Consider the following 57,671-nt stretch of genomic DNA (forward strand, 5'->3'; position numbering starts at 1 on the left):
CACCCTCGCGCTGGATCTGGCGACCATGCGTGTGGTCCCCGAGCATTGGTGGAAAACCCGCGACTTCGCCAATGGCGGCGGTTTCGAGCCACCGCTGGGCAGCGGTCCGTACCGGGTGAGCAAGGTCGACGCCGGGCGCAGCATCAGTTTTCAACGCGATCCGGACTGGTGGGGCAAAGACCTGCCGGTCAGTCGCGGCATGTACAACTTCGACACGCTCACGGTGAATTTCTACGGCGACACCGACGTCGCCCGGCAACTGTTGCAGGCCGGCGCGTTCGACTACAACCGCGAGTTCTCCTCGTCCGGTTACGTGGTCGGCTATGACAGCCCGGCGTTGCGCGACGGTCGCTTGCAGCAGTCGATCCTCGCCCCGGACAAACCCACCGCCGCTCAGGGCTTCGTGTTCAACCTGCAGAACCCGATCTTCCAGGATCGCCGCGTGCGTCAGGCGATCAGCTTGCTGTGGGATTTCGAGTGGACCAACAAACAGATGATGCGCGGCTTTTACGTGCGCCAGAACAGCTTCTGGCCAAAGAGCGAAATGGCCGCCACCGCCCTGCCCGACGCTGAAGAACTGAAGATCCTCGAACCGCTACGCGGGCAGATCCCCGACGAGGTCTTCACCGAGGTTTATCAGGCGCCGAAAACCGATGGCAGCGGCTACATCCGTGACAAACAACTGCAAGCACTGAAGCTGCTCGCCGAGGCTGGCTGGACACCGCAACACAATCGTCTGGTCAACGCTGCTGGCGAACCGCTGGAGTTCACCTTTCTCGACGGTCAGGGCGGCTTCGACCGCATGTTGCTGCCGTTCAAACGCACCCTCGCGCAGATCGGCATCACCCTCAATTTGCGCCGGATCGATTCGGCGCAATACGTCAACCGCCTCAACGCCCGCGACTACGACATGATCGTCACCAGTTTCCCGCGCAGCGGCGATCCGATCGTCTCTCCCGGCCGTGAGTTGTACAGCCTGTATGCCTCGCAAAGTGCCACGCAAGTCGGCAGTTCCAACTCGATGGTGCTGGCCGATCCGGCGGTCGATCAACTGATCGACGGACTGGTCCAGGCCAACACCCGCGAAGCCATGGTGCATTACGCCCGCGCCCTCGACCGGGTGCTGCAATGGGGTTACTACATGATTCCCAACTATTACTCCAAAGGCACGCCAACGGTGTATCAGAACCGCTTCGGCATGCCGCCGGTGCAACCGGCGTACGACGAAGGCCTCAACACCTGGTGGGAGGTTTCGGCCAAGGCGCTGACCACGCAACAGATGCACACTCAGCTTGCGGGGGGCCAGTGACATGCTGCGTTATCTGAGTCGACGTTTGCTGCTGATCATCCCCACGTTGCTGTGCATTCTGGTGGTGAATTTTCTGATTGTGCAGGCCGCACCGGGTGGGCCAGTGGAGCAAGCTATCGCCCGCTTGCAAGGCTTCGGCGGGCACAGCATGGGCGGTGGTGGCGAGGTCGCGGCGGTTGGCGGTGCCGGGCGCAGCAGCCGTGGCCTCGACCCGGCGCTGATCGAGGAGATCAAACACCATTACGGCTTCGACAAACCCATGCACGAACGCCTGTGGTTGATGCTGAAAAACTACGCGCAGCTGGATCTGGGCAGCAGTTTCTTTCGCGGCGCCAAGGTCACCGATCTGATCGTGCAGAAGCTGCCGGTGTCGCTGTCGTTGGGTCTATGGGCGACGTTGATCACTTACCTGATTTCCATTCCGCTGGGCATTCGCAAAGCGATCAAGAACGGCAGCGCGTTTGATGTCTGGAGCAGCACGGCGATCATCATCGGCTATGCGATGCCGGCGTTTCTCTTTGCGATTCTGCTGATCGTGGTGTTCGCCGGTGGCAGCTACGTCAACTGGTTTCCGGTACAGGGGCTGGTGTCGGACAACTTCGACAGCCTCAGCACATTGGGCAAGATTGGCGACTACCTCTGGCACCTGGTGTTGCCGGTGACGGCACTGGTGATTGGCGGCTTTGCCACGTTGACGATCCTGACCAAAAACAGCTTCCTCAACGAGATCAGCCGCCAGTATGTGATCACCGCGCGGGCCAAGGGTCTGACCGAGCGCCGCGTGCTCTACGGCCATGTGTTTCGCAACGCCATGTTGTTGGTGGTGGCCGGTGTGCCGTCGGCGCTGATCGAGGTGTTTTTCGCCGGCTCCCTGCTGATCGAAACCATCTTCAACCTCGACGGCCTCGGGCGCATGAGCTACGAAGCGGCGGTGTCGCGGGATTACCCGGTGGTGTTCGGCGCACTTTTTCTGTTCACCCTGTTCGGCCTGTTGATCAAGCTGATCGGCGATCTCTGCTACACCCTGCTCGACCCGCGCATCGACTTCTCGGCGAGGACTGCCTGATGTTCACTCTTTCTCCTCTCGGCCAGCGCCGCGTAGCGCAGTTCAAGGCCAACCGGCGCGGACGCTGGTCGCTGTGGCTGTTTATCGGTCTGTGCCTGATTTGTCTGGGCGGTGAGCTGATCGCCAATGACAAGCCGCTGGTGATCCGTTACCACGACGCTTTCTACTTCCCGATCCTCAGCGATTATCTGGAAACCGATTTCGGCGGCGAGCTGCCATTTCAGCCGGATTACGCCAGCAATTACGTGCACAAGCTGATTGAGGATCAGGGCGGCTGGATGTTGTTTCCGCCGATCCCGTTCAGCTACGACACGGTCAATTACGACCTCAGCGAACCGGCGCCGAGTCCGCCGTCCTCGAGCAATTGGCTGGGCACCGATGATCAGGCGCGCGACGTGTTGGCGCGGGTGATTTTCGGCACGCGGATTTCGATTCTGTTTGCGCTGATCCTTACCGGCATCAGTGCATTGATCGGCATCGTCGCCGGGGCGTTGCAGGGTTATTACGGTGGCTGGGTCGACTTGCTCGGGCAACGCGTACTGGATATCTGGTCAGGTTTGCCGGTGCTGTATTTGCTGATCATTTTGTCCGGGTTCGTCTCGCCGAGTTTCTGGTGGCTGCTGGGGATCATGGCGCTGTTTTCCTGGCTGGCGCTGGTCGATGTGGTGCGCGCCGAGTTTCTGCGTGGGCGCAATCTGGAATACGTCAAAGCCGCGCGAGCGCTGGGCCTGACCGACAACGAGCTGATGTGCCGGCACATCCTGCCCAACGCGATGACCTCCACCCTCACCTACCTGCCGTTCATTCTGACTGGTGCGATTGCGACGCTGACTGCGCTGGATTTTCTTGGCTTCGGCATGCCGGCGGGTACTGCATCGCTGGGCGAGTTGATCGGTCAGGCCAAGCGCAATCTGCAAGCGCCGTGGCTGGGGCTGACGGCGTTTTTCGCGTTGGCACTGATTCTGTCCTTGTTGGTTTTTATTGGTGAGGCTTGCCGAGATGCGTTTGATCCCCGGAGCTGACATGAACGACAACCTGATTGAAATTCGCGACCTGCGCGTGGCCTTCGCCGGGCAGGCAGTGGTGCACGGTCTGAACCTGGATATCCGCCGTGGCGAGTGTCTGGCGCTGGTCGGTGAATCCGGCTCGGGCAAGTCGGTGACGGCGCATTCGATCCTGCGATTGCTGCCGGGCAAGAACGTCAGCAGCAGCAGCGGCGCGATCCGCTACAACGGCGTGGATTTGCTGCACGCCAGCGAGCAGCAGATGCGCGGCTTGCGCGGCAACCGCATTGCGATGATTTTCCAGGAGCCGATGACCTCTTTGAACCCGTTGCACACGGTGGAAAAGCAAGTCAGCGAGGTGCTGGAGATTCACAAGGGTTTGAAGGGACGTGCTGCCCGCGAACGGACGTTGGAGCTGCTGGAACTGGTCGGCATTCGCCAGCCTTTGCAGCGTTTGAAAGCCTATCCGCATCAGCTTTCGGGCGGGCAGCGGCAAAGGGTAATGATTGCGATGGCGCTGGCCAACGAGCCGGAACTGTTGATCGCCGATGAGCCGACTACGGCGCTGGATGTCACGGTGCAGCGGAAGATTCTCGAGCTGCTGATCGAGTTGCAGCAACGCCTTGGCATGTCGCTGTTGCTGATCAGCCACGACCTCAATCTGGTGCGGCGCATCGCGCAACGGGTGTGCGTAATGCGCCAGGGCGAGATTGTCGAGGAGGCCGATTGCGAAACATTGTTTCGAGCGCCGCAGCATCCTTACAGTCGCTTGTTGATCGAGGCTGAGCCGAGCGGCGGGCCGGTGCCGAGTGAGTATGATCACAACCTGCTCGAAGTCGATGATTTGAAGGTGTGGTTTCCGTTGCCCAAAGCATTGTTCAGTCGCCAGCAGGATTACATCAAAGCGGTGGACGGCGTGAGTTTCACCCTGCAACGGGGCAAGACCTTGGGCATTGTTGGTGAGTCCGGCTCAGGAAAATCGACGCTGGGTCAGGCGATCCTGCGGTTGGTCGAGTCCGAGGGCAATATCCGTTTTGGTAACAAGCAACTGAGCTTGCTCAATCAACGTTTGATGCGGCCGTTGCGGCGGCAGATTCAAGTGGTGTTCCAGGACCCGTTCGGCAGCCTCAGCCCACGGATGTCAGTGCAGCAGATCATTGCCGAAGGCTTGCTGACTCACGGTATCGGCACCGAGGCTGAGCGGGAAGCGGCAGTAATTCGTGTGCTGGAGGAAGTCGGTCTGGATCCACAGAGCCGGCATCGTTATCCCCACGAATTTTCCGGCGGGCAGCGCCAGCGTATTTCCATCGCCCGCGCACTGGTGCTGGAACCGGCGCTGATTCTGCTCGATGAACCGACTTCGGCGCTGGATCGTACGGTGCAGAAGCAGGTGGTGGAGTTGTTGCGGCAATTGCAGGTCAGGCATGGGCTGACCTATTTGTTTATCAGCCATGATCTGGCGGTGGTGCATGCGTTGGCGCATGACTTGATGGTGATCAAGGATGGCAAGGTGGTTGAGCAGGGTTCGTCGCGGGAGATTTTCGCGGCGCCGCAACACCCCTACACCCAGGAACTGCTGAAAGCCTCCGGCCTCAAGCCCGATAAAAATCCCTGTGGGAGCGAGCCTGCTCGCGAATACGGTGTGTCAGTCACATAAGTGCTGGCTGACCCGACGCCTTCGCGAGCAGGCTCGCTCCCACAGGGGTTATTGTCGGGTTGGAAATTTATTTTTCAGGCACTGCATCCAAACGCCTCCGTCACGGGTAGTCCCTGTAACAGCCCTCTTCGGCTGTCAGCGGTCTACCCTTTTCGGAGATAACACTGATGAACATCACCCAGCTGATTGGCCTCACCGGTTTGCTCGCCCTGTCGTCGACAACCTTCGCCCAAAGCAGTTATCCCGACGCGATCAAAGTCCCGGACGGCCACAAGATCGCGATGGAAACCACCGGGGTCGGCGAGATCACTTACGAATGCCGTGACAAAGCCAATACTCCAGGGCAGACCGAGTGGACCTTCGTCGGCCCCAAAGCCGTGCTCAATGATCGCAGCGGCAAACAGGTCGGCACTTACTTCGGCCCGCCGGCTACCTGGCAGGCCAAGGACGGTTCGAAAGTCACCGGCACGCAACTGGCCGTGGCGCCGTCGACTCCGGGCAACCTGCCTTATCAACTGGTCAAGGCCAATCCCGCTGAAGGCAAGGGCGCGATGAGCGGCGTGAGTTACATCCAGCGTGTCGCACTCAAGGGTGGCGTGGCGCCGGGCAGCGAATGCACAGCGGCGAACAAGGGCAAGCAGGAAGTGGTGAAGTATCAGGCCGACTACATTTTCTGGGCGGCGAACTGATCTCCGGACTTACCGAGATCCAATGTGGGAGCGAGCCTGCTCGCGAAGGCGGTGGGTCAGAGAAGGATGTATCGGCTGACACGCCGCCTTCGCGAGCAGGCTCGCTCCCACAGGGTGGAATTGGATTGTGTGGATGTTTGGGGAATGTGAGCTAGATTGCACGACATGCCTTTAGCCGAATCCGCGTTCGATTACGAAGCCCGCCTCGCTGCCTGTGCCCGTGGCGAGCGGTCGGCCCTGCGCGATTTGTATGTGCAGGAGGGACCGCGTCTGCTCGGCGTGGCCAAGCGCCTGGTGCGCGACACGGCGCTGGCGGAGGACGTTGTCCATGAGGCGTTTATCAAGATCTGGAACGGTGCGGCGGGGTTTGACCCGGCGCGCGGTTCGGCGCGTGGCTGGATGTTCAGCGTGACCCGGCATCTGGCGCTGAATCTGCTGCGAGATCACGGCCGGGAAACACCATTCGACGAAGCTCACGAGGTGGCTGCGGATGATGACGACTTCGACGCCCACGCGCATTCGGCGCGCATCCACCGTTGCCTGGAGCAACTGGAGCCGCAACGCCGCCACTGCATCCTGCATGCCTATGTCGACGGTTACAGCCACGCGCAGATTGCCGCGCGCCTCGACACGCCGCTGGGCACGGTCAAAGCGTGGATCAAACGCAGCCTCAACGCCTTGCGGGAGTGCATGGGATGACCAGCGAATCGGCACAGGAACGCGATGAACTGGCCGGCGAATATGTGCTCGGCACATTGCCTGCCGAACAGCGGAGCGAAGTACAACGGCGCTTGCCGAATGAACCCGAGCTGCGTGCCGCAGTGGATGCCTGGGAACGGCGCCTGCTGGAGCTGACGGATCTGGCCGAACCGCAACAACCTTCGGCGCAGTTGTGGCCGCGCATTGAGCGCAGTGTCGGGCGTCTGACGCGGGAAGCAGCCGCAACTTCATGGTGGAACCTGCTGCCGCTATGGCGCGGGTTAAGCGCGGCCGGATTGGCCGCCACATTGATATTGGGTTCGATCCTGCTGACCCAGACCACGCCGAAACCAAGCTTTCTGGTGGTGCTGGTCGCGCCGCAGGACAAGGCTCCGGGTTGGGTGATCCAGGCGAGCAATTCGCGGGAGATTCAGTTGATACCGCTGGGTGTGGTCGAAGTCCCGGCGGACAAGGCGCTGGAATTCTGGACCAAGGCTGATGGCTGGCAAGGGCCGGTATCGCTGGGTCTGGTCAAGCCAGGACAGGCTTTATCGGTACCGTTGGACAAGTTGCCGCCACTGCAACCAAACCAGTTGTTCGAGCTGACACTGGAGGGCGCCAACGGCTCGCCAATCGGCAAACCGACCGGGCCGATCCAGGCGATCGGGCGTGCCGTGAAGGTACTTTAAGGCTCTAGCGTGCGGGTCCTGGCTACCATCATCGGCGTCGATGTTCACCATCACGGCAATGAAGTTCTCATAAAAAATCCGCGGCGTAACATCTGCTCCATACCAACCAATAACACCCCCGGAGCACACCATCATGAAACGCCAGACTCTTCTCAGCATCGCTTTCTCGGTTTTCGCAGTTAACGCTTTCGCCGCTACCCCGACCCACACAATGATCGCCGCCGACGGCTCGGATCGTCTGTACCAGAACGCTGTTGCGGCGGATGGTTCTGATCGTCTGCAGGGCAACACCGTCGCCGCTGATGGTTCTGATCGTCTGCAAGGCAACACCGTCGCCGCCGATGGCTCTGATCGTCTGCAGGGCAACACTGTCGCCGCTGATGGTTCTGATCGTCTGCAAGGCAACACTGTCGCCGAAGGTGGCGCAGATCGTTTGAACGAACTTCGCAACGCTTGAATGAAGTGGAACATCGCAACAACCCAGAGAAACCCGGCTCACGTCAGCCGGGTTTTTTATGTCTGTGTGTTTTATCCGGCCTTGGCCATGCAGCGCTTGTAGCGCTCATCCACCCGTTTGGCGAACCACGCTGTAGTGAGCTTGCGGGTGATCTTCGGACTCTGCAGCACAATCCCCGGCAACACCTCGCGCGGCAGCTTCTTCCCCTCCGCTTGCTCCGCCAGTTCGAATACCCGTTGATAGAGCCTGGTCTCTTCGAACTCCAGGGTTTTGCCCTTCTCCAGTTGATCGCGAATGGTCGGGTTGCGCATGCCCAGCGACTTGCCGAGGGTACGTACCGCCAGTTCCGTGCCGCCGGGCATGATCGAGTCGTAGCGGATCAGGTCGCCATCGAGCGCCAGTGGAATGCCCGAGGCGCGGCTGACCGCATTCTGAAACGCGGCATTGCGACTGGCGTACCAGCCTGCGTTGAAATCGGCAAACCTATACAGCGGCTCGCGATAACTCACCGGATAACCGAGCAAATGCGCGATACCGAAATACATGCCACCGCGTCGACTGAACACTTCACGGCGGATCGTGCCGTCCACCGGATACGGATAATCCTTGGCGTGCTGTTCGGCAAATTCGATGCTGACCTGCATCGGCCCGCCGGTGTGCACCGGGTTGAAGCCACCGAACAGCGTGCGGCCCATCGGCACCCGGCCGATGAAGTCGTCGAAAATGCCACTGAGTTCTTTTTCACTGCGCGCCGCGTTCAGGCGTTCGCTGTAGGTCTTGCCGTTGGTTGAACGCACTTGCAGAGCGCCGCTGACCAACAGGCTGGGGATGTGCACTTTCGCGGCACGGCGGTCGATTTCGTCGCGGGCGATTTTGCCCAGGCCGGGCACGGTGGGATCGGCCTGAAAGGTGGATTCCTGTTCGGCAACGGCCAGCACCGAACAGAGGTTTTGCGTGGTCGGGCTGATGTTCTGCGCGGCAAATGCGGCGTAGATATCGGTGGCCCAGCCTTGGCGATCGGCAGTCTTGGCCGGCATCAGCCGTACGATCTCGGCCTTCACTTCAGCGGGTGCACGCGGCACCGGTTCCTGACTGCGCTGCCCCGCGCAACCGGCGAGCACCAGCAGTGCGGCGAGCGTGATCGGTAATCGAGGGTTGTGCATGTTGCTCCATCCAGTCCAATAAGCCAGAACCACCATACACAATCCGTGTAGGAGCTGCCGAAGGCTCGGGCCGCGATCGGACGATCTTTTGACTTTGATTTTAAAAACAAGATCAAAAGATCGCAGCCTGCGGCAGCTCCTACACAGGAATGCGGGTTTTGAAGGGGTGATGACAAACTGATTGCAAAACGTTACTGAGAAAAACTATCATTTGCACCTGGAGTCGCATTTGCGCAAGGAGTTCCCGCGCCGCCCTTATTTTTCTCACCGGCCGTGCGCCTCCAGGTACATACATGCCCGCTCCAGCTCGACTCGCCGTCCCGTTTCGCCCGACGTTTCTCGCCCTGCTGTGCTCCCTGACTGTCACCGCTCACGCCGCTGAAGGCGATACCAAAGCGCTGGTGCTGGATGACGTCAACGTCAATGCTCAAGCCCCGACGCCCAACGCCTTGCCCCCGGTTTACACGGGTGGTCAGGTTGCCCGGGGTGGCCAGCTCGGCGTGCTGGGCAATCAGGACATGATGGACGTGCCGTTCAGCGCCGCCTCCTACACCGAACAATTGATTCAGGATCAGCAGGCCGAAAACGTCGCCGACGTGCTGCTCAACGATTCGTCGGTGCGTCAGGCCTCGGGTTTCTCCAACCAGGCGCAGGTCTTCATGATTCGCGGCCTGCCGCTGAACGGCGACGATATTTCCTATAACGGCCTGTACGGCGTGCTGCCACGGCAGATCATTTCCACCGACGCCTTGGAGCGCGTGGAAGTATTCAAAGGCCCCAACGCCTTTATCAACGGCGTGACCCCGACCGGTTCCGGCATCGGCGGTGGCGTCAACCTGCAACCGAAACGCGCCGGTGACGTACCGCTGCGGCGTTACACCACCGACATCAACAGCGAAGGCCGTATCGGTCATCACTTCGACATCGGCCAGCGTTTCGGTGAAGACAACCGCTTTGGCGCCCGGATCAACCTGTCCCAGCGTGAAGGCGACACCGGTATCGATCACGAGAACCAGCGCTCGAAACTGTTCGCCATCGGCCTCGACTACCGCAGCGACGCCCTGCGCATCTCCGGCGACTTCGCCTACCAGAAAGAACGCGTCAACGGTGGCCGCAGCTCGGTCAACCTCGGCACCGCCACGCACATTCCCGACGCGCCATCGGCCGACACCAACTACGCGCCGAAGTGGGGCTATACCGACATCGAAGACACCTTCGGCATGCTTCGCGCCGAGTACGACCTGAACGACAACTGGACCGCTTATGCGGCCGGCGGCGCCAAGCACACCCGCGAAGTCGGGCGTTACAACTCGACCACTTTGGTTGGCAACAGCGGTGCTTCATTTACCACGGGTTCGTTCGTCCCCCACGATGAAGACAACACCAGCGTGATGGCTGGCCTCAACGGTAAATTCAACACTGGCCCGGTCAGCCACAAGCTCAATTTCGGCCTGACCGGTATCTGGGCCGAACAGCGCAGCGCCTATGATTTCGACCTGACCCAATACGCCAACAACATCTATCACCCGGTGCAAACACCGTCGCCGGTCGGCAACTTTGCCGGTGGTGATTTGAATGATCCAGGCATCGTCGGCAAGACCTTCAACCGCAGCATCGCGCTCTCCGACACCCTCGGTTTCTTCGATGATCGCCTGCTGGTCACCGCCGGCCTGCGTCGCCAGCAACTGGTGGTGCAAGGCTACAACTACGCCAGCTGGGGCAGCGGCGACCGCAAGTCGAGCTACGACGAATCGATCACCACGCCGGTGTACGGCGTGGTGTTCAAACCGTGGGAACACGTTTCGTTCTACGCCAACCACATTGAAGGCCTGGCCCAGGGCCCTACCTCGCCGACCAGTTCCGGCGGTTTCCGGGTGACCAACGGCAACGAAGTCTATGCGCCCGCGCGTTCCAAACAGACCGAAGTCGGGGTGAAAGTCGACATGGGCACTTACGGCGCGAGCCTGGGTGTTTATCGCATCGAACAGCCGAGCGATGGTTACTGCGAAATCGACAGCGCCACTACCTGCACCTACGTGCGTGAAGGCGAGCAGGTCAACAAAGGCGTGGAAATGAACGTGTTCGGCGAGCCGATCCAGGGCCTGCGTCTGATCAGCGGTCTGACCCTGATGGACACCGAACTGAAGAACACCCTCAACGGCGCCAACGACGGCAATCGTGCGATCGGTGTGCCGACCTTCCAGTTCAACGCTGGCGCGGATTGGGACGTGCCGGGTCTGCAAGGTGTAGCGCTGAATGCGCGGATGCTGCGTACCGGTGGTCAATACGCGGATGCGGCGAACAACCTCAGCCTGCCGACCTGGAACCGCTTCGATGCCGGCGCGCGTTATGCGTTCAAGGTCTCGGAGAAAGACGTGACCGTGCGTCTGGGCGTGGAAAACCTGGCGAACAAGAAGTATTGGGAATCGGCTCAGGGTGGGTATCTGACTCAGGGTGAGCCGCGGGTGGCCAAGTTGTCCGGGACTATTGATTTCTAAAGCTGAAAAGCCCCTCACCCTAGCCCTCTCCCGGAGGGAGAGGGGACTGATTGCGGTGTTCTTTCGAGTTACGCCGACGTGGGCCACCGAGTCGAACTCAGGTTCTGAAAGGCCCCCAAATCGGCTCCCTTTCCCCCTCGCCTTTCAAAGGAGAGAGGACTGATTGCGGTGTTCTTTCGAGTTACGCCGACGTGTGCCATCGCGGCGAACTCAGGTTTTGAAAGGCCCCCAAATCGGCTCCCTTTCCCCCTCGCCTTTCAAAGGAGAGGGGACTGACGTGGTGTTCTTTCGAGTTACGCCGACGTGTGCCACCGCGGCGAACTCAGGTTTTGAAAGGCCCCCAAATCGGCTCCCTTTCCCCCTCGCCTTTCAAAGGAGAGGGGACTGACGTGGTGTTCTTTCGAGTTACGCCGACGTGTGCCACCGAGTTGAACGCACACTTGAAAAGCCCACCAATCGGCTCCCTCTCCCTCGGGAGAGGGCTGGGGTGAGGGGCTACTATTTACGTCACACAACAGCACCCCAGCCGAACACCATCAAAACATCCCCGTCTGGCCGATCAACTGGCCACCCTCTCCTTCTGATCCATACTTGCTCCACAGCAAACGGAGGACAGGCCCATGAACCGCAGCGACGTCCTGATCATCGGCGCCGGCCCCACCGGTCTGGTGCTGGCCCTGTGGCTGAGCAAACATGGCGTGCGCGTGCGCATCATCGATAAAACCTCCGCACCCGGCACCACTTCGCGAGCGCTGGCGGTACAGGCACGTACCCTTGAGCTGTACCGACAACTGGACCTCGCCGACACCATCGTGCGCAACGGCCATCGGGTGGCGGCGGCGAATTTCTGGGTCAACGGCAAACCGGTCGCGCAGTTGCCGCTCAATCGCATCGGCGAAGGCCTGACACCCTACGCGTTCGTCGAAATCTTCCCGCAGGATGAACATGAACGGCTGCTGATCGAGCGCCTCGAAGACTACGGCGTCACGGTCGAACGCGACACGATGCTGGAAAGTTTCGAGGAAACCGGCGACGGCCTCACCGCACATCTGCGCCTGCCCGACGGTGAACAGGAAATCTGCCAGGCCTGTTATCTGGCCGGATGTGATGGCGCCCGCTCAGTGGTGCGCAAAACCCTCGACACGGATTTTCCCGGCGGCACTTATCAGCAGATTTTCTACGTCGCCGACGTCAAGGCCAGCGGCCCGGCAATGAACGGCGAGCTGCACCTGGATCTGGATGAAGCGGACTTTCTCGCCGTGTTTCCACTGGCCGGCGAAGGCCGCGCGCGGCTGATCGGCACTGTGCGTGATGAACGTGCGGATCGCGCCGAAACCCTGGAGTTTTCCGATGTCAGCAGCCGCGCCATCGAACACCTGAAAGTGCATATCGAAGACGTGCACTGGTTCTCGACCTACCGCGTGCATCACCGCGTGGCTGAGCACTTTCGCAGTGGTCGCGCGTTTCTGCTCGGCGATGCCGCGCACGTGCACAGCCCGGCGGGCGGTCAGGGCATGAACACCGGCATCGGCGACGCGATCAACCTGGCGTGGAAACTCGCCGCAGTGCTCGGCGGCGCCGCCGAACCAAGCCTGCTCGACAGCTACGAAACCGAACGCATTGCCTTCGCCCGCAGGCTGGTGTCGACCACCGATAAAGTCTTCAGTTTCGTCACCGCCGAGGGGCGCATGGCCGATCTGCTGCGCATGCGCGTGGCACCGTTTCTGATCCCGAAAATGGCCTCGTTCGAGGCCAGTCGCGAGTTCCTCTTTCGCACGGTGTCGCAAGTCACCCTCAACTATCGCGGCATGCCGCTGAGCCGGGGCGCAGCCGGCCATGTGCATGGCGGCGACCGCTTGCCCTGGGCGCATGATGGTGAGGGGGATAACTACGAACCGCTCAGACAGCCGTGCTGGCAGGTGCATGTGTACGGCGACACCAGCGACGAAATGATCGCCTGGTGCCAGGAACATCATTTGCCGCTGCACGTGTTCGACTGGCGCCCGGCGTTTGAAACGGCGGGGTTGGGGCGTAACGGTTTTTATCTGCTGCGCCCGGATACGTATGTGGCGATTGCCGAGAACAGTGCGGATCCGAAAGTGATCGAACGCTACTTCCGCGATCACGGAATCAGGCCTTACTTCAACTGCCCCTGACACACCACAATCCCCTGTAGGAGTGAGCCTGCTCGCGATAGCGGTGTATCAGCCGCCATTAATGTTGACTGACAAGACGCTATCGCGAGCAGGCTCACTCCTACAATTTGGATTTGCGGTGTTGCTTAGATCCCGGCCAGGGCCAGATCCATCGCAAAGTAAGTGAAGATCAAATCAGCACCCGCACGCTTGATCGCGCCCAGGCTTTCACGCACCACACGATCCTCATCGATCGCCCCGGCCTGTGCGCCGAACTTGATCATCGCGTATTCGCCGCTGACCTGATACGCCGCCAGCGGCAGGTTCGAGGCTTCACGGATGTCGCGGATGATGTCGAGGTAGGCACCGGCCGGTTTGACCATCAGCGCATCGGCACCTTCCTGCTCGTCGAGCAGCGACTCGCGCAGGGCTTCGCGGCGGTTCATCGGGTTCATCTGATAGCTTTTGCGGTCGCCCTTCAGCGCGCTGCCACCGGCCTCGCGGAACGGACCGTAGAGTGCCGAAGCAAATTTGGTCGAGTAAGCCATGATCGGAATCTGGGTGAAGCCGGCCGCATCCAGCGCCTGGCGAATCGCCCGCACCTGACCGTCCATCGCTGCCGACGGCGCGATCACGTCCGCACCGGCGCGGGCGGCCGCCACAGCTTGCTTGCCGAGGTTGATCAGGGTCTGGTCGTTGTCGACTTCATGGTTGTGCATCACGCCGCAGTGGCCGTGATCGGTGTATTCGCAGAAGCACGTGTCGGACATCACGATCATTTCCGGCACGGCATCTTTGGCAATGCGCGACATGCGCGAGACCAGGCCTTCTTCGCGCCAGGTGTCACTGCCGTTGCTGTCCAGATGGTGGGACACGCCGAAGGTCATCACCGACTTGATGCCGGCGCGGGCATAGCGCTCGATTTCACTGGCCAGTTTGCGCTCGGGAATGCGCATCACCCCGGGCATGCTGTTGATTGGCACGAAGTCGTCGATTTCCTCTTCGACGAAAATCGGCAGCACCAGATCGTTCAGGCTGAACTCGGTTTCCTGGAACAGGCTGCGCAGGCTCGCATTGCGGCGCAGACGGCGGGGACGTGCTTCGGGGAACTGACTGGACATGGGGGCCTTTCCTGAAAACGGCAGATGAGACGAAAGTCGTAGGGGGCGAAGCTTATGCCTTGCAGGGGTTGGGGTACAAACCTGGATCAATCAAGAGTGCATTACCGGGGGTGTAATAATCCCTCGGACTTTGCACATTCCCTTGTAGGAGTGAGCCTGCTCGCGATAGCGGTGTGTCAGTCAACATTGATATCGACTGATAAACCGCTATCGCGAGCAGGCTCACTCCTACATGGGTTTGTGTGTAGTCAGGAAGGGATGGTCAGGCCGCGAATGACCGCTGGGCGGGCGAGGAATCGTTCCAGCACACGGGTAACGTTCGGGAAGTTGCTGATGCCCACCAGATCACCGGCCTCATAAAACCCGATCAAATTACGCACCCACGGAAACGTGGCGATATCCGCAATGGTGTAACGCTCGCCCATGATCCAGTCACGGCCCTCAAGCCGACCGTTGAGCACTTTGAGCAGACGTTTGCTTTCATCGACGTAACGGTCACGCGGACGCTTGTCCTCGTAGTCCTTGCCGGCAAACTTGTTGAAGAAGCCAAGCTGGCCGAACATCGGGCCGATGCCGCCCATCTGGAACATCAGCCACTGAATGGTTTCGTAACGCAGCGCGCCTTCCTGCGCCAGCAACTGGCCGCTTTTGTCGGCCAGATAAATCAGGATCGCACCGGACTCGAACAGCGGCAGCGGCTTATCTTCGGGACCATGGGGATCAAGGATTGCCGGGATCTTGTTGTTTGGGTTCAGCGACAGGAACTCCGGTGACAACTGATCATTGCTGTCGAAAGCGACCTTGTGCGGCTCGTACGGCAGGCCGATTTCTTCGAGCATGATCGAGACTTTCACGCCGTTGGGCGTGGGCAAGGAATAGAGCTGAATCCAGTCTGGGTACTGCGCCGGCCATTTCTGGGTGATCGGGAACGCGGACAGATCGATCATGGGAAGCATCCAGTCACAAATTAAAGCCTGATCATAATGTAGGCCTGCTGCAGCGCCTACACGAACGGTAACATCCTGTCGCTAACCTGCGTCCAAGCCCTTGAAAGATGCCGTTAGAGTGCCACGCACTCGCTCGGATCGAACCAACGGGCCTCAGAGGACTCTGAGCTATGTCTTTCTCGCAGAGGAAGCTGTTCACGACAGGGAAAACACCCGGTGCTGGGAGCCCGCGGTGTAAAGGTTTGTCAGCCTTAATTGAATCAGCTGAAGAACTTTCTATTTGATGACGAACCTTATGCGTTTCGCCAAACGTTTCAAACATCGCGCGTATGTGGCCCTGCCTTCCCTGCTGGCCGTCAGTGCGCTGTTCCTGTCGCTTGAGTCGAGCGAGAGCCGCGCGCAACCAGCGGACGGCACCCAGACGCTGGTGTTCCTGCGTCACGCGGAGAAGCCCGAGGGCGGTCTCGGCCAGCTCAACTGCCAGGGCCTGAACCGCGCCATCGATCTGTCGACGCTGCTGCCAGAGAAGTTCGGCAAGGCCGATTACGTGTTCGCCGCCAACCCGACGCGCAATGTCGAGGAAGGAGAGCTGGACAATTCCTACAGCTACATTCGCCCACTGATGACCATCAGCCCCGCCGCGATCAAGCTCGGCCTGCCGGTGAATATCGAGTTTTCGGCCAACGACACCAGTGACCTGGCCCGCGAACTGCTGGAAGACAAGTATCACAACTCGACGATCTACACCGCGTGGTCCCACGGCTATCTGCCGGAGCTGATCAACAAGGTGGCCGGCAAAGCGGTCGGCGAGAAACAGAACATCACCGAGGACTGGGCGGGCAACGATTTTGACTCGCTGTATGTGCTGACCCTGACCTGGCACAACGGCAAGGCCAGTCTGCAGAGCCACAGCTACAAGCAGGGGCTGGATCATGGCAAGGAAACCTGTCCGACCTGAGTCTTGTATGGCCTGAACCGGCCCCTTCGCGAGCAGACTCGCTCCCACATTGGATCTGAGTGAAATACAAATCCCCTGTGGGAGCGAGCCTGCTCGCGAAGAGGCCAGCCGCTACAACGTCAAACTTTCTGATTGACCCGCTCGCGCAGATACTCAAGCACCGCCCCACGCTCCCCGGCGAACTCGATCCGCCCGCCCTTCTTCTCGCGCTGAAACACGTACATCGGGTCGTAATAATCGCGCAGCAATACGCCGATCCACTCACGGAACAGCTCGACCGAACCGCTGCGCGCCTGTTCGGCCAGTGCCGCCTCCATTTGCAAATACATGCGTTGATAACGCTCGCCACCCAGTCGACGCTGAATATTGTTCAGGCTGGAAATCAATCGTTCGGCGTACAGCGCAAAGCCCTGCTCACCATGCACCGCAACGAATTCGGCATGCAGCTCAATCACATAATCCTGCAGGATTCGCTCGACCCGATTGTCGAGGCTGTCCTCCAGCCATACCAGCGGGGCCGCTTGCATGCCCCTGTACAAAGGCAATGGCAAGGCACAACTGCCGACCACCCGGCTCTCGTCCTCCAGGACAAATTGCCCGATCCCACCGGCGCGTTTTTTCAGCACGTCAACGGCCAAGCGGTTTTCGAAATCGATGTTGGTCGGTTGCCCGGTGGCGCGCTTGCCGAAACTCGAACCCCGATGATTGGCATGGCCCTCCAGATCCAGGCCATTGCTCAACTGCACCAGCACTTCGGTCTTGCCGGTGCCGGTCATGCCGCCGAGCAGAACCAGTTCGCATTCGGCAACAGCCTGATCGACCGTTTCCAGGAGGAATGTGCGCATGGCCTTGTAACCGCCGCCGACACGCGGGTAATCGATGCCGCCCTCGTCCTTGATCCATTGCTGGACAATCTGTGAACGCAGGCCGCCGCGAAAACAATACAAATAGCCATCAGGATTGTTACGGGCAAACTCGACCCAGCCTTGAATGCGCTGCTCCCGAACCTCGGCGGACACCAGGCGCTCACCCAAGACAATCGCGGCTTGCTGTCCGTGCTGTTTGTAACAGGTACCCACCTGTTCGCGCTCACGGTCGTTCATCAGCGGCAGATTGACCACTCCGGGGAACGCACCGTGGGAAAATTCAACCGGCGCACGGGCATCCATCATTGGCCGGTCATTGAGAAAAATGTCACGGTAGTCAGTGCAGTCGCGGAGCATCAAATCACCTCGACTGCGTTCGTCTGTCGCTCAACCAGTTCGCCGATTGGCGCAAGGTTCAGGCCCAGTTCGGCGGCGACGGCGAGGAACTCTTCATTGCCTTCAGGCGTCACCGCGATCAACAGGCCACCGCTGGTTTGCGGGTCGCAGAGCACGCGTTTGTGCAACTCCTGCACGCGGCCGACCTTGCTCGCATAGCTGTCGAAATTGCGCAGCGTTCCGCCGGGCACACAGCCCTGATCGAGGTAATACTCGACGCTGTCCAGACGCGGCACGCTGTCATAGGCAATGCGTGCGGTGAGCTGGCTGCCATCGGCCATTTCCACCAGATGCCCGAGCAGACCAAAACCGGTGACGTCGGTCATCGCCGTAACGCCGGCGAGTTTGCCGAAGCGGCTGCCGGGTTTGTTCAGGGTGCACATCCAGTCGCGGGCCACGCCAACGTCAGCGGCGCGCAGTTTGCCCTTCTTCTCGGCGGTGGTGAGGATGCCGATGCCCAGCGGTTTGGTCAGGTACAACAGGCAACCGGCGGTGGCGGTGTCATTGCGTTTCATGTGGCGTTTTTCCACCAGACCGGTGACAGCGAGGCCGAAGATCGGCTCCGGTGCATCGATCGAATGCCCGCCGGCCAGCGGAATGCCCGCGGCGTCGCACACGGCACGGCCGCCGCGAATCACTTCACGCGCCACTTCCGGCGCCAGCACATTGACCGGCCAGCCGAGAATGGCAATCGCCATCAGCGGATCGCCGCCCATCGCGTAGATGTCGCTGATCGCGTTGGTCGCGGCGATGCGGCCGAAGTCGAACGGGTCGTCGACGATCGGCATAAAGAAATCGGTAGTCGAGACCACACCGCGTTCGGCATCGATCTCGTACACCGCCGCGTCATCGCGCGAGGCATTGCCGACCCACAGTTTCGGATCAAGGTTCTGGGCACCGCTGCCGGCCAGAATCACTTCCAGCACCTGCGGGGAAATCTTGCAGCCGCAACCGGCGCCGTGGCTGTATTGGGTCAGACGAATCGGCTCACTCATGGGGGAGTCTCAGGCTGTTGATGGGGCCGATTCTAGCAGAGCGCGAGGCAGCAGATTTTTGCACTGACAGAGCGCCCCCTTCGCGAGCAGGCTCGCTCCCACATTTGCACCGCACTCCCCTGTGGGAGCGAGCCTGCTCGCGAAGGCAATCAACCAGCCACCGCAAACGTCAATGAAGGGCGCAAGAGTCTTTTTGATGAAAAACCAACTGCCGCCGCTCCCCCCGCCGGCGCCACATCGAACTGCGCAAACTGTCCGTCTCCGTTTGCGATATTCGGCTTTACCTTAGTGCGCACGATCAAAAAATCGCTGCCTGCGGTCTTTTGCTCTGTTAACGCTCGCGCTGCACCTGCGCAAAAATTTCGGTGATTGGTCGATGAGGTTGACGCTTTTGCATCTGCCGCACCTGTTCACTCAGCCGCAGCAGCTCTTCACTGGGTTTGGCCCATTGATCCTCCGACAATGGCTCTGACCATTCGCGCATGGCATCTGGCAGCGCTTGCTTGCCGATTCTTTCGAGGCGGCGCACTTCCCATTCGACGAGGTGGTTGGGAATCGTCCACAAGGTCATGACGTGGTAGAAGTACCAGAAGAAGCCCGACAGCCTTGTTCGTGTGCCTTCGCGGATCTGCTGGTGCATGCGTGCGCGAGCGTTGCGAAAGGTGTGCAGGCCTTCGTGGGGGGGATCGTCCGGGCCTTGGAGGTCTTGCAGGTCCTGGATGGATTTGAGGTCGTTGACTTCGTATTCCATGTAGCCGCGAATCGCCTCCCAGTGGCTGATCGCCAGGGGCAGCCCGGCGCAGTGGAACTCGACACTGGTGAGGGTTTCGCCTTGATAGAAGCCGATGCCCATGCCGTATTGGCGGTGGATGCCATATTGGGTCGCGCCTTGGGCTTCGATGACCCAGGCGGAGAGCGATTCCCATGGGACGAAGACCGGTTCGGTGGCGTCTTTGGGCATGAAGCAGACTTCACGGCGTTGGCGGTTGAAGCGGGTTGGGATGATTGAGGCGCGTTTTTTGTCGTTGTGGTGCCAGACGCCGAGGCCGATAAGGAGCATTAAACATCCCACAAAGAATGAAACCCCTTTGCCTTCATTGAAAAGCCCTTCTATGGCATGAGAAACGTCGTCCCAACCCATCCCGAACAAAAAGAACATGAAGCCGCCTATTAGCGGGAAAAGGAACGCCGCCGAGAACGCAACGCTGAATGGTCCCCCCAACGTCATTTGCCACATAAAAACCTGCGGAGATCCCAATCCGAAGTCCATGAACACGTCATTCAGCTCCCCAATATGTGGTCCATAAGCCGGCATTGGAGTTGGTAAGGGGAGCGGAGCGAGATAGGTGATCTTTCCGCTCGGAAATGGCTCGATGTCCCCTGCTTTTCTTGGCTGTTCAAGCAGCGGCATATATAACTCGGTGTGCTTACTCCGCATGGTCGGCCTGATCTAAAAAATGAGTTTCAACCAGTAGCACGGGCGGGTTCCCCTTGACCAATTGAGGCGCGACAACATCGAAATTCCCTTCATCCCTTGGGTGTAGATGTATGACACAGATTCGTGGCATCCACTCACTCGCCTCGTCGTAGCAACAGAGATCCTTTAGGCAGGCGTATTCGGTGCTGAGCGCTTGATGGAGTTGCCCACGTCTGAAGGCTTGGTGAGTGACATTTGAAAAACAGCTCATGCACGCCGCTTACCGTTTGAAGCCGTGCGTTGTACCTCAGCAAAAATCTCGGTGATCGGCCGATGCGGCTGGCGTTTTTGCATTTGCCGTACCTGTTCGCTCAGCCGTAGCAGCTCTTCACTGGGTTTGGCCCATTGGTCTTGCGGCAATGGGTCCGACCATTCGCGCATGATGTCGGGCAGTGCTTGCTTGCCGATTCTTTCGAGGCGGCGCACTTCCCATTCGACGAGGTGGTTGGGAATCGTCCACAAGGTCATGACGTGGTAGAGGTACCAGAAGAAGCCCGACAGCCTTGTTCGTGTGCCTTCGCGGATCTGCTGGTGCATGCGCGCGCGGGCGTTGCGAAAGGTGTGCAGGCCTTCGTGGGGTGGGTCGTCGGGGCCTTGCAGGTCTTGCAGGTCCTGAATCGATCTGAGGTCGTTGACTTCGTATTCCATGTAGCCGCGTATCGCTTCCCAGTGGCTGATCGCGAGCGGCAGGCCGGCGCATTGGAATTCGAGGCTGGTGAGGGTTTCGCCGTGGTAGAAACCGATGCCCATGCCGTATTGGCGGTGGATGCCGTATTGGGTCGCGCCTTGGGCTTCGATAATCCAGGCGGAGAGGGATTCCCAGGGGACGAAGACGGGTTCGGTTTCGCCTGCGGGCATGAAGCAGACTTCGCGGCGTTGGCGGTTGAAGCGGGTTGGGATGATGTGGGCGCGTTTTTTGTGGTTGTGGTGCCAGACGGCAAGGCTGATTAGGAGCATGAGTAAATAGGTTTCTAAGCCAAGTATTTTAGACTCTTTGAAAATCTCCTCTACGTAGACCCAACTGGTATACCAGCCATCCCCAAACACCATCCCAAGGAAGCCTCCTAACAATGGAATGAGAAAAGCGATTGAGAACGCGACGCTGAATGGTCCACCCAATGTCATCTGCCATGAAAATATCTGCGGTGAACCTAAGCCAAAATCCATGTAGATGTCATTCAGCTCACCGATATGTGGCCCATAGGGTGGTGTCGGTGTCGGTAATGGCAGAGGCGCGAGATAAGTCATGTTTCCACTTGGAAACGGCTCGATATCTCCAGCTTTTTTGGGCAGCCCACTTCTCGGCGGTCCTATCGGCTTATCGTGATTATTCAGCATGGCTGGCTCCCTCAAGAAACTGGCTTTCGACCAGCAGAACTGGAGGTTTCTCTTTAGCCAGTTGTGGATCAACTACTGAAAAATGCCCCTCTCCCCAAGGATCCAGATGAATTACACGGGTTCGCGATGCCCACTCACCTTTTTCATTCAATGCCTGAATGCAAACTGCCAATTCCAGCGTTTCTTTCGCGGGAGTGAACTCAGAACTGGGGTCCACTGGATACTGAAGACAAAGCACCAGTCCTTCAGAACTGGATTTCACGATGCGCAGGCTGCTTAAAACCTCTTCGCTGATAACGTCCCGCTGCTCTCGCGGGGTTCCTCGACTGTGAAGGGGCATGGAAATACGATGTGCGCCGATACCTAAACGATGAGTCGGTTTACCACCAAAGGGAGGGAGAAGATCATTCAGCGTCAGTCCTGGCAGTACCAAGTGTATATCGCTGGGTTTTGCCTTCAGCAGCAGGTTTTTCAGCCAGGAATCGTACAGGTTCGGACCAAGTTGCGCATAAGGTGCGTGTATCAGATAGGCTAGATAACTTTGATAGTCATCCAGGGAGTGATCACCACGCGTTTCGGTATCCCGACTCCAGGGTGTGAGTTTCAGCCAATTGTCATGAGCACTGAGGTTGTAGCGGTTAAACAGCCAAGAGCCGCTTAATTCAAGTACTGTAAACAATGCACCGGCCAGATTGAACCGGAAGAACACTGTAGAAAGGCGCGTGCCAGCGGCAGCCCACGCGACTGTTCGTGCAGTACTGTTTGGTGCGGAAATTACCGTGTAACTGGCATATAAAGTCCGTCCCAGACCATATGCATTGACTGTCGTCATTCCCCCCGCCCCCAATGCAGCCAACGCGGCGGCACCTTGAGCCGATTGATTACCGCTACGAATAGCCTGCTGCCAATTCTCAATTTGCTTTTTAAGATTGATTGCAGATGACACTAGGCCAAGGCCATAGGTAAACATGCCTAATCCAGTATGCAATTTCCCCATCTGCACATGCACGTGCTCTAAGGCTTGAGGTTGAAGCGCAGCTATTAGCGCTTTACCACGAGCCTTCATCGCCGTATCCGCAAGGCTTTGCGCAGCACTAAACCCCGCTGCGCCCGTTACAACGACTGCATTCATGAATGGCTTCCACGTCCTCTCGTTGCTGGCCTGCCTGCGCACTTCACGGTACGCCCCCACCAAATTCACCACCTGCACCAAAAGCACCACCAATCCCATCCCCTCCGTCTTCACCAAGCTCCCCGGCGACACCCCGCTCACCCCCAACCGAATATTCCCCAGCAAACTCCTCAACTCCCCCTGCTGCGCTGGCGGAAACACCACTGTCACCCCTGCGCGAGCCGGTGTCGCGCCGTACAGCCGCGCCGAGCGATCCGGCAGTTCTTCGATCGGGCTCAACGCCGCTGCCAAACGTCCTTCGAACAGCGTCAATTGCGCCCGAACCCGCACGATTTCTTCCTGCAATTCCACCGCCCGCGCCGTTTTATGGCCTTGACGGTTTTTGTTGTGGGTGAGCTGGTTGCGTTCGCGGTTGAGGGTTTTCAGGTATTCGCGTTCGCGCAGCACTTCCTTGATCGCGCCTTGCAGCGCGGATTGTTCGGCGGGGCTGGCGACGGTGAAGGTCACGCCGCTGGTTTTTGCCGCGTCGAAGAGGCGCAGGCGCAGTGCTTTGGGCAGGCGCTGGAACAGTTCATCCAGATCGGGGATTTTCTCGCCCGACAGGTCGAAGCCTTCCAGTACGCGGTTCAGGCCCAGGTTCAGTGCCGGGCTGTAGGTGTCCTGCACGGCTGCCGCGACGGTGCGGGAGTGCTCGGGCAGATCGTCGAGGGCTGGCAGTTGCGGTTGTTCGATCTTTTTGAGTTTAGCCAGCCAGTCCGGCAGGTTGTTGAACGTGGCCATACCGGCGTTGAACAGCGTTGAATACTGCCCGGCTTGCTGGGTTTGCAGGCGCAGGGGCAAGGTGTAGAACAACGTGCGGGTCAGCTCTGGATGTTGTTCGAGATAACCGAGCAATTGTTCGCTGGCGATGTCGCTGCGGCACAGGTCCTTGAGGCAGGCGTATTCGGTGCTGAGCGCTTGATGGAGTTGCGCCGCCACTTGCGCGTCGTAGTACCACGCCGAACGATGGAAGCGTCCGGCGATCAGCAGTTGCGTACGATCGACGGTGATGCGTTCGAGCACGCGGTTCCAGCGGCCGAGGTCGTCGCGATGACGGTTGAGGACTTCGTCCATGGCCGGGCGGTCGATCAGGTCGTTGACCCCGCGTTTACCGCTGAGGAACGGGCCGTCGAGCACGTCGCGCATGCGTCGGTCCTGATCCTTGCCGAGGTCGACCAGCGTGCTCAGGTGCCGCTCGACGAAATCGACCGGGGCGACTTCAGCAAAATACTCACGCGTATAAAAACGTCGATCCGCCTCGGCGGTGACGCGACCATGCGCGGTGAAATCCGGGGCGACGCCGTCAAACCGGTTCAGCGCCAGCGAATCGTCGAGGGCCTTTTCGCGAAGTTGCGAAAGCTCTGGCGTTGCCTCCGCAGAAGCGGGCTCAACCCTGCCGCCCTTGTTCAAATACTCAAGCAACGCCTTGCGGGTATTCTCCCGATCCGGCTCGGGCAGTTGCTCCAGTTCGGCATAAAAAGCCTTGGCCCGCGGATCGTCACTGGCCTTGGCCAGACTGTCGAAATCTGCGCTGCCGAGCTGGCTCAGGGACTCGATGTAACTGGCCAGCAGATAATCGCGCTCGTTGTTGCCGCTGTTGCTCCACTCTTCGACCCAGCCGACCACGGTGTCCTGATACTCGGCCAGATCACGCATCACACCCAGGTCATCATTGACCAGCAGAAACAGCGTGTCGTCCTGATAAGGCCCGCGCACCCGACCGAGAAATTCACCGATGTGCGCCTCGCGAAAGCGCCGTGGCTGCTCCCACAAATAAGGCTCGCGCTCGTGCTCCGGCGAATCGCTGACCTGCACCGCCGGCATTCGCGTCGCATCGGTTTCGGCAATCAGTTCAGCACCCGTCGCCACTTCCGCCAACCATTTCCGGGTCTGCTCGACGGTCAACAAGTGCTCGCCGCCAACCAGGCAATTGACCGGCCCCAGATCGACTGCCTGCATGAAGTACTCGCGCTCTTCCGTGCTGTCCAGCACCTGCCGGCATTTAGCAGCACTCAGTTGCACCTCGGCAAAGGTCACGTAGAGCGTGCTCTTGCGCGAAAAGATCAACGCCGGACGCTCTTCGATGGCCGCGCGTTGATCTTCCGTGACGGTTTTACCTTGGTGCAGCAGCGCGGTGACGATGCCGTCGAGTACGCGATATTCGTACAACTCGCCACCGAGGCTGTCGATGATGTACAGCCAACCATCGCGCAACCGGCGAATGCCCATTGGCCGCGCGGTCAGGGCATATGGCAACTTCAATTCGGCAACCGGGTCGTGAGGTCGTTCCACCAGGCCATAAGCCAAGGGCAACAGTTGCACATGGGTTTGCCGCAATGGGCAAGCGCCCGGAGAACCGATGGGGGTTTTGGACGCCGCGGCAGCAGCGAGGTTGGCGGGATGGTTCATGATCGACCTCGTTCAGCAGCCCACTGATGCGCCAGGGCCGCAGCCAGCGCGACGCGCTCGCCGGGTGATTGCAGCGAGGGCGTGTGGAGTAAGTGATGGATTTGCGGATGCTGTTCGAACTCGCTGCTGCCGAGCCAGAACACGACGTTGGCGTAATAAAACAACGCAGAGGGACCGCCGAGGCCGAGGGCAGATGCTTGAGTTTCCAACTGATCAAGTACGCCCCAGCGTTGTGCCAGGCTCTCGCCGCTATGGCGCTCAGAGAAGTAGCGGAGCAAATGCGCATCGAGCTCAAGCAGCGTTCGCCGCCGGTCAACCTGATCTAGCGCAATGTCCTGCTCAGGACTCAGGCGATAGGGCACGGTAAGCTCTGGATTTTGCGTCTGGTGGGGCCGCTGAAACCGCCATAGGTCATTGACGACGTCGGCTGTCACTACACAGGTCAAAGGTCCGAACAAAGACTGATCGGCACTGGCAAACAACGCCTGCGCCACCGCTGCATCGGCCATGCGCAAAAACGCCGATTGCCCGGCGGGCAACTCGACCGTGATCAGTTTGCGCAGGTGTTCGGCGACGCCGTGCAGCGGCGCAGCACTGAACAACAACACGCCCCACTCCTCCTGCGCGCTGTGCAGATAGAACTGCGCCAAGGAATCGTCCGGTTGCTCGATCGCCACCAATAATGGCGAGACATCGCGCAACGCTGAAAACGGTGGTTGGTCGTAGAGGGCAAGCGTGCTGGCCGTCGGGTTGAGCTGTTTCAACCGCTGCGGCAGATCGCTGATCGTCGCACCGTCCAGCAACAAAAAGGCCTGCTGCTCGCCCCAAGGCAAACCCTCGGGAAAGGAAGTCAACACGCTCATGCTTGCGCAGCCTCGCAAATCTGGCAGCGCGCAGGGCGCTTCGAAACCAACGCCTGTCGCTGTTGAACCGGATCAAATGCGACCGTCAACAACGGCACTGCCCCCGGCACCAACGGTTCTGCCGCCAACCCGACCGCCGGCACACCGCCCTGAACAATCGGCACGCTGCTGAAAATCCCTTCCGGCCCCAGCGTCAGCCAATGCCCCCCGCACTGCAGCACCAGTTGCGTGCCGCCATCGATGACAACTTGCGCAGTGGCACCAAAATGCAGGTGCTGCGTAGCGCTGAGCCGCTGGCTGCTGACCCGGATATGGCGGTCGCCGTGTACCCACAGGTGATCGTCCTGCTTGAGTTCGGTCAGGCGATTGCCGTAGGTCATATGGTGTTCGTCGCTGCGCAGCTCCTGGCTGCTGATACCGCCAACGACCAGGGTGTGTTGATTGTCGACTTGCACGCGCTGGTCATTGAGCACCAGTTGCGCAAAGTCACGCTGGGCGCGGATGGCGATTTCTTCGGCGCCTTTGCGGTCTTCGATACGCAGTTCGTTGTAGCCACCGCCGCCAGGACTGCTCTGGCTGCGCCAAATGCTGCGCGTGCGCTCGGCCGGCAGATCCAGCGGTACCGGCGTCACCGCGTTGGGCAAGCAACCCAGTACGAACGGCTTGTCCGGATCGCCCTCGGTGAACCCGACCAGCACTTCCATGCCGACGCGTGGAGTCTGCACACTGCCGTATCGGTCATGGGCCCAGCTTGTGGCGACGCGTAGCCAGCAACTGGACTGTTCATTGAACTGGCCTTCGCGGTCCCATAACAGCTGGATTTTTATTCGCCCGTAGCGGTCGTTGTAGATTTCTTCGCCGGGCGGACCGGTCACCACTGCATGCTGGTTGCCGGTCATGCGTGGTTTCGGATGCTCGAGTGCGGGTCGGAAAATCACCTCCCCCGGTGTTGCGACGAAGTGGTTGCGATACCCCTGCTTGAAGCCGTCGTCGGCAGCCGGGACGGTTAAAGACTCCTCCAGCAACTGCGGTTGTCGACCTAGATGTTCGACGCTGGTCAGCAACCATAAACCGTTGTAATCGGCGCGCGGGTGTTCACACATGTCGACGAAGCCGCCACTGCGCAGCAGGGTTTGTTCGCTGCGCCCGTGGCTCTGCCGGTAATCGGCACGATGGCGTTCAAGGGCTCGCTGGCTCAGGTGTTTGCCGCGATCACGGTGAGTGAACTGCCCGGGAAAAGCGTAATCCTCAAGCACTGGAAGCTGCGCTTCCTTGGCTTCGGCATCCAGTTGCACGTTGGGTTTTTCAAAGTGGTAATCACGGCGAATGACCTGCGTGGTGCGTGTTTCCAGGCGCACGTTGAAACGGTCGATCACTGCCGCGTCGGCAACCATGCCGCTGTCCTGTTTATAGGCCGTGGGCTGGGCTGGCGGGAGGAAAACGCTTTGATCGTCACCGAACACCAGCAGGTGCCCATCGCGGCGGTGCTGGAAATGAAAGTGAATGCCCTCTTCCTCGCACAAGCGCTGAATGAAGTGCAGGTCAGTCTCGGCGAACTGCACGCAATAGGTGCGAGGTTGATAGTCGGCACTGAGTTGGAAGCGCCAGGCATCCGCTTGCATGCCGTGGTCACTCAACACCCGGGCGACCATTTGCGGCACGCTCTGTTGCTGGAAGATTCGCTGGTTGTGTCGATGCGCCAGATAGGCCAGATGCGGCACCAGCGTGATCTGGTAGCGGGTCAGGCGTTTGCCCGAGTCGCCTTGGGCAACTCGATAAACCTGCCCATGCAGGCCGGCGCCGTCGGCACTGAAACAGAGGAAGGCGGGACGGTGCAGCAAGGATTCAAGATCAAGGTCGGGGCGCTCGCTGACCAGTTCCAGTTCGACCTCATAAGTTCGGTTGAGCGCCTCCTTCGCGCTGAATTCGTATACCTGGAGATCATGGGAAAAACCTTCGATATCGAGTCTGAACATCACGGACTTGCCAGCAGTCAGCATCCACATTTCCCTGTGTCTGTTTAAGGCTCGGGACTGTGGGGGGCGACGGCTGAACTGGTGAAGTCAGATGATTCGATGTTTGACGTAGGTTCTTTCCGATTGGGGATAAATGGTCGACCTCAGGCCGGATTTCCTACAGACATGACCGCGACTTTTTGCCCGTGCAAAAAAAACCGCCCTTACGGGCGGCTAAAAGTGCTTCGACCCTAAATCAGAAGCCCAGGCTGAAGCTGATGGTCATCGCATGGTCGTTGCTGTCGTTCGACAGTTGCCCCGAGTAGCCGACACCGAGTTTGCCGGTCGGGCTGATCTGGAAGTCGACACCTGCTTCAACGATGGCGCTGTCCTTGGCGATCGGCACGCCCTGGGTGCTGAACGAAGCGCCGCCGTCGATGAAGGTCAGATCAGCATCAGGCTTGGTATCACCAAAGGCATGGCGCCAGCCAATGGCCGCGCGCGGAGTGAATTGCCCGCCGTTGGCCAGGGTGATGACTTTGCCGGCGCGCACACCGAGGGTCGAGAAGGTGATGTCTTGATCGGCATCGGCCTCCAGGCGCCCTACTCCGCCTTTTTCCTTGGCTTTGTCGGTGTCGTAGTTGACGTAGGCCAGACCGGCGAACGGTTCAAGGGCAATGCCGGCGGCATCGATGGCGTAACCGACTTCACCGAACACCTGGGCGCTGCGTGCGTCGTAGTTGGCTTTCAGACGGTCGTTGTAGCTGCCGACGCTGACGTTGCGTTTGGTCTCGATGTCGTGCCAGCTATAAGCCGCGCCGAGGCGCACCGCCAAGGCATCGAACTGCGAGTTGAGGTACGCCGCCAGGTGGTAGCTTTCGACGGTGGCATCCGAGCGACGATCATGGGCATCGAGGTCGCTGCGGGTGTAGCCGGCGGCCATGCCCACGCGCCACTGATCATCGAGTTGCTTGTCGGTGCCGAGCATGAAGCCGCTGAGGTTACGGTCGAGTTTCGCCGCGTTGCTGTCACCATCAGACTCGCCCCACGCGCCGAGTGCACGGGCCCAGCCGACCATTTCGCCGTGGCAACCATTACTGCTCAGTTGGTTGTCACTTGGCGCCAGCGCACGGCGTGGATCATCCGCCGCGCTGCATGACGGTTGGCGCATGCGATCGTTGACCGCGTCACGCACGTAGCGCGAATCCTCGAGGATGGCGCTGGCGGTGCTGGCGTGGATCTCACCCGACAGACTGTCGAAGGCATTACGCGCGCCGGCGACACTGAGGTTGACAATCTCGTTCTGCAACGCCGCACCCGCCGGGCCGTTGTTCGAGAGCGCGGTGGCGGTGCGGAACTGGTTGTCGGTGGCGGCGACATCGGCGAACGAATTGCCATTGCGGCTGACCACTAGGTTCACCGCGTTGGCGTCATACACCAGGGCGCTGTTGAGGAACGCGTATTGCGGCAGGTCCGCAGCGCTGAAGGTGCCGTTCACCCCACCTCCCGCCGTGATCAGCGAATACGTGGTGTTGCCGGTGAACGGTGCCAGGGAATTCACTTGCAGCCCGCCACCCAGCGTTGCCGTGCCGCCGACTGCCAGTGGCGTTGCGGTGGGTGCGCTGACCGTCAGCGCCAGCACACCGTCGGAGGCGTTGGTCAGGTTACCGGCGACGCTCAGGGTTCCGGCTTCGGACCCCGAAGCGACAACGCCATGGTTGACCACGGAACCGACGCTGCCATTACCGCTCAGCCCTGCACCATTGGCCACGGTGACCTGACCGCCCAACGACGCCCGAGCCAAGGGTCTGCCGATTTGCAGCACACCTTGGTCGACCGATACGGTGCCGCTGAATGGGTTATCACCGGTCAACAGCAAGGTACCGGCGCCACGTTTGGCCATCGCCCCGAGACCGCTGAGGACCCCGTTGAACTGACCATTGGCGTTTTGTTGGAACACCAGCGAAGCGTTGTTGAGAATGTTGCCCTGCAGGCTGGTGGTATTACCGATCAACGTACCGCCGCTGACGGTGGTGCCACCGCTGTAGGTGTTGGCACCGCTCAATACCAGCGTGCCGGCATCAAGCTTTTCGATACCGCCCGTGCCCAGCAGCGGCGCGGAAATTTCCGCACTTCCCCCGGCATTGACCCGCACCGGTGCAAGGCTGCCGTCGGCGCCATTGACCGGCGTCAACGTCCCGCCAGCCCCCGGAACCAGGCTGTAGCCGCCGGAGAGGAACTGCAGACCGGTGAAGTTCTGATTGCCCTGCACGGTCACAGTACCCGCCTGACCACCGAACACCGCGAACTGACCATTTGATGCCAGGGCCTGAGTACCGCTCGGATCGGTCCAGTTGGTGCCCGGCCCCCACACGCCGCTGCCACCACCGATGCTGCCTTCCGGATTGGTGGTGCCACCGTTCCAGAATTGCACCTCACCCGGCGTGCCTTGCACCAGCAGGTTGATCTGGTTGGCGATCGCGGTTTGCAGGGTCAGATTGGTCGCCGATACCGGCAGACTGCCATACACCAGACCGTTGTCGGTCAGGCTGCCGCCGTAGCTGAACAGTTGATACACCCCAGTGCCGAAGCCGCCGGCATTGCTGATGTTCAGCGTACCGTCGAGGGTCAGGTTGCCGGCAACATTGACTACGGTGGTCGAACTGGCCGCCGAGCCGAGGCTGAAGTCCAGATTGGTTCCCGACGACAGCGCCAGCGAACCGACTGACAACGGCGTTGCTGTACCGCCACCGGCCAGCGTCGCACCACTGGCCAGTTGTACGGCGCCGCCGAGTTGGCCGCCACCGCCGATGCCCGCACCGCTGGCAACGTCGACATTGGCGCTGTTGAGCACGCCGTTGACGATCAGGTTGCCCGCCTGCACCGAGGTGTTGCCGGTGAAGGTGTTGTTGCCGGTCAGGAGCAATTGACCGGTACCGGTTTTGTTCAGCGTACCGGCGCCGGTGAGATTGCCGGTGTAACTGCCATCGGCGTTTTGCTCGAAGGTCAGCGTCGCGTTGTTGACGATCGCCCCTTGCAGGCTGCTGGTGTCACCGCGCGTCGTGCCGCTGTTCAACGTGGTGCCACCGCTGTAGGTGTTGGCACCACTGAGGACGAGATCGCCGCTACCGTTTTTCAGCAGACTTCCGGTGCCGGTCACAGCACCGATCAGCGTGGTGTTCTGATTGCCGGCGAGGGTCAGTTGCGCGCCAAGGTTGACGGCGTTGGCCAGTTGCAGCGCCGAGGTGCTGTCGAGCGTGCCGTCACCGGTCACGTTAAGCGCACCGCTGCTGAGTGCACTGTTGTTGCCAAGAACCAGCGTACCGCCGGCGAGCTGAGTGCCGCCGCTGTAAGTGTTGCTGCCGTTGAGGGTCAGGCTCGATGCGCCGGCCTTGATCAGGCTGCCGCTGCCGCTGACCACGCCGTCGAGGGTCAGGGCGTTGGAACCGGCAACGGTCAAACCACCGTTGAGCAGCACATCGTTGCTCAGACTGACCGCCGCGTTACTGTCCAGCGCGGTGCCATCTGCCGCCGTCAACACACCGCTGCCAAGCGCCGCGTTGTTGCCGACCACAATCTTGCCGCCATTGAGCGCCGTGCCACCGGTGTAGCCGTTAGCCGCGTTGAGCACCAGCGTACCGCTGTCGTATTTGCCCAGCGTGCCGCTGCCGTTAAGCGCGACACCGATGGTTGCCGTGGCGTTCGGGTCAACCCGCACCGTGGCATTGCCCAGCGAACCGTTGACCAGATTCAGCGAGCCCGCCGTGCCATCCACCAGGCTGTAGCCATCGGTGACGAACTGCATGCCGGTGATGGTTTGCGCGCCGTTAACGGTCACTGTGCCGGCCGCGCCCTGGAACACGGCGAAACTGTTGGTCCAGGCCTGATTGGTGGTGCCGTTGACGTCGGTCCAGTTGGTGGTGCCGGTGCCCCAGGTGCCGCTGCCGCCTTCGACCGAACCGTTGGCCACCAGTTGGTTGCCGTCCCAGAACTGCACGGTGACGCCCGGTGCGGTGACCAGCAGGTTGATCTGATTGGCCAGTGCGGTTTGCAGGGTCAGATCGCCCGGGCTGACGCTGCCCGGCAGTGTGCCGAAGAGTATGCCGTTGTCGGTCAGGCCGCCGGTGTAGTCGATCAGGCGATAGACGCCGCTGCCAAAACCACCGATGTCGCTGACATTGAGGGTGCCGTCGAGGGTCAGGTTGCCGCCGACATTGACCAGCGCATTGCCGCCACCGGACACCGGTGTGCCGAGGCCGACGTCGAAGTTTGAATTGCCGTTGAACAGCAGCGAACTGACGCTCAGCGTACTGCCGGTGACGCCCGCCAGATGCCCGCCATCGGCCACCGTCACGGCACCGCTCAACGTGCCGCTGCCACCGAGGGTGCCGCCGCTGTTGACCAGCACGTTGCCACTGGCCAGTGAGCCGTTGACCTGCAAGGTGCCGGCGTTGACGTTGGTGTCACCGGTCAGGTCGCTGATACCGCTGAGGGTCAGGGTGCCGCTGCCGAGTTTGCTCAGGCTGCCGTCACCGCTGAGGATGCCGGCGAAGGTGCTGCTGACGTTGTTGCCGCCGAGGCTCAACGTATTGCCCGTGCCGATCAGCGCCGTGCCGCTGCCAGTGAGGCTGGCGAGGCTGCCCGAAGCACCGAGATTCAACGCCGCGCCGCCCGCGAGATTGACCGTGGCGTTGTTGCCCAGCGCCGCGCCACTCAGCGTGGTCAGGCTGCCGGACGCCACATCGAAGGTGCCGCTGAAGGTGTTGTTGCCGCTCAGGGTCACGTCGGCCAGACCATTTTTGCTCAACGTGCCGGCGCCGGCGATCACGCCGCCAAGGGTCAGATTATTGTTACCGGCCAAGGCCAGATTGGCATTGACGTTGAGGTTGTTGGCCAGCACCAGTGGCGCGGAATTGTCGAGGGTGGAAGCACCGCCCACGGTCAGCGCGCCACTGCCCAGCGACGCGCCTGTACCAAGGGTCAGCGTGCCGGCATTCAGCGTGGTACCGCCGGTGAAGGTGTTGATGCCGTTGAGTGTCAGGTTCGACGCGCCGTCCTTGATCAAGCCACCCGCGCCGCTGACGACACCTGCGAGGGTCAGGTTGTTGCTGCCGGTGTTGCTCAGATTGGCGTTGAGCACGACGTTGTTGCCCAGGCTCAGCGCGCTGTTGCTGTCCAGCGCCGAGGCGCCGGCTACGGTGAGATTGCCCAGACCCAGCGCCGAGTTGCTGCCGGCGGTGAGCGTGCCGGCGTTGAGGGTGGTGCCGCCGAGGAAATTGTTGTTGCCGCTGAGGGTCAGATTGGCGGCGCCGTTTTTGCTCAGGCTGCCGGCGCCGTTGACCGTACCGGCCAGGGTCAGATCCGCCGTGCCACCGACGCCGAGGTTGCCGGCCAGGTTGACCGCGTTGTTTACCGAAACCGCAGTGCTCGCATCCAGCGTGGTGCCGCCCGCCGCGTTCAACGTGCCGGAACCCAGTGCCGAGTTCGAGGCCAGAATCAGTCCTCCGGCGTTCAAGGCTACCGGGCCAAGGAAGGCGTTGTTGCCGCCGAGGGTCAGATTGGCCGTGCCGGTTTTGATCAGGCCACCAGTGCCGCCAATCACGCCGTTGAGGGTCAGTGCATTGCTGCCAACCACAGTCAGATTGCCGTTGAGCGTCGCCGCGTTGGCCAGTGTCACCGCCGCGTTGCTGTCCAGTTGCGTACCGGCATTCGCCGTCAACGTACCGGTACCGAGCGCCGTATTGCTGCCGACGATGATCTTGCCGCCGTCCAGTTGCGTGCCGCCGGTATAGGTGTTGGCACCACCGAGCACCAGCGTGCCGGCGTCGAGTTTATTGAGGATGCCGCTGCCATCGATATTGGCATTGATGGTCGCCGTCACGCCCGGATCGACGCGCAACGAAGTGGTGCCGCCGGTGCCGTTGACCGCTGTGAGTTGCCCCGCTGCACCGTTGACCAGGTTGTAACCGTCGGTGAGGAATTGCATGCCGGTGAACGCTTGCGTGCCGTTCACCGTCACCGTGCCGGCGGTGCCCTGGAACACCGCGAAGTCGCCGGCCCACGGTTGGTTGACCAAACCATTGGCATCGGTCCAGTTGGTGCCGACCGCATTCCACGTGCCGCTGCCGCCATCGACCACGCCGTTGGCGATGGTCTGACTGCCGTCCCAGTAACGGATGTTGCTGTTCGGCGCGGAGACTTGAATGTTGATCTGATTGGCGACGCCGGTTTGCACCAGCAGATCGCCGAGGCCGTAGCCGACCGGCACGCTGGCGACATCCAGACCGAGGTTGGTCAGGGCACCGGTGTAGTTGAACAGGCGATACACACCAACACCAAAACCGCCGGCATCGGTGACGTTGAGATTGCCGTCGAGGGTGAGGTTGCCACCGACATTCATCAGCGAAGTGGTCGACGGCGTGCCCAACGCCACATCGACATTGCTGCCGGCAGCAAGGGTCAGCGCACCGGCGGACAGTTGATTGCCCGACGACAACGCCAGATGCCCGCCGCTGTTAACGTTGACGCTACCAAGCGCCGAACCGGTGCCGGTAAGGGTACCGCCGGTGTTGACGTTGACCTGTGCACTGCCCAGCGAACCGCTGAGATCGACGATGCCGCCATCGATCGCGGTGTTGCCGGTGATGCCGTTGATCCCGGTGAGGTTCAAGGTGCCGGTGCCGACTTTGACCAGGCCGCCGCTGCCGCTGAGATCGCCGTCAAAGGTGCTGGTGACGTTGCCGCCGCCGACGGTCAGGGTGTTGCTGCCGGTCAGTTGCACACTGCCGCTGCCGGTCAGCGCGCCGAGGCTGGCGTCGCTGCCCAGATTCAGCCCGGCGCCGGCGCTGATGTTGACCCCGGAAGTGCTGCCCAGCGCATTGGTGTTGAGCGTGGTGACGCTGCCGGACACGATATTCAGCGCACCGGTGAAGGTGTTGTTGCCGGCCAGAGTCAGGTCCGACAAACCGTTTTTGGTCAGGCTGCCGGCACCGTCAATGATGCCGTTCAAGCTCAAATCATTGTTGCCGGCAACAGTCAGCCCGGCGTTGAGCGTGATCGCATTACCGATGCCGAACGAGGCGCTGTTATCCAGAGTCGCCGCGCCACCGACGACCAATGCGCCGCTGCCCAGACCGTTGGCATTGCCCAGAGTCAGCGTGCCGGCATTCAGCGTGGTGCCGCCGCTGAACGTGTTGTTGCCATTGAGGGTCAGGTTGGCCGCGCCGTCCTTGATCAACTGGCCGGTGCCACTGGTGACGCCGCCGAGGGTGAGGTTCTGCGTGCCGCCCACGGTCAGCGCGGCATTCAATGCGACCGCGTTGTTGAGGCTGACCAGCGGCGAGTTGCTGTCCAGTGTCGCGGCGCCAGCGACGGTCAATGCACCGGAACCGAGCGCCGAACTGTTGCCGACGGTCAGGGTGCCGGCGTTCAGCGTGGTGCCGCCGAGGTAGTTGTTGGCGGCGTTGAGAATCAGATTGGCCGCGCCGTCTTTCACCAGACTGCCTGCGCCGCTGACCAGACCGGTCAGGGTGATATTCGCCGTGCCGCCGATGTTCAAGGCACCGGCGAGTGCCACGGCATTGTTCAGGCTGACGGCGGTGTTGGCATCCAGCGTGGTGTTGGCCGCCGCGTTCAACGTACCGGAACCCAGCGCGGTGTTGCTGCCGACAATCAGTTTGCCGGTGTTCAACGCGGTGTTGCCAAAATAAGTGTTGGCGCCATTGAGGATCAGGTCGGCAGCGCCGTTCTTGGTCAGCCCACCGATACCGGCGACTACGCCGCCGAGGGTCAGCGCATTGCTGCCACCCAAGGTCAGGGTGCCGCCGAGGTTGACGTTATTGGCCAGGGTGGCGGCGGTGCTGGCATCGAGGGTAGTGCCGTTCGAGGCGTTGAGTGTGCCGGTGCCGAGGGCGGTGCTGGAACCGACAATCAGTGAACCGGCATTCAGCGCCGTGGTGCCGGTGTAGGTGTTGTTGCCGTTGAGAGTCAGGCTCGATGCGCCGGTCTTGATCAAACCGTTGCTGCCACTGATCACGCCGCCAAGGGTCAGCGCGTTGGCGCCGCCAGCGGTGAGGTTGGCGTTGAGAATCACGTTGTTGTTCAGGGTCACGGCCGAACTGCTGTTGAGCGTGCCCGCGCCTTCCACCGACAAGGCGCCGGTGCCCAGTGCTGCGCCGTTGCCGACCGTCAGGCTGCCGGCATTCAGCGTGGTGCCGCCGCTGTAGGTGTTAGTGCCGTTGAGCGTGAGATTGGCGGCGCCGTTTTTCACCAGTTGGCTGGCGCCGCTGATCACCCCGCCGAGGGTCAGCGCGTTGCTGCCGCCAATGCCCAGGCTGTTGTTGAGAATGACCGCGTTGTTGAGGGTCACCGCCGCATTGCTGTCGAGGGTCGCCACGCCACCGACGGTGATATTGCCGCTGCCGAGCGCCGCGTTGGCACCCGCGGTGATCGTGCCCGCGTTCAACGCGATCGCGCCGAGGAAGGTGTTGGTGCCGTTGAGAATCAGGTTGGCCGCGCCGTTTTTGGTCAGCCCGCCGCTGCCGCTGACAATCCCGCCGAGGGTCAGGTTGGCGCTGCCGCCGACATTGAGGTTGCCGCCGAGTGAGACCGCGTTGGTCAGCGCCACCGCCGTGCTGGCATCCAGCGTAGTGCCTGCCGCCGTGGTCAAGGCGCCAGTGCCCAGCGCGGTGTTGGAGCCGACAATCAGCGTGCCGGCATTCAGCGCAGTACCGCCAGAGAAGGTGTTGTTGCCACTGAGACTCAGGTTGGCGGTGCCGTTTTTGATCAGATTGCCGGCGCCGCTGACGACGCCACTCAGGCCCAATGCCTGAGTGCCGCCGATGGTCACCCCGCCCGCCAGCGCAACGGCGTTGGCCAATGTCACTGCGGCAGTCGCATCCAGCGTAGTGCCCGCTGCCGCGCTCAACGCGCCAGTCCCCAGCGCGGTGTTGCTGCCGACGAACAGGCTGCCGGCATTGAGCAGCGTGTTGCCACTGTTGGTGTTGTTGCCGGTCAACGTCAGGCTGGCACTGCCGGATTTGGTGATGCCGCCGGTGCCGGACAACACGCCACCGAGGGTCAGCGCATTGCTGCCGAGCACGTTGAGCGCGCCGGTCATCGCGATGTTGTTGGCCAGAGTGACGTTGGCGGTGCTGTCGAGACTGGTACCGGCGGCCGTATTCAGCGCACCGCTGCCGAGCGAGTTGTTATTGGTCACCAGCAGGCTACCGGCGCTCAGGGTGGTGGTGCCGGTGAACCCGCTGTTGACGCCGCTGACGGTCAGGCTGCCGCTGCCGGTTTTGGTCAGGCCGCTGCTGCCGCTGATCAGACCGCCGAGGGTCAGTGCGCCGGTGCCGCCGGCGGTCAAGGTGCCGCCGAGGCTGATGGCGTTGGTCAGGCTGATGGTGCCCGGTGCGCTCAACGTCGTCGCGCCGGTGACGTTGAGGGTGCCAGTACTGAACGCCTGATTGTTGCCCAACTGCACCGTGCCGCCATTGAGCGTGGTATTGCCCAGATAGGTGTTGGCGGCGCTGAGATTAAGCTGGCCGGTACCGGCCTTGGTGAAACCGCCGCTGCCGGAAATCACCCCGCTCAGGGTGGTCGCGTTGGTGCCTTGCACCGTCACGCCACCAGCGCCGAGGGAAATCAGATTGCTGATGTTCAACCCGGCATTGCTGGCCTGCAGAGTCCCGCCGTTGGAGGTGATTACGCCGCTGCCGAAGGTGGCGTTGTTGTTGAAATTCGCGACACCGCCGTTGAGCGTGGTCGCGCCGCTGACCAATGGCCCCTGCAAGGTCCAGGTGCCGCTGTTGAGGGTCAGGTTGTTGAAGTTGATGTAGGTGGCGCTCGATGCCGTGCCAGTCCCGGTGATACCGCCGCCGACGCCAGCCGGGTTTTGCAGGATCAGGCTGTTGGTGCCGCCCGCACCGCCATCCACCGTACCGGTAGGGGCGAAGGTCAGGTTGATACCGATCAAACCGCCGAGGCCGACGCTGATCTGTACACCGTCACCGACGTTGACGCTGGAGCCGGTCACCGCAGTGAAGGTGTTGGTGCTGGCCGCGCCCATCGACACACCGCCGGTAATCGCACCGGCGTTGGTGAAGGTGTTGCCAGCCGCCGAGGTTTCGAACGCAATCCGGCCGTTGATCACACCGGTGCTGCTGTTGGTCATGTTGACCTGCGAACCACCGTAGACGCCGATCACCGGGGTATCCGCCAACGTGATTCCGCCGATCGAGAGTCCGGTCGAGGTGATGGTGCCGTTGTTGGTGATGCTGGTGGTGCCAGTTGCCGCGTTGTTAACCGAAAGGGCCAGGCCGTCGATGCTGGTCAGATTGAGCCCGAGCAGCATGCCCGTACCACGGATGATCCCGCTGGCGTTGTTAAGCACGCTGACCGTGCTTGTTGCGCCAGTGCCGATGAACGCGCCGCCGCTCAATACCGAGACCAGGCCGAGCAGCGCCGGGTCGATAGTGCCGGAGTTGTTCAGGGAGATGTTCACCCCGGTCAGGTCCATCACATGGCCGCCGAGGGTCGCGTTCATCTGCGCGCCGCTGTTGACGTTGACCGTCAGGCCACTGGTGGCGCTGGAAAAATTATTGAGAAACAGCGGCAGGCTCGGCACGCCGGTACAGGTCACCGTTGAACCCGCCGTGGAGCACGTGGCCAACGCAGGTGCGCTGACGCCGCCGAACAACAACCCGGCAACGCTCAAGTGCACAGCAAGGGAAAGAGGGGAAAAGCGCGAAACGAGGGCGACACCAAACCTTGCTTCCACGGGCTACTCCTTGTCGTGGCCAATTTCTTCCTTGAGCGCGCGAAGAGCCGTGCTTATTCCACACGCGAATCAAGACTGCGACGGTCATCACAAAACCGCGTTATTGGGGACAAAGCTAGTAGACGCCCGGCAATGGGGCACGGATTAAATGGTGTTAATACTTTAATACTAGAGGGGTCTGGAATCGGCGTTTCAGCTCGCAAGCACTGGTCTGAGGGCGATACAAAACCTGTGGGAGCGAGCCTGCTCGCGAAAGCGGTGGGTCAGCTGAGAACTACTTTTCTGATACTCAGCCTTCGCGAGCAGGCTCGCTCCCACAGGGGACTAGGGGTGTACAAACCGTACCTGACTGCCCCATCAACAAATAAGCTGAAACCTTCGAAATTTCAGGACATTGAGAAAACTGGTACGCCTTGTGCAAACGTTTGCGTAACGTCAATCCAAACGTTTTCGTAACAAAACCGTACAAGCCCACGGAACACGGGCCTCGATCCGCAAAAAAGGACTTTGAATGGCCATTGCATGCCCTTTTCGCGCACCTTACTCGTGCACGTTTGCTGTTTCCTTGCTACTGACCGGCGTTACCGGACTTCTCAGCCACAGCGCTCTGGCGCAACCGGCCGCCAAGGAAGAATCCGCCCAGGGCGAAGCCCTCAGCCCGGAAGCCAGCCCGCCGAAAAAAGGTGCCTATCTGTCGGACTGGTACAACCAGGACTTGATGTTGATTGGCAGCAAGGACATCAGCTTCGGCCCGCAACCGGCCGACGACATCTATCTGGAATACGAGTACTTCGGCCGCAAAGGTCCGTTCGAGTTGTACGGCTACATCGACATCCCGAAGATCTTCAACATCGGCAACAGCCACGACAAAGGCGTGTGGGATCACGGCTCGCCGGTGTTCATGGAGCACGAACCGCGCATCTCCATTGATTACCTCGCCGGCCGCAGCCTGGCCATCGGCCCGTTCAAGGAATGGTATGTAGCGTTCGACTGGATCTACGACCACGGCAGCCGCAAAGAGAACCGCGCCAACACCCTTTACAGCGGTTTCGGCACCGACATCGACACCCATTCGCGGGTCAATCTGTCGGCCAACCTGTACGGTCGCTATCAGTGGGAAAACTACGGCGCCAGCAATGAATATTCGTGGGACGGCTACCGTGCGCAACTGAAGTACATCGTGCCGATCGACAAATTCAGCAACGGCGCGTCGCTGACCTACATCGGCTTCACCAACTTCGATTTCGGCTCGGACATCCACAAGGACAACCCTGCGCGCACGGCCAATGCGACGGTAGCGACCAACGTCTTGCTCTACTCGTTCACCCACTTGCGCTTCACTCTGGTCGGCCGTTACTTCCACAACGGCGGCAACTGGGAGGACGGCAGCGAGCTGAATTTTGGCGACGGCAATTTCCGCGCGCGTTCCAACGGCTGGGGTTACTACGCCGGTGTCGGTTATCAATTCTGAATCGAGGAGTTTTCCATGCAAGCAATGATGCGTTTGACCTTCGCCGGTGCGGCCCTGCTCTCCTCCACCGCGTGGGCGGCCGAAGCACCGATGCAACCGAAAGTCGTACTGATCACCATGTTCGCCCCCGAGGCGCAGCATTGGATCGACCGCCTGCAATTGAAGCAGGAAATCCGCGTGGCGGGCCTGTCCGCCGAGTACCCGAGCATCCGCTGCAACGCACAGCAGGTGTGCCTGTTGACCACCGGCATGGGCCAGACCAATGCGGCCGCCTCGACATTGGCGTTGGCGCTGTCGCCGAAATTCGACCTGCGCAAAAGCTACTTCCTGATCGCTGGCATTGCCGGGATCAGCCCGAAACACGGGACTATCGGCACCGCCGCATGGGCGCATTATCTGGTGGAATTCGGCACGCAATGGGAGATCGATTCGCGGGATGCGCCGTCGAGCTGGCCGACCGGGTATCTGGGCATCAACACCAAGGGGCCGAACGAAAAACCGCCGCTGGACTACAAGACCGAAGTCTTTGAACTCAACCCGAAACTGCAGGCCAAGGCGTTCGCCCTGAGCCATAAAGTCGAACTGAGCGAAAGCAAGGAGTCCGCCGCGTGGCGCCTGAAATACCCGTCGGCCCCGGCCAATCAACCACCGGTGGTTACCCGTTGCGACACACTGGCCGGCAACACCTGGTTTTCCGGCACGCGCCTGAGCGAACGGGCCGAGGTCTGGACCAAGTTACTGACCGACAACAAGGGCGAATACTGCACGACGCAGCAGGAAGACAATTCGACCTATGAGGCCTTGCTGCGTGCCGGTCGTGAAGGTCTGGTCGACGTGCAACGCCTCGCCGTGGTGCGCGCTGGCTCCGACTTTGACCGCCCGGAGCCGGGTGGCAGTGAAGTGGACAACCTGCTCAAGTACGCCGATCAGGGCGGTTTTGTGCCGGCGCTGGAGAACCTCTATCGCGCGGGTAATCCGCTGGTGCAGGACATCCTGAAGAACTGGTCGGCATGGGAAAACGGCGTCCCGCAAACCTAAGCCCAACCCCCATCTAATGTAGGAGTGAGCCTGCTCGCGATAGCGGTGTGTCAGTTTAATCATGAGTGACTGATACACCGCTATCGCGAGCAGGCTCACTCCTACACGGGGTTTTGCGGTGTATCAGGGAATGAGGATGACCTTGTCACCGCTGCCCTGATTCACATCCGCATAACGCTGAAGACCATCAGCCAACGGCGCCTCGACCAACCCTTGCGGCAACGGCAACAACCCTTCATCAAAGAACCGCCCGAACTGCTCGAGCATCGCCGCACACGCTTCAACTCCATACAACAACGAATTGATCCCGACCACCGAACCACCCTTGCGATACAGCGCCAGTGCCGGCAATTGCACATGCCCATCGACCGGCGCGGCGATGATCGCGATCCGTCCGAAGCTAGCCAATGCCGCCACCGACGCTGGCAACCAGAAACCGGTGGTGTCGAAGATCACATCGGCGCCGCCGCGATACACCGCATTGACTTGCGCACCGAGGTCTTCCGGCTTATCCAGCTGGATTGTCTGATAACCCTGCGCATGCAACTCCGCCACCTGCTCCGGGCGCCGCGCCGCCGCCAGCAACTGCGCGCCACGCACCTTCGCCAGCGCCAATGCAGCGGTAGCCACCGCTCCGCCGCCGATCACCAGCAAACGGGTTTCGGCCGTTACCAGACTGCGTTCCAGCGCATCCCACGCCGTGGTGTACGGCACGCCGAGGCTGGCGGCCTGGGTGAAACTCAGGTGCGAAGGTTTGTGTGCGACGCCATTGGCTGGCAGTTTGACGAATTGCGCGTGAGTGCCGTCGGCGAAAAAGCCCAGCTCACGGCCGGTGCCCCAGACCTCCTGACCGATCAACGCCTGCGGGCCTTCGACGACGACGCCGGCGAAATCGCGACCGGGAATTCGCGGCAGCGTGGTGTAGGGAAAACGGCCGAGGACGTTTTTCACATCGCTGGGATTCAGGCCGGCAGCCTTGATCTGTACCAGCACTTCGTCAGCGCCGGGTACCGGGGTCGGCACCTCGACATAGCGCAGGGAAGACAGGTCGCCGGTTTTATCGAATTGCAGTGCTTTCATGGGGACATCCACCAAAGGAAAAGAGGAAATTCAGGACAACCAACCCGCGACCAGCTGTCGGCCCATCGGCCACAACTGTTCACCGGCGAGCATGCCGAGCAAACCCACCAACGCGATGGCCGGTGGCGCGGGAGAACGGAAATCCAGCGCGCCGTACAACAGGCCGACGCCCAGACCGATGGCCAGCGAAATCAGGTAGTTCATGGGGAGCAACTCCGCCCGTGGAAAGGAATGGGCAGAGTTTAGGGAACTGGCCGGGATGGCATCGGCCAAGGACTTCTGAATTTCGGACAAGTATCAGATGCACACCACAGAACCCTGTGGGAGCGAGCCTGCTCGCGAATGCGGTGTGTCAGTGAAGGATGAGTCAGCTGATCCACCGCATTCGCGAGCAGGCTCGCTCCCACATTGGATCTGCGCTGGTTTGATTAATCTTGTTCCACTATGAATTGCGAGGGGGCCACACCCAATTCGCGGCGGAACATGTCACTGAAACTGCTGGGCGAGTAGCCGAGCTCCCGGGCAATCACACTCACCGCCACGCCCTGAATCAACTCTGCCACCGCCGTCGCCAGCTGCACCTGCCGCCGCCACTCGGCGAAGCCCATGCCGAGGCTGTCCTTGAACAACCGCGCCAGCGTGCGCACGCTGGCCCCGGCATTTTCCGCATGCTGTTCGAAAGGAATCTCCAGCGACGGCGCCGCCATCACTGCCTGACACAGATTCATCAAGCGCCGGTCGGAGTCATCCGGCATCGGGATCTTCAACTGCGAACGCCTTGCGCGTTTCAGCTCCAGCAACGCCAACCCGACGAGTGCCTCGTAATACGCCGGATCCCCGCTATCACCCTGCTCCACCAGCCCGACGATCAACTCGCGCAGCAAACCACCGACCTCGATCACCTGCACCATCTGATCCAGCGTCGCCGCCAGCGCCGGACGCAGGTAGATATTGCGCATCTGCAGATCCGACACCACCCGAATCCCGTGCGGCACACCCGGCGGCAACCACACCGCCCGCTGCGGCGGCACCACTAGCGCTTCGTGCGGCGTCTCGACCCACATCACCCCGCTCATCGCATACAGCAACTGTCCCCAGACATGCTCATGTGGCTCGATAAACAAGCCACGCGGATACGTGCGCGCCACACGTTGCACGGGCACATCGGTATCACTCAGATCAGGCGGTGCGGCGAGGGCCATGGCGAGCATTCATTGGGGATGGCGGGAGCACCATGGTAACCAGTGCGCCACGGCGTCGCCAACGATAGATACCGTCGGACAATCCGAGTGAATTTTCCCGATGCGCCGCGATCCCTCTATTACCACAGGGAGGAATACGGGCTTTATGAACAACGCAAAACTGTATGTCATCGAATACACCCTTCACGGCACGCCCAAGTCGTTCATTATCCGCTCGGACAAAATGGACAACACCGAGGCGTGGCATTGGGCGAGTTGCGACGCCGGGGTCGGCCGCATCCCGCGTTTTGGCCGTGAGAAGGTGCAGAAGACCAGCAAACCGATGGCGGAAAAATTCGGCGTGGAAAACGTTGTGTGGCGACCGACCAGCTAAGCTCAGCTGGTGATCGGCATCATTCGGGGGAATGCACCATGAGCAACATCATCAGCCCGGCGCATCTGGACTACGGCCTTGATACGTTGTTCGGGCGGATCACCAAAAGCGTGGATTGCCGCGTTGGGCTGGAGGCGGTCGTAGATGATCCGTTTCGCTTTGCCCTGAGAGTGCCGGCGCCGCTGCCGGAAGACCTCGACCAGGCGAAAACCGTGGTGGTCAGGGTTGAAGGGCGAAGGCTGCAAGGTACGGTGCGGCATGCGGAGCGGCTGGATGATGAGAGCCTGAAACTGGAAGTGGAGCCTGATTAGGCTCCACTTTTTTATGGGTGCTGTTATTTGGGATGCGCGCAGTGGCAGCCTTTGCTTGAGCATTCCTCGCCACTCTTGTGGTGGTGAGCGCAGGCTTCACAGCAATAGTGTTTGCCGTGTACTGCGTAGGAATGGTCGCCTTCCTTGATTGTGCATTTGCATCCGGGGCAATCGCATTTTCTATCAGGCATGGGGGCAGACTCCTTGGGTGGTGGTTGTCTGGGGCTTGATGGGCAAGCCTTAATAACCATTGTAGGAGCTGCCGCAGGCTGCGATCTTTTGATTTTGTTTGGGGTTGGGATTGGGGGCATATCCGTTGCTGCGGGTGTTGCCGCTGGCGGTTTCGCTCTTACAGCGAGTCACCTTTTCCAAACGCCGAAAAGGTAACCCAAAAGGCTTTGCCCCAGCGTACGGCACTTCGCTGAGGCTCAGTGTTCCCTCGCTACGGTGTCCATCCGGGGGCATCGCCTACGGTTTGCTTCGCTGCACCTCCTCTCGATGAATGCGGCTGCGCCGCACGGCGCTGCGCGCCTACCCCCCGGATGAACACCTTCGCTCGGCCTGCCGAAGGGGCAGAAAATCAAAAGCCAAAGCCAGATCAAAAGCCAGATCAAGAGCCCCTCACCCTAGCCCTCTCCCGGAGGGAGAGGGGACTGACGGTGGTGTTTGGGAGAGGTACGCCGACGTGAAATACCGAGTCGAACTCAGATCTTGAAAAACACCCAAATCGGCCCCCTCTCCCTCTGGGAGAGGGCTGGGGTGAGGGACAAATCCACCACAAATCAAAAGGCCGAACACCCGCGCTCTTCACCACTCAATAGGCCGAGTGTCAGCTCGCCTGCTTTTGATCTTGATCCACGGGCGACGTCGGAAGGCTGAGTGGAGGGATTGATCCGGGCGTGGGAGCGCAGCGACCGTTTGGCGCAGCCAAACACAGCGAGAGGAGGTGCAGCGCAGCAAACCGGAGACGCTGCGCCCGGATCGATCCCGGAGCGAAGGAACCCCGAGCCCCAGCGAGCGGGCCGCACGCAGGAGCAAGCCTTTTTGGTTACTTTTTCGGCGTCTGGAAAAAGTGACCCGCCGTAAGGGCGGAACCCTAAGCCGCCGTTACCGCAGCAACGGATATGTACTCAACCCAACCCAACCCAACCCAACTCACCCAGCCTGACGCGAACTCCTATACATAAACACCAAAGCCACCCCCAAACACCCCATCGCCAAAATCCGCGAACCAGACAGCTCAATCGCCGGATTCCCCAACCAGCCAAAATTATCAATCAACATCCCCATTCCCAACTGCCCGACAATCACCGCCACCGTCGCCACAGCCGTCCCCACCACCGGCACCGCCCCGACCATCACCATCATGTACACCACGCCAAACAGCGCCCCGGTCAACTGCCACTTCGGCACATCCAACAAACTCACCGCATGCGCCGGCTCAAAAAACAAAATCAACAAACCGGTCGAAACCGCGCCCACAACGAATGTCAGCAAACTACTGCGCAACACCCCAACGCTCTCGCCCAGACGCCCATTGATCGCCGCCTGCACACTCAACACCGCACCGGCCAACACCACCACCGCCAACAAAATAACCAGACTCATCACTCACCCCCGCGCAATCAAAACAAGTGCCACCACAATCAACCCCAACGCCAGCCACCGCTCGGCATTGACCTTCTTGCGCGTCGCCCCGAACCAGCCGAAATGGTCAATCAACACACTCTTGCCCACCTGACCCGACAGAATCGCGATCATGGTCATGGCAATACCGATATGCGGCGTCGCCAGGGTCAACACCACCACGTACATCGGCCCCAAAAAACCGCCAATCAATTGCCAGCGCGGCAGATCAGTCAGTGCCGGGCCTTTTTGCGGGCCAGCGAACAACAGCAGCAAAAACAGAATCGCCGAACCCACACCAAAAATGCTCAAAGTCGCCCACAGATGCCCGACCTGCACACCCAATGGCCCGAGCAACCCCGCCTCCACCGACAAGCCCATGCCCGCGAGAATCACCAGCGGCAGCAACAACAAGCGCAATCCGGATTTCGTCGCCGGTGCACTGACACTCACCTCATCCAACGTCTGCATAAACAACATTCCACTCAAGTAAACGATGGCGCGGATTATCGGCTGGCCAAGCTGTGCGATAAATGGGAGCATCCGGACAACACTTTTGCGCAACTCGCACAGCAGGACGAACGATGCACGGGCTCAACGAACTCGGATTCAAAGCGCTAAGGCTGTTTGTCGCGGTACTCGACCACGGCAGTTTCTCCGAAGTGGCCCGCCGTGAAGGCGTGGCGCCCTCCTCGATCTCCCGGCAGATCCAGTTGATGGAACAGGCGCTGAACCAGCAATTGCTCTACCGCCACACCCGCGCCGTCACGCCGACCGAAGCTGGGCGCATGCTCGGTCACCATGCGCGGCTGGTGCTGGTACAACTGGAAGAAGCCGAACAGGCGTTGCAGGAGCAGCAAAGCGAACCCACCGGTCTGGTGCGCATCAACGCCCCGGTGGTGTTCGGCCAACGGCATCTGACGCCGTGGCTGGGCCAGTTGTGCGCGCGCTATCCGAAGCTGCAACTGGATATCCAGCAGACTGACCATTACGTCGACCCGCTTCAGGAAGGCGCGGATCTGCTATTTCGCATCGGCCCGTTGCACGACTCGAGCATGCAGGCGCGGATTGTGGCGCCGCATCGCTTTCAGGTCGCAGCCAGTCCGGCTTATCTCAAGCGCCACGGTACGCCGCAGAAACCCGAAGATCTGGCGCAACACCAATGCCTGGCTTACAAAGGCGCGACCGGCCAGCAGCGCTGGTTTTTCCGCCGCGATGGCGAGGACTGGACGCCGTATTCGGTGAGAGGTCCGATCACCGGCAACCACGCTGACACCCTCACCCAAGCGGCCGAGCAAGGTTTGGGGCTGGTGATGTTTCCGTCGTGGCTGATTGGTGAGGCGGTGCGCGACGGCACGCTGGTGCCGGTGCTGGGGGAGTATCAGGTGTCGAACAGTCTGGAGCCGCAGCAGATTGCGGTGTTGTGGCCGGGGAGCCGGCGGTTGTCGGTGAAGGTGCGGACGGTGATTGATTTCTTTATCGAATGCTTTGGCGAAGTGCCCTACTGGGATAGACCTTGAGGAGCTGAAGATCAAAAGCCCCTCACCCTAGCCCTCTCCCGGAGGGAGAGGGGACTGATTGGGGGATGCTGTGGAACTACGCCGACCTGAAACAGCTTTACCGAATCCATAATCGACTGAATCTTTCAGGTCGATGTATGACGCAAGACACCTCGGTCAGTCCCCTCTCCCTCGGGGAGAGGGCTAGGGTGAGGGGCTTCTCAAGCTGTCAAATACGGAACTGGCCCACGAGTTTGCCCAAGCGCTGCCCCAGCTCCGCCAGACTGCGTGACGTCTGCGCACCCAACTGCGTTTCATCAGCCACGTTATCCACCGCCACCGCAATCTGATGCACGCTGCGGTTGATCTCTTCGGCCACCGCCGTCTGCTCTTCCGCCGCGCTGGCAATCTGCGCGTTCATCGAGTTGATCGTCGCAATCAACGATGCCATCGCGTCGAGCGAAGCGCCGGCCTGATTGGCTTGCTGTGAAGTGCCGTCACCCGCCTCGCTGGAGCGGCGCATCGCTTCCACGGCCTGCTGCGTACCCGCCTGCAAACGATCGATCATCCCCTGAATTTCCTGGGTACTGATCTGCGTGCGACTGGCCAATGCCCGCACTTCGTCCGCCACCACGGCAAACCCGCGTCCAGCCTCACCGGCGCGCGCTGCTTCAATCGCCGCGTTCAATGCCAACAGGTTGGTCTGCTCGGCAATCGAACGAATCACCCCCAGCACGCCAACAATCGACGTCACGTCCTGCTGCAGGCTGTCGAGCGACACGCCGCTGCTGCGGATGTCATCGACCAGCGCATGGATCTGTTTGATGCTGCCGGCCACCACGCGCTTGGCGCTCTGGCCTTCTTCGTCGGTCTGCTGGGCGGCGACGGCGGCGTTCTGCGCGCTCTTGGCCACTTCTTGTGCGGCGGCGGACATTTCATTGATGGCGGTGGCGACCTGATCGGTTTCGTGACGCTGACGCTCCATCGCCTGATCGGAACGCTGGGCCTGATCGGACACTTGCGTCACCAGCCCGGTCAGTTGCGTGGTCATCTCGGTGATCTGCCGCACCAGGCCATGGATCTTGTCGACGAAGCGGTTGAACGAGCCAGCCAGTTCGCCGAGTTCGTCCTGACTGGTGATGTTCAGTCGGCGGGTCAGATCGCCCTCACCCGCCGCGATGTCATCAAGGTTGGCTTTCATCAGGGTCAACGGACGCAAAATGGTATTGGCCAGCAGCATCCCCGCTGCCGCAATCACCAACAGCACTACCACCGCCACGCCGACGATGCTCAGCACCACGCCTTGCACACGTTCCTGCACCTGCGCTTCGACCAACGCCACTTGTGCCTCGATGCCGTCGAGGTTGACCGACGTACCGACCGCCATGTCCCACTTCGCCAGGTATTCGGTGTAGCCGAGTTTCGGCACCAGCACCTTGGCATTACCCGGCAACGGCGAGCTGTACTGCAGATAGTGCGTGCCGTCCTTCGCCACTTTAACCAGACCGAGATTGACGTAAACGCCATTCGGATCGCGGTTGTCCTTGAAACTTTTGCCCACGCCTTCGGGGTCGTTGGCCTTGAACAGGCGCACGGTCTCGGAGTCGTAGCCGAAGAAGTAGCCGTCCTTGCCGTAACGAATGCCCGACAGCAGTTTGATCGCTTGCGCGCGCGCCTCGTTATCACCCGGCGCGGCCGCGTCGTACAGCGGTTTGATCGTGGTCATGGCCACGGCGACGTAACTTTGCAGAGTGGCTTTGGCATCGCCGAGCAGGCGTTCGCGGGTCTGTTCGACCTCTTTGTGCGCCTGTTCCTGGAGGATGAACAGCGTGGTCAGGCTGATGACCAGCGCAAAGAGCAACACCGGGAGAACGGCGAGGGAGAGGACTTTAGCCTTGAGGCTCAGGCGCATTGTGGGAGCTCACTCTTTTGGTTTTATTGGCGTGGTTAAAGGCTTTAACGGCACGTCATCACAAAAGTTGAGCACAGCAATCACCCCATCCCCCTGTGGGAGCGAGCTTGCTCGCGAAGGCGTCGTGTCAGTCAACCCTTAAGTCACTGATACACCGCTTTCGCGAGCAAGCTCGCTCCCACAGGAGATCGGTGGGGTTCAGAGAACCATCGCGGCCACCCAGCCGAACGCCAGCAACGGCAGGTTGTAGTGCAGGAACGTCGGCACCACGGTGTCCCAGATGTGGTGATGCTGGCCGTCGATGTTCAGCCCGGAGGTCGGGCCCAGCGTCGAATCCGAAGCAGGCGAACCGGCATCGCCCAGCGCGCCGGCGGTACCAACGATGCAGACAATAGCGATCGGACTGAAGCCCAGTTGCACGCACAGCGGCACGAAAATCACCGCCAGGATCGGTACGGTCGAGAAGGACGAACCAATGCCCATGGTCACCAGCAACCCCACCAGCAACATCATCAAGGCACCGATGCCCTTGCTGTGATCGATCCACGCCGCCGACGTTTGCACCAGTGTCTGCACTTCCCCGGTGGCCTTGATCACTTCGCCGAAACCGGAAGACGCGATCATGATGAAGCCGATCATCGCCATCATCTTCATGCCTTCGGTAAACAGATCATCGGTCTCACGCCACTTGACGATGCCGGACGCCGAGAAGATCAGAAAGCCAGCCAGCGCGCCGATAATCATCGAGTCCAGCAACAACTGAATAATGAACGCGGCGGCAATCGCCACACCGGCAATCATCAGGCTGAGCGGGTTGTACTGCACCGCCACCTGTTCGACTTGCTCGATCTTCGCCAGGTCATAAACGCGTTTCTTGCGGTAGCTGATAAAGGCAATGCCCAGCCCCACCAACATGCCCAGCGCCGGAATGCCCATGGCGTGGGTGACGTTGATGCCACTGATGTCGACGCCACTGCGCGCAACATTCGCCAACAAAATCTCATTGAGGAAAATGTTACCGAAGCCTACCGGGAGGAACATGTACGGCGTGATCAGACCGAACGTCATGACGCAGGCGATCAAGCGACGGTCGAGTTGCAGCTTGGTCAGCACATATAGAAGCGGCGGCACCAGCAACGGAATGAACGCGATGTGGATCGGCAGGATGTTCTGCGAAGCGATCGCCACCACCCACAACAGGCCGATCAGCAGCCATTTGACACTGCCGCCGCCCGTCGCATGTTGACGGTCGACCATCGCCAGCGCCTTGTCGGCCAAGGCGTGGGCCAGGCCCGACTTGGCAATCGCCACGGCGAAAGCGCCGAGCAACGCGTAGGACAACGCCACCGTCGCACCACCGCCCAAGCCACTGTTGAAAGCCTTGAGTGTGGCATCGATGCCCAGGCCACCGGTGAGGCCGCCGACCAGCGCGCCAACGATCAAGGCGATCACTACGTGCACGCGGGACAGGCTGAGAATCAGCATGACGCCGACTGCCGCTATGACTGCATTCATTTCACTACCTCAAAAAACACTGCGGTGGAAAACCGACCGCCAGACAGAATGAGTCCGCCAAAGCTTAACCGGCGGATTTGCAAAGAGGGTCTTATTAGAAGGGCGCGCACTGTGAATGAAGCAGCGGCAAGCTGCAAGTCACAAGCGGCAAGCTTTTGCGTTTTTTCACTTGCAGCTTGCGGCTGGAAGCTCAAGAAAGCTGCTCTTGGGCCGTTACAGTGCAAAGTCTCAGATATTTATCGAATAAGGACGTCTCCATGTCGCTCAGACAACTTTCCATCCAATGGAAAATCACCCTGCTCGCCGGCCTCTGCCTGGCCGGTATTGTGACCCTGTTGGTCGGTCTTTCGCTGTATCGCATGGAGCACAGTTCTGCACTGGTGAAAGCTTCGAGCATGGAAATGCTCACCGAGTCGGCGCAAGCGCGCATCGAGTCGCAAGGTGAAGTGCAGGCCGCCGGCATTCGCCAGCAGTTCATGGACGCCTATCAATATGGCCACGGCTTCTCGCGGCAGGTGCTGTTCCTGCGCGAACAAGCCGAGAAGCGTTTCCTCGATGCCTTCGACCTGCGTGAGGATATGACCCGTCAGGTCAAATCGGCGCTGCAAGCCAACCCGGACTTGCTCGGTCTGTCGCTGGTGTTCGAAGCCAACGCCTTGGACGGCAAGGACGAATTGTTCGCCGGCCAAGCCGAATTGGGCAGCAACGACAAGGGCCGTTTCGCCCTGTACTGGTCGCAACCGACGCCAGGTAAAGTCACCTCGATGGCCCTGCCGGAAAGCGACATGGCCGACACCAGCACCGGCCCTAGCGGCCAAGCCGCGAACGCCTGGTTTACCTGCCCGCGTGCCACGCTCAAGCCGTGTGTAATCGAACCGTACTTCTATGTGATCGACGGCCAGAAGGTGCTGATGACCAGCATCGTCTTCCCGCTGATGGTCAACGGCAAAGTCATCGCCTCGCTGTCGGTCGATATCAACCTCAACAGCCTGCAAGCGATCAGTCAGGGCGCGAGCAAGAAGCTCTATGACGGCCAGACCGCCGTGAGCATCATCAGCCCCGCCGGCCTGCTCGCCGGTTACAGCCCGGACGCCGGCAAACTCAGCCAGCGTCTGGATGCCGTGGACAAAATCAGCGGCGCCGAACTGCTGAGCAAACTCGCTTCCACCAGCAGCGTCAGCAGCCTGCACAGCAACGGTCAGTTGAAAGTGCTGTCGCCGTTCCCGCCGATTCCCGGCGGCCCGTCGTGGGGCGTTTTGCTCGATGTACCGGAGAAAGTGCTGGTCAGCCGTGCCGAAGCGCTCAAGCAACAACTGGACGCGAGCAACAACTCCGGCACGCTGATCGAATTGAGTCTCGGCGTGCTGGCCGCGCTAATCGGCTTGCTGCTGGTGTGGCTGATGGCGCGCAGCGTGACCAAACCGATCCTCGGCGTAGCACACATGCTCGAAGATATCGCCAGCGGTGAAGGTGATCTGACCCGCCGTCTGGCCTATGACAAAAAGGACGAACTCGGGCAACTGGCCGGTTGGTTCAACAAGTTCCTCGACAAGTTGCAGCCGATCATCGCCGAAGTGAAACGCTCGGTGCAGGACGCGCGCAACACCGCCGATCAGTCCTCAGCGATTGCGACCCAGACCAGCGCCGGCATGGAGCAGCAATATCGGCAGGTCGATCAGGTCGCCACTGCCTCCCACGAAATGAGCGCCACCGCACAAGACGTCGCCCGCAGCGCCGCGCAGGCTGCCGAAGCGGCCAAGGATGCTGATCGCGCGACCCGCCAGGGCCTGACCGTGATCGACCGCACTACCGCGAGCATCGACACCCTCGCCGCCGACATGAGCGCGGCGATGGTGCAAGTCGAAGGTCTGGCGGCCAACAGCGAGAAGATCGGCGCGGTGCTGGAAACCATTCGTGCCATCGCCGAACAAACCAACTTGTTGGCGCTCAACGCCGCGATCGAAGCGGCGCGTGCCGGTGAGGCCGGCCGTGGTTTTGCCGTGGTCGCCGACGAAGTCCGCAACCTCGCCCGCCGCACACAGGAATCGGTGGAAGAGACCCGTCAGGTCATCGAGCAGTTGCAGAGCGGTACGCAGGATGTGGTCGGGTCGATGGGCAACAGCCATCGTCAGGCTCAGGGTAGCGTTGAACAGGTTGGCCAGGCCGTGACCGCGCTGCGCCAGATTGGCGACGCGGTGACGGTGATCAGTGACATGAATCTGCAGATTGCCAGCGCCGCTGAAGAGCAGAGTGCGGTGGCCGAGGAGATCAATAACAACGTGGCGACGATCCGTGATGTCACGGAGTCGTTGTCCGGTCAGGCGAATGAGTCGGCGCGGGTGAGCCAGTCGCTCAATAGTCTGGCGAATCAGCAGCAGAGTTTGATGGATCAGTTTCGGGTGTGATTCTGGATTGGCGGGGTGTCAGTTGGATTCCCCCCCTCACCCCAGCCCTCTCCCCCAAGGGGGGCGAGGGGGAAAGGGAGCCGATCTCCGTGCCATTCAAAACCTGAGTTCGGCTCGGTATTTCAGGTCTCGGGGAAGCTTTCAAAACCTGAGTTCGACTCGGTATCTCACGTCGGCGTACCTCTCCCAAACAACGCGGTCAGTCCCCTCTCCCTCTGGGAGAGGGTTAGGGTGAGGGGCTTCTAAAAGACTCACCGCCGAGGCAACTCGATCACCACCTTCAGCCCGCCCCACTCACTTTCCCCCAACACCAGCAAGCCGCCCCAGGTCTCGACAATATCGCGGACAATCCCCAGCCCCAACCCATGCCCGTGGGTCTGCTCATCCAGCCGCGTGCCCCGGCTGAACACCTCAGTGCGCTGCTCTTCGGGAATCCCCGGGCCGTCATCTTCCACGCTCAGGGCAAAGCCATCCGAACGCTCAATCACACTCAGACGTACTTCGGCATCCGCCCACTTGCAGGCGTTGTCCAAAAGATTGCCGAGCAACTCAAGCAAATCCTCACGATCCCACGGCAACTGCAACCCCGCCGGCGCGACATAACTCAACGCCAGATGCTCGCCGTGAATCATGTTCAACGTAGCGAGCAACCCCGGCAATTCCGCATCGCAATCAAACAGTGCCCCCGGCAACGCATCACCGGACAGCCGCGCACGGTTCAACTCGCGATTGAGCCGCTGCTGCACCTGCTCCAGCTGTTCCTTGAGCACCTTGCGCAACTCGGGATGCGCATCGAGTTTTTCGCTGGAGGCCAGACTCAACAGCACCGCCAGCGGCGTTTTCAACGCGTGCCCGAGATTGCCCAAGGCATTGCGTGAACGCTTCAGGCTGTCTTCGGTGTGCGCGAGCAAATGGTTGATCTGCGCCACCAGCGGTTCCAGCTCCACCGGCACCTGATCATCCAGTTGCGAGCGCTGACCCTGCTGCAATTGCGCGATCTGTTCGCGAGCCCTTTCCAGCGGTTTCAGCGCGCGGCGCACGGTCAAGCGCTGCAAGAACAGAATCAGCAGCAACGCCGCCAGCCCAAGGCCGAGGCCGATCTGGCGCATGCGCTGAAAGCTCTCGCGCACCGGCGTGTAATCCTGCGCGACGCTGATCGAAATCGACTGGCCCAAACGTCGATAATCCGAGCGCAGCACCAGCAACTGCTGACCGTCCGGGCCCAGTTGCAGGTTGCTGTGCAGACCGGGATGGTCGAGCAACGGCAGGTCCTGATCCCACAACGAACGTGAGCGCCAATGGCTTTCGGCAAAGTCGATCCGGAAGTAATGCCCGGAAAACGGCCGCTGATAGGCCGGTGACAAATGCCGCTCATCCAGTTGCAGGCCTTGCGGCCCGCGCACCAATGCCACCAGCAGACTTTCGCTGTCGTTGCGCAGACCGGCTTCCAGGTAGCGCTGCAAACCCACTTCGAACAACCACAGACTGGTTTGCGCCACCACTACACCGACGACCACCATCACGCTGATCAAACCCAGGCTCAAGCGGCGCTGGATCGACCTCACGAAGCTTGCCCGCCGAACAGGTAACCCTGGCCGCGACGGGTTTCGATCACGCTTTTGCCGAGCTTGCGCCGCAGATGATTGACGTGCACTTCGAGGACGTTGGAGTCGCGCTCGGTTTCACCGTCGTAGAGGTGTTCGGCGAGGTGGCTTTTGGAGAGGATCTGCTCAGGGTGCAGCATGAAATAGCGCAGCAGACGGAATTCGGCAGCGGTCAGTTGAATGTCGGCGCCGTCGCGAACCACGCATTGCCGACCCTCGTCCAGATGCAGGCCGGCCGCCTGCAACGTCGGCTGATTGGCCTGCCCTTTGGAGCGGCGCAACAACGACTGAATGCGCAGTTGCAGCTCTTCAGGATGGAACGGTTTGGTCAGGTAATCATCGGCACCGGCCTTCAGGCCTTCGATGCGCTCAGCCCAGGAATCGCGCGCCGTGAGGATCAGCACCGGAATTGCCAGACCGCCGGCGCGCCACTGCGCGAGCACCTCAAGCCCCGGCACGCCCGGCAGGCCGAGGTCGAGAATGATCAGGTCATACGGCTCGCTGCTGCCCTGATACAGCGCATCACGACCGTCCGCCAGCCAATCCACAGCGTAGCCTTGGCGTTGCAGGCCGGCGAGCAGTTCGTCGGCCAGCGGTACATGGTCTTCCACCAATAGCAAACGCATCGATCAATCTTCCTTGTCTTTCACAAGTTCGCCGGTATCGGCCTTCAAATGCAGCTCACGGGCGACACCTTCGACGGTGAGCAACTCGACTTCATAAATGTAGACGTCGTGTTTTTCTTCCAGCTCGACTTCCAGCAACTTTGCGCCGGGATAGCGATCCATCGCCTGCTGCAGCACTTGCTCCAGCGGCAGGATCACGCCCTGCTTGCGTAGATTCAGGGCTTCGTCCGGACCGAGGTCGCGAGCCATCGCCGTCGAGCAACACATCACCAGCGCCAACGCCGTGCGGCGGGTGGCGCGAACATTAACCTTCATTACGTATCCTGATGATCCTTGAGAACCTGCCCAGTCACCGCGTCTAATTCCAGATCCCACTCCTGCCCCTGCGGATCGCGCATTTCGATCTGGTAGATGTACTTTCCGTACTGCTCTTCCAGCTCGGTGTCGGTGATCGTCGAACCCGGGTGTTTGGCCAACGCGGTGGCGTTGAGCTTCTCGAAGGTGACGATAGTACCAGCGTCGCGCAGACGCAGGGCTTCGTCAGGGCCGAGATCGCGGGCATGGGCGAGGCTGGCGGTGCAGCCGATGATCGAGGCAATGGACAGGGCAGTCAGGGTTTTCATGGGGTCTCCGTATTTTTATGTGTTGCTTACGGTGGGCACCTTAGCGGGATGAACTTAACTGAAACTGAATTGCCATCATTGCCCCAGCTCAACACCTTACCTCCTTGTGGGAGCGAGCCTGCTCGCGAATGCGGTGTGTCAGTCAGTAATGAAGTGTCTGACCCACCGCATTCGCGAGCAGGCTCGCTCCCACAGGGGACATCATGGGTCTATAATCCTTCGCTTGCTAACGATCGAGACTGGTATGACCGCCATCCACATCAAATTCCCCGCCCTCACCCTCAAGGCCGGCCCGCGGGCCATGGCGCGTATTCGTGCGCAAGGCCTGAACGCAGCCGACGTCGGCACCCTGCCCGGCGCCGCCGGTGGGCCGAAGGCGTTGGGGATTCAAGGACTGGATCTGGCGCTGTTCGGTGAATGGCTGCCCGGCGCGCCGCGCGAACGCTCGTTGATCGGCGCCTCGGTCGGTTCCTGGCGCTTTGCCAGCGCGTGTCTGCCGGACGCCGCCGAAGGCATACGCCGCCTCGGTCAGCTGTACGCCGAGCAGAATTTCAACAAAGGCGTGACCATGGCCGAGATCAGTCAGAGCTCGCAACGCATGCTCAACGACCTGCTCGACGGCCGCGACGCAAGCATCCTCGACAACGCGCATTACCGCCTGAACATCATGGTGGTGAAAAGTCAGGGGCGTCTGGCCGATGATCATCGCGGCCGCCTCGGTCTGGCGCTGGGCTCGGTGATTGCCGACAACTTACGCGGTCGCGCGCGGCTGTCGCGACATTTTGAACGACTGATCATCCACGACCCGCGCCTCGCCCCGCCGGTGAATGCGCTGAACGATTTCCCGTCGCGCTTCGTCGCCCTGAATGCCGGCAACCTGCGTCAGGCCTTGCTCGCTTCGGGCTCGATCCCGATGGTCATGGAAGGCGTACGCGACTTGCCGGGCGCCGGTGCTGGCACGTTCCGCGATGGCGGTCTGCTCGATTATCACCTCGACCTGCCGTACAGCGGCGACGGCATCGTGCTCTATCCGCACTTCACTGATCGGGTGATTCCCGGCTGGTTCGACAAGACCCTGCCATGGCGCAAGGCCTCGGTGGAGCGCTTGCAGGACGTGCTGTTACTCGCGCCGTCGAAGGAATATCTGGCGCGCCTGCCCTACGGCAAATTGCCTGACCGCAACGACTTCAAACGCTTCATGGGCGATGCGTCGAGCCGGCAGAAATACTGGCACGCAGCGATGGACGAGAGCCGTCGCCTCGGTGACGAGTTCCTCGAACTGACTGCCAATGGTCGCCTCGCCGAGCGCTTGCTGACCCTTTAGTCAGCACGGCCAAACACAAGCTGGTAAACTCGCCGCCTGCCCGAATCGCTGCGGCGAACGCCATCTGAACAGAGCTGAAAATACCGTGGAAATCTTCAAAGAATTTACCTTCGAGTCCGCCCACCGCCTGCCGCACGTCCCGGACGGCCACAAGTGCGGGCGTCTGCACGGTCACTCGTTCAAAGTGGCGCTTCACCTCAGCGGCGACCTCGATCCGCACACCGGCTGGATCCGCGATTTCTCCGAAATCAAAGCGATCTTCAAGCCGCTGTACGAGCGTCTCGATCACAACTACCTGAACGACATTCCCGGCCTGGAAAACCCGACCAGTGAAGTGCTGGCCAAATTCATCTGGAATGAAATGAAGCCGCTGCTGCCGGAACTGAGCGCGATCCGCATTCACGAGACGTGCACCAGCGG

At 60.7% G+C, this 57,671-nt stretch carries 42 protein-coding genes and 1 pseudogene (2 of these 43 cut by a window edge); 20 read left to right on the top strand and 23 right to left on the bottom strand.

Translation table 11 applies throughout. The features are described from left to right. The 8 genes from HU718_RS20065 to HU718_RS20100 all read left to right on the top strand — a co-directional run. Positions 1-1,309: the 3' portion of an extracellular solute-binding protein gene (locus HU718_RS20065; protein WP_186616663.1), read on the top strand. Its footprint begins 557 nt before the window's first position; the window shows 1,309 of its 1,866 coding nt (coding positions 558-1,866); its start codon lies beyond the left edge, outside the window; it ends in the stop codon at positions 1,307-1,309. Position 1,310: 1 nt separating this feature from the next. After that, positions 1,311-2,375, top strand: a complete 1,065-nt coding sequence (locus HU718_RS20070) for a microcin C ABC transporter permease YejB (RefSeq protein ID WP_150795791.1) — start codon at positions 1,311-1,313, stop codon at positions 2,373-2,375. Next, entirely contained in the window at positions 2,375-3,397 is a 1,023-nt protein-coding gene (locus HU718_RS20075; RefSeq protein WP_186616664.1) for an ABC transporter permease, read from the top strand. Before HU718_RS20070 ends, HU718_RS20075 begins: the two co-directional genes overlap by 1 nt. Position 3,398: 1 nt before the next feature. After that, positions 3,399-5,036, top strand: coding sequence for an ABC transporter ATP-binding protein (locus HU718_RS20080; protein WP_186616665.1), 1,638 nt, complete (start codon positions 3,399-3,401; stop codon positions 5,034-5,036). 167 nt (positions 5,037-5,203) lie between these two features. After that, on the top strand, positions 5,204-5,725 hold the full coding sequence (locus HU718_RS20085; protein ID WP_034154625.1) for a DUF3455 domain-containing protein: 522 nt from the start codon (positions 5,204-5,206) through the stop codon (positions 5,723-5,725). A gap of 165 nt (positions 5,726-5,890) precedes the next feature. Beyond that, the gene (locus HU718_RS20090) at positions 5,891-6,424 is read left to right on the top strand and encodes a sigma-70 family RNA polymerase sigma factor (RefSeq protein WP_150709077.1); all 534 of its coding nucleotides are present in this window, start codon (positions 5,891-5,893) and stop codon (positions 6,422-6,424) included. After that, positions 6,421-7,113: an anti-sigma factor gene (locus HU718_RS20095; protein ID WP_150709078.1), complete on the top strand. Its 693-nt coding sequence runs from the start codon at positions 6,421-6,423 to the stop codon at positions 7,111-7,113. Before HU718_RS20090 ends, HU718_RS20095 begins: the two co-directional genes overlap by 4 nt. Before the next feature lie 133 nt (positions 7,114-7,246). Then, complete coding sequence (locus HU718_RS20100) at positions 7,247-7,570, top strand: hypothetical protein (RefSeq protein WP_217868236.1); 324 nt, start codon at positions 7,247-7,249, stop codon at positions 7,568-7,570. 71 nt (positions 7,571-7,641) lie between these two features. Here HU718_RS20100 and HU718_RS20105 read toward each other — a convergent pair whose 3' ends face one another. Then, a complete protein-coding gene (locus HU718_RS20105; RefSeq protein ID WP_186616666.1) occupies positions 7,642-8,733 on the bottom strand; it encodes a DUF1615 domain-containing protein in 1,092 nt (363 codons plus the stop codon). A 293-nt stretch (positions 8,734-9,026) separates the two neighbouring features. Between HU718_RS20105 and HU718_RS20110 the strand changes: the two genes are divergently transcribed. Both HU718_RS20110 and HU718_RS20115 read left to right on the top strand, forming a co-directional pair. Continuing rightward, positions 9,027-11,231 (top strand): TonB-dependent receptor, encoded by a 2,205-nt coding sequence (locus HU718_RS20110; protein WP_186616667.1) that lies wholly within the window; start codon positions 9,027-9,029, stop codon positions 11,229-11,231. 620 nt (positions 11,232-11,851) lie between these two features. Then, the gene (locus HU718_RS20115) at positions 11,852-13,387 is read left to right on the top strand and encodes an FAD-dependent oxidoreductase (RefSeq protein ID WP_186616668.1); all 1,536 of its coding nucleotides are present in this window, start codon (positions 11,852-11,854) and stop codon (positions 13,385-13,387) included. Between the two features lie 125 nt (positions 13,388-13,512). On the opposite strand, the gene hemB is transcribed toward HU718_RS20115, so the two are convergent. Beyond that, positions 13,513-14,487 carry a porphobilinogen synthase gene (gene hemB, locus HU718_RS20120; RefSeq protein ID WP_016985320.1) on the bottom strand — a complete coding sequence of 325 codons (975 nt, stop codon included), beginning with the start codon at positions 14,485-14,487 and terminating at the stop codon, positions 13,513-13,515. A gap of 248 nt (positions 14,488-14,735) precedes the next feature. Continuing rightward, on the bottom strand, positions 14,736-15,434 hold the full coding sequence (locus tag HU718_RS20125) for a glutathione binding-like protein (RefSeq protein WP_186616669.1): 699 nt from the start codon (positions 15,432-15,434) through the stop codon (positions 14,736-14,738). Between the two features lie 283 nt (positions 15,435-15,717). Between HU718_RS20125 and HU718_RS20130 the strand changes: the two genes are divergently transcribed. Next, the gene (locus HU718_RS20130) at positions 15,718-16,392 is read left to right on the top strand and encodes a hypothetical protein (protein WP_016985322.1); all 675 of its coding nucleotides are present in this window, start codon (positions 15,718-15,720) and stop codon (positions 16,390-16,392) included. Between the two features lie 119 nt (positions 16,393-16,511). Here the strand turns inward: HU718_RS20130 and mnmH are convergent, their stop codons facing one another. The 8 genes from mnmH to HU718_RS20170 form a co-directional block, all read right to left on the bottom strand. Next, positions 16,512-17,615 carry a tRNA 2-selenouridine(34) synthase MnmH gene (gene mnmH, locus HU718_RS20135; RefSeq protein WP_186616670.1) on the bottom strand — a complete coding sequence of 368 codons (1,104 nt, stop codon included), beginning with the start codon at positions 17,613-17,615 and terminating at the stop codon, positions 16,512-16,514. Further along, the gene (gene selD, locus HU718_RS20140; protein ID WP_186616671.1) at positions 17,615-18,649 is read right to left on the bottom strand and encodes a selenide, water dikinase SelD; all 1,035 of its coding nucleotides are present in this window, start codon (positions 18,647-18,649) and stop codon (positions 17,615-17,617) included. The genes mnmH and selD overlap by 1 nt, the downstream gene beginning before the upstream one ends. Positions 18,650-18,980: 331 nt before the next feature. Then, complete coding sequence (locus HU718_RS20145) at positions 18,981-20,060, bottom strand: DNA-binding protein (protein WP_186616672.1); 1,080 nt, start codon at positions 20,058-20,060, stop codon at positions 18,981-18,983. A 273-nt stretch (positions 20,061-20,333) separates the two neighbouring features. Further along, positions 20,334-21,464 (bottom strand): hypothetical protein, encoded by a 1,131-nt coding sequence (locus HU718_RS20150; RefSeq protein WP_186616673.1) that lies wholly within the window; start codon positions 21,462-21,464, stop codon positions 20,334-20,336. Then, positions 21,454-25,044: a toxin VasX gene (locus tag HU718_RS20155; protein WP_217868238.1), complete on the bottom strand. Its 3,591-nt coding sequence runs from the start codon at positions 25,042-25,044 to the stop codon at positions 21,454-21,456. Before HU718_RS20155 ends, HU718_RS20150 begins: the two co-directional genes overlap by 11 nt. Next, on the bottom strand, positions 25,041-25,907 hold the full coding sequence (locus HU718_RS20160; protein WP_186615864.1) for a DUF4123 domain-containing protein: 867 nt from the start codon (positions 25,905-25,907) through the stop codon (positions 25,041-25,043). The genes HU718_RS20155 and HU718_RS20160 overlap by 4 nt, the downstream gene beginning before the upstream one ends. Further along, the gene (tssI, locus tag HU718_RS20165; protein ID WP_186615863.1) at positions 25,904-27,907 is read right to left on the bottom strand and encodes a type VI secretion system tip protein TssI/VgrG; all 2,004 of its coding nucleotides are present in this window, start codon (positions 27,905-27,907) and stop codon (positions 25,904-25,906) included. The genes HU718_RS20160 and tssI overlap by 4 nt, the downstream gene beginning before the upstream one ends. A gap of 211 nt (positions 27,908-28,118) precedes the next feature. Further along, positions 28,119-38,642 carry an autotransporter-associated beta strand repeat-containing protein gene (locus tag HU718_RS20170; protein ID WP_186615862.1) on the bottom strand — a complete coding sequence of 3,508 codons (10,524 nt, stop codon included), beginning with the start codon at positions 38,640-38,642 and terminating at the stop codon, positions 28,119-28,121. Between the two features lie 511 nt (positions 38,643-39,153). Between HU718_RS20170 and HU718_RS20175 the strand changes: the two genes are divergently transcribed. Together HU718_RS20175 and HU718_RS20180 are read left to right on the top strand one after the other, a co-directional pair. Further along, positions 39,154-40,113 carry a nucleoside-specific channel-forming protein Tsx gene (locus HU718_RS20175; RefSeq protein ID WP_186615861.1) on the top strand — a complete coding sequence of 320 codons (960 nt, stop codon included), beginning with the start codon at positions 39,154-39,156 and terminating at the stop codon, positions 40,111-40,113. A gap of 15 nt (positions 40,114-40,128) precedes the next feature. After that, a complete protein-coding gene (locus tag HU718_RS20180) occupies positions 40,129-41,151 on the top strand; it encodes a purine-nucleoside phosphorylase (RefSeq protein ID WP_186615860.1) in 1,023 nt (340 codons plus the stop codon). A 123-nt stretch (positions 41,152-41,274) separates the two neighbouring features. Here the strand turns inward: HU718_RS20180 and HU718_RS20185 are convergent, their stop codons facing one another. The 3 genes from HU718_RS20185 to HU718_RS20195 form a co-directional block, all read right to left on the bottom strand. Continuing rightward, a complete protein-coding gene (locus HU718_RS20185; RefSeq protein WP_186615859.1) occupies positions 41,275-42,231 on the bottom strand; it encodes a quinone oxidoreductase family protein in 957 nt (318 codons plus the stop codon). Positions 42,232-42,261: 30 nt separating this feature from the next. Then, positions 42,262-42,435, bottom strand: a complete 174-nt coding sequence (locus HU718_RS20190) for a DUF1427 family protein (RefSeq protein WP_007969534.1) — start codon at positions 42,433-42,435, stop codon at positions 42,262-42,264. Between the two features lie 224 nt (positions 42,436-42,659). Beyond that, entirely contained in the window at positions 42,660-43,442 is a 783-nt protein-coding gene (locus HU718_RS20195) for an AraC family transcriptional regulator (RefSeq protein WP_186615858.1), read from the bottom strand. Between the two features lie 136 nt (positions 43,443-43,578). Between HU718_RS20195 and HU718_RS20200 the strand changes: the two genes are divergently transcribed. Both HU718_RS20200 and HU718_RS20205 read left to right on the top strand, forming a co-directional pair. Then, entirely contained in the window at positions 43,579-43,806 is a 228-nt protein-coding gene (locus HU718_RS20200) for a DUF6555 family protein (protein WP_007919026.1), read from the top strand. A gap of 38 nt (positions 43,807-43,844) precedes the next feature. Continuing rightward, complete coding sequence (locus HU718_RS20205) at positions 43,845-44,117, top strand: hypothetical protein (RefSeq protein WP_150708692.1); 273 nt, start codon at positions 43,845-43,847, stop codon at positions 44,115-44,117. A 23-nt stretch (positions 44,118-44,140) separates the two neighbouring features. Here HU718_RS20205 and HU718_RS20210 read toward each other — a convergent pair whose 3' ends face one another. From HU718_RS20210 to HU718_RS20220, 3 genes are all read right to left on the bottom strand, one after another. Then, a complete protein-coding gene (locus HU718_RS20210; RefSeq protein WP_103307310.1) occupies positions 44,141-44,308 on the bottom strand; it encodes a metallothionein in 168 nt (55 codons plus the stop codon). Between the two features lie 964 nt (positions 44,309-45,272). Further along, positions 45,273-45,725 carry a DMT family transporter gene (locus HU718_RS20215; RefSeq protein WP_150709039.1) on the bottom strand — a complete coding sequence of 151 codons (453 nt, stop codon included), beginning with the start codon at positions 45,723-45,725 and terminating at the stop codon, positions 45,273-45,275. 3 nt (positions 45,726-45,728) lie between these two features. After that, complete coding sequence (locus HU718_RS20220) at positions 45,729-46,214, bottom strand: DMT family transporter (protein WP_016987941.1); 486 nt, start codon at positions 46,212-46,214, stop codon at positions 45,729-45,731. Between the two features lie 113 nt (positions 46,215-46,327). Here HU718_RS20220 and HU718_RS20225 point away from each other — a divergent pair, with 113 nt between their 5' ends. After that, positions 46,328-47,263: a LysR family transcriptional regulator gene (locus tag HU718_RS20225; protein ID WP_102902413.1), complete on the top strand. Its 936-nt coding sequence runs from the start codon at positions 46,328-46,330 to the stop codon at positions 47,261-47,263. A gap of 208 nt (positions 47,264-47,471) precedes the next feature. Here HU718_RS20225 and ctpM read toward each other — a convergent pair whose 3' ends face one another. Beyond that, positions 47,472-49,154 (bottom strand): methyl-accepting chemotaxis protein CtpM, encoded by a 1,683-nt coding sequence (gene ctpM / locus HU718_RS30100; RefSeq protein ID WP_095121129.1) that lies wholly within the window; start codon positions 49,152-49,154, stop codon positions 47,472-47,474. Positions 49,155-49,352: 198 nt separating this feature from the next. Beyond that, a complete protein-coding gene (locus HU718_RS20235; RefSeq protein ID WP_095121127.1) occupies positions 49,353-50,669 on the bottom strand; it encodes a Na+/H+ antiporter family protein in 1,317 nt (438 codons plus the stop codon). Between the two features lie 1,400 nt (positions 50,670-52,069). Between HU718_RS20235 and HU718_RS30025 the strand changes: the two are divergent. Both HU718_RS30025 and HU718_RS30030 read left to right on the top strand, forming a co-directional pair. Beyond that, a pseudogene (locus HU718_RS30025) lies at positions 52,070-52,216 on the top strand (HAMP domain-containing protein); the annotation flags it as partial. 102 nt (positions 52,217-52,318) lie between these two features. After that, on the top strand, positions 52,319-53,074 hold the full coding sequence (locus HU718_RS30030; protein WP_371044236.1) for a methyl-accepting chemotaxis protein: 756 nt from the start codon (positions 52,319-52,321) through the stop codon (positions 53,072-53,074). A 251-nt stretch (positions 53,075-53,325) separates the two neighbouring features. On the opposite strand, the gene HU718_RS20245 is transcribed toward HU718_RS30030, so the two are convergent. Genes HU718_RS20245 through HU718_RS20260 form a run of 4 tightly spaced genes read right to left on the bottom strand, consistent with a single transcriptional unit; the run spans position 53,326 to position 55,927 of the window. Continuing rightward, a complete protein-coding gene (locus HU718_RS20245) occupies positions 53,326-54,639 on the bottom strand; it encodes a sensor histidine kinase (RefSeq protein ID WP_186615857.1) in 1,314 nt (437 codons plus the stop codon). Beyond that, entirely contained in the window at positions 54,636-55,304 is a 669-nt protein-coding gene (locus tag HU718_RS20250) for a response regulator transcription factor (RefSeq protein WP_007915592.1), read from the bottom strand. Before HU718_RS20250 ends, HU718_RS20245 begins: the two co-directional genes overlap by 4 nt. A 3-nt stretch (positions 55,305-55,307) precedes the next feature. Further along, complete coding sequence (locus HU718_RS20255; RefSeq protein ID WP_064118601.1) at positions 55,308-55,619, bottom strand: PepSY domain-containing protein; 312 nt, start codon at positions 55,617-55,619, stop codon at positions 55,308-55,310. Continuing rightward, positions 55,619-55,927 carry a PepSY domain-containing protein gene (locus HU718_RS20260; RefSeq protein ID WP_186615856.1) on the bottom strand — a complete coding sequence of 103 codons (309 nt, stop codon included), beginning with the start codon at positions 55,925-55,927 and terminating at the stop codon, positions 55,619-55,621. The genes HU718_RS20255 and HU718_RS20260 overlap by 1 nt, the downstream gene beginning before the upstream one ends. Positions 55,928-56,171: 244 nt before the next feature. Here HU718_RS20260 and HU718_RS20265 point away from each other — a divergent pair, with 244 nt between their 5' ends. Together HU718_RS20265 and queD are read left to right on the top strand one after the other, a co-directional pair. Further along, positions 56,172-57,251, top strand: coding sequence for a patatin-like phospholipase family protein (locus HU718_RS20265; protein WP_186615855.1), 1,080 nt, complete (start codon positions 56,172-56,174; stop codon positions 57,249-57,251). Between the two features lie 85 nt (positions 57,252-57,336). Further along, positions 57,337-57,671: the 5' portion of a 6-carboxytetrahydropterin synthase QueD gene (gene queD / locus HU718_RS20270; protein WP_007915588.1), read on the top strand. 22 nt of this gene lie beyond the right edge of the window; 335 of the gene's 357 nt are visible here — the first part of the coding sequence; the start codon lies at positions 57,337-57,339; its stop codon lies off the right edge, out of view.

It is taken from the genome of Pseudomonas tensinigenes (assembly GCF_014268445.2).
GTDB classification, from domain to species: domain Bacteria; phylum Pseudomonadota; class Gammaproteobacteria; order Pseudomonadales; family Pseudomonadaceae; genus Aquipseudomonas; species Aquipseudomonas tensinigenes.

Bases quoted from the DNA above. Each gene is read 5' to 3' on its own strand.
- HU718_RS20070 (WP_150795791.1), top strand. From the start codon at position 1,311: ATGCTGCGTTATCTGAGTCGACGTTTGCTGCTGATCATCCCCACGTTG.
- HU718_RS20075 (WP_186616664.1), top strand. From the start codon at position 2,375: ATGTTCACTCTTTCTCCTCTCGGCCAGCGCCGCGTAGCGCAGTTCAAG.
- HU718_RS20080 (WP_186616665.1), top strand. From the start codon at position 3,399: ATGAACGACAACCTGATTGAAATTCGCGACCTGCGCGTGGCCTTCGCC.
- HU718_RS20085 (WP_034154625.1), top strand. From the start codon at position 5,204: ATGAACATCACCCAGCTGATTGGCCTCACCGGTTTGCTCGCCCTGTCG.
- HU718_RS20090 (WP_150709077.1), top strand. From the start codon at position 5,891: ATGCCTTTAGCCGAATCCGCGTTCGATTACGAAGCCCGCCTCGCTGCC.
- HU718_RS20095 (WP_150709078.1), top strand. From the start codon at position 6,421: ATGACCAGCGAATCGGCACAGGAACGCGATGAACTGGCCGGCGAATAT.
- HU718_RS20100 (WP_217868236.1), top strand. From the start codon at position 7,247: ATGAAACGCCAGACTCTTCTCAGCATCGCTTTCTCGGTTTTCGCAGTT.
- HU718_RS20105 (WP_186616666.1), bottom strand. From the start codon at position 8,733: ATGCACAACCCTCGATTACCGATCACGCTCGCCGCACTGCTGGTGCTC.
- HU718_RS20110 (WP_186616667.1), top strand. From the start codon at position 9,027: ATGCCCGCTCCAGCTCGACTCGCCGTCCCGTTTCGCCCGACGTTTCTC.
- HU718_RS20115 (WP_186616668.1), top strand. From the start codon at position 11,852: ATGAACCGCAGCGACGTCCTGATCATCGGCGCCGGCCCCACCGGTCTG.
- hemB (WP_016985320.1), bottom strand. From the start codon at position 14,487: ATGTCCAGTCAGTTCCCCGAAGCACGTCCCCGCCGTCTGCGCCGCAAT.
- HU718_RS20125 (WP_186616669.1), bottom strand. From the start codon at position 15,434: ATGATCGATCTGTCCGCGTTCCCGATCACCCAGAAATGGCCGGCGCAG.
- HU718_RS20130 (WP_016985322.1), top strand. From the start codon at position 15,718: ATGACGAACCTTATGCGTTTCGCCAAACGTTTCAAACATCGCGCGTAT.
- mnmH (WP_186616670.1), bottom strand. From the start codon at position 17,615: ATGCTCCGCGACTGCACTGACTACCGTGACATTTTTCTCAATGACCGG.
- selD (WP_186616671.1), bottom strand. From the start codon at position 18,649: ATGAGTGAGCCGATTCGTCTGACCCAATACAGCCACGGCGCCGGTTGC.
- HU718_RS20145 (WP_186616672.1), bottom strand. From the start codon at position 20,060: ATGCCGCTGCTTGAACAGCCAAGAAAAGCAGGGGACATCGAGCCATTT.
- HU718_RS20150 (WP_186616673.1), bottom strand. From the start codon at position 21,464: ATGCTGAATAATCACGATAAGCCGATAGGACCGCCGAGAAGTGGGCTG.
- HU718_RS20155 (WP_217868238.1), bottom strand. From the start codon at position 25,044: ATGAACCATCCCGCCAACCTCGCTGCTGCCGCGGCGTCCAAAACCCCC.
- HU718_RS20160 (WP_186615864.1), bottom strand. From the start codon at position 25,907: ATGAGCGTGTTGACTTCCTTTCCCGAGGGTTTGCCTTGGGGCGAGCAG.
- tssI (WP_186615863.1), bottom strand. From the start codon at position 27,907: ATGCTGACTGCTGGCAAGTCCGTGATGTTCAGACTCGATATCGAAGGT.
- HU718_RS20175 (WP_186615861.1), top strand. From the start codon at position 39,154: ATGGCCATTGCATGCCCTTTTCGCGCACCTTACTCGTGCACGTTTGCT.
- HU718_RS20180 (WP_186615860.1), top strand. From the start codon at position 40,129: ATGCAAGCAATGATGCGTTTGACCTTCGCCGGTGCGGCCCTGCTCTCC.
- HU718_RS20185 (WP_186615859.1), bottom strand. From the start codon at position 42,231: ATGAAAGCACTGCAATTCGATAAAACCGGCGACCTGTCTTCCCTGCGC.
- HU718_RS20190 (WP_007969534.1), bottom strand. From the start codon at position 42,435: ATGAACTACCTGATTTCGCTGGCCATCGGTCTGGGCGTCGGCCTGTTG.
- HU718_RS20195 (WP_186615858.1), bottom strand. From the start codon at position 43,442: ATGCTCGCCATGGCCCTCGCCGCACCGCCTGATCTGAGTGATACCGAT.
- HU718_RS20200 (WP_007919026.1), top strand. From the start codon at position 43,579: ATGAACAACGCAAAACTGTATGTCATCGAATACACCCTTCACGGCACG.
- HU718_RS20205 (WP_150708692.1), top strand. From the start codon at position 43,845: ATGAGCAACATCATCAGCCCGGCGCATCTGGACTACGGCCTTGATACG.
- HU718_RS20210 (WP_103307310.1), bottom strand. From the start codon at position 44,308: ATGCCTGATAGAAAATGCGATTGCCCCGGATGCAAATGCACAATCAAG.
- HU718_RS20215 (WP_150709039.1), bottom strand. From the start codon at position 45,725: ATGAGTCTGGTTATTTTGTTGGCGGTGGTGGTGTTGGCCGGTGCGGTG.
- HU718_RS20220 (WP_016987941.1), bottom strand. From the start codon at position 46,214: ATGCAGACGTTGGATGAGGTGAGTGTCAGTGCACCGGCGACGAAATCC.
- HU718_RS20225 (WP_102902413.1), top strand. From the start codon at position 46,328: ATGCACGGGCTCAACGAACTCGGATTCAAAGCGCTAAGGCTGTTTGTC.
- ctpM (WP_095121129.1), bottom strand. From the start codon at position 49,154: ATGCGCCTGAGCCTCAAGGCTAAAGTCCTCTCCCTCGCCGTTCTCCCG.
- HU718_RS20235 (WP_095121127.1), bottom strand. From the start codon at position 50,669: ATGAATGCAGTCATAGCGGCAGTCGGCGTCATGCTGATTCTCAGCCTG.
- HU718_RS30030 (WP_371044236.1), top strand. From the start codon at position 52,319: ATGGAGCAGCAATATCGGCAGGTCGATCAGGTCGCCACTGCCTCCCAC.
- HU718_RS20250 (WP_007915592.1), bottom strand. From the start codon at position 55,304: ATGCGTTTGCTATTGGTGGAAGACCATGTACCGCTGGCCGACGAACTG.
- HU718_RS20255 (WP_064118601.1), bottom strand. From the start codon at position 55,619: ATGAAGGTTAATGTTCGCGCCACCCGCCGCACGGCGTTGGCGCTGGTG.
- HU718_RS20260 (WP_186615856.1), bottom strand. From the start codon at position 55,927: ATGAAAACCCTGACTGCCCTGTCCATTGCCTCGATCATCGGCTGCACC.
- HU718_RS20265 (WP_186615855.1), top strand. From the start codon at position 56,172: ATGACCGCCATCCACATCAAATTCCCCGCCCTCACCCTCAAGGCCGGC.